This window comes from Pseudomonas machongensis (assembly GCF_034961125.1).
Taxonomy (GTDB): Bacteria; Pseudomonadota; Gammaproteobacteria; order Pseudomonadales; family Pseudomonadaceae; genus Aquipseudomonas; species Aquipseudomonas machongensis.
Window position 1 is genome coordinate 246,117 of record NZ_JAYFUI010000180.1, and the last position, 56,559, is coordinate 302,675.

Sequence of the window (56,559 nt, forward strand, 5' to 3'; positions counted from 1 at the left end):
CGGCAAGCTGTCGATCGAAGAGATGACCGGCGGTACCTTCACCATCACCAACGGTGGTACCTTCGGTTCGATGATGTCGACCCCGATCGTCAACCCGCCGCAGGCCGCGATCCTGGGTATGCACAACATCATCCAGCGTCCGATGGCGATCAATGGCCAAGTGGTCATTCGCCCGATGATGTACCTGGCGCTGTCCTATGACCACCGCCTGATCGACGGCAAGGAAGCGGTAACCTTCCTGGTGACCATCAAGAACCTGCTGGAAGATCCGTCCCGTCTGCTGCTGGACATCTAATCACGCAGCTGCACGCTGCAGGCGACAGGCTCCCGACCGGAGCAGGTCGCCTTGCCGCGTGCGGCTTGTAGCTTGAAGCTGATAAGGAATCTTTTATGACCCAGAAATTCGACGTAGTGGTGATTGGTGCGGGTCCTGGCGGCTATGTTGCTGCCATCAAGGCTGCCCAACTTGGTCTGAAGACTGCCTGTATCGAGAAGTACACCGACGCCGAGGGCAAGCTGGCCCTGGGCGGCACCTGCCTGAACGTAGGTTGCATTCCTTCCAAGGCGCTGCTGGACAGCTCCTGGAAATACAAGGAAGCGAAAGAAAGCTTCAACGTCCACGGCATCTCCACTGGCGAAGTGAAGATGGACGTCGCCGCGATGGTTGGCCGCAAGGCTGGCATCGTCAAGAACCTGACCGGTGGCGTTGCCACCCTGTTCAAGGCCAACGGCGTTACTTCGATCCAGGGCCACGGCAAGCTGCTGGCTGGCAAGAAAGTCGAAGTCACCAAGGCTGACGGCACCACCGAAGTCATCGAAGCCGAGAACGTGATCCTGGCCTCCGGCTCGCGTCCGATCGACATTCCGCCGGCTCCGGTCGACCAGAACGTCATCGTCGATTCCACCGGCGCCCTGGAATTCCAATCGGTACCCAAGCGCCTGGGCGTGATCGGCGCTGGCGTCATCGGCCTGGAGCTGGGCTCGGTCTGGGCTCGCCTGGGTGCTGAAGTGACCGTGCTGGAAGCGCTGGACACCTTCCTGATGGCTGCCGACACCGCCGTCTCGAAAGAAGCTCAGAAGACCCTGACCAAGCAAGGCCTGGACATCAAGCTGGGCGCGCGCGTCACTGGCTCCAAAGTCAACGGCGACGAAGTCGAAGTCACCTACACCAACGCCGAAGGCGAGCAGAAGATCGTCTTCGACAAGCTGATCGTTGCGGTCGGCCGTCGTCCTGTGACCACTGATCTGCTGGCTGCCGACAGCGGTGTGAACATCGACGAGCGTGGCTACATCTTCGTCGACGACTACTGCGCCACCAGCGTGCCGGGCGTTTACGCCATCGGCGACGTGGTTCGCGGCATGATGCTGGCACACAAGGCCTCGGAAGAGGGCATCATGGTCGTCGAGCGCATCAAGGGCCACAAGGCTCAGATGAACTACGACCTGATCCCTTCGGTTATCTACACCCACCCGGAAATCGCGTGGGTCGGCAAGACCGAACAAGCATTGAAAGCCGAAGGCGTTGAGGTTAACGTGGGCACCTTCCCGTTCGCGGCCAGCGGCCGTGCGATGGCTGCCAACGACACCGGTGGCTTCGTCAAGGTCATCGCCGATGCCAAGACCGACCGCGTACTGGGTGTTCACGTGATCGGCCCATCGGCTGCCGAGCTGGTTCAGCAAGGCGCGATCGCAATGGAATTCGGCACCAGTGCCGAGGACCTGGGCATGATGGTCTTCAGCCATCCGACCCTGTCCGAAGCGTTGCATGAAGCAGCGCTGGCTGTGAATGGCGGTGCCATTCACGTGGCCAACCGTAAGAAGCGTTAATTATAAAAACCACGGCGGGCTGCCCGTCGTGGGTCTTGCGTGCAAGATCCACCGCGGAATGTCCGCCGGACCGGGCCACCGGAAAAATCCGGGGTTAACGGTCACAGGTGGCGCGGCTCTGGAAACAGCGCAGCGCCGAAGCGCAGTACCTAACGAAGACGGTAAAAAGCATGAATCTTCACGAGTATCAGGGTAAACAGCTGTTCGCTGAGTACGGCCTGCCAGTTTCCAAGGGTTTCGCTGTAGATACCCCTGAGCAAGCCGCAGAAGCCTGCGACAAGATCGGCGGTTCCGAGTGGGTTGTCAAAGCCCAGGTCCACGCTGGTGGTCGCGGTAAAGCGGGCGGCGTCAAGCTGGTTCGCAGCAAGGAAGACGCCAAGGCGTTCGCTGCGCAGTGGTTGGGCAAGAATCTGGTTACCTACCAGACTGACGCCAACGGTCAGCCAGTCTCCAAGATCCTGGTCGAATCCTGCACTGACATCGCCAAAGAGCTGTATCTGGGCGCTGTAGTGGATCGTTCGAGCCGTCGTATCGTGTTCATGGCTTCCACCGAAGGTGGCGTGGACATCGAGAAAGTCGCTCACGAAACTCCTGAGAAGATCCTCAAGGCTACCATCGACCCGCTGGTCGGCGCTCAGCCGTTCCAGGGTCGCGAGCTGGCATTCCAGCTGGGCCTGGAAGGCAAGCAAGTACAACAGTTCGCCAAGATCTTCGTAGGTCTGGCCAAGCTGTTCAAGGATCACGACCTAGCCCTGCTGGAAGTGAACCCGCTGGTGATCAAGGCCGACGGCGACCTGCACTGCCTCGATGCCAAGATCAACATCGATGCCAACGCCATGTACCGTCAGCCTAAGCTGAAGACCTTCCACGACCCGTCCCAGGACGACGCCCGTGAAGCCCACGCTGCCAAGTTCGAACTGAACTACGTAGCGCTGGAAGGCAACATCGGCTGCATGGTCAACGGTGCCGGTCTGGCCATGGGTACCATGGACATCGTCAACCTGCACGGCGGCAAGCCAGCCAACTTCCTCGACGTTGGCGGCGGCGCTACCAAGGAACGCGTTACCGAAGCGTTCAAGATCATCCTGTCCGACAGCAATGTCGCGGCCGTTCTGGTCAACATCTTCGGTGGTATCGTTCGTTGCGACATGATTGCCGAAGGCATCATCGGTGCAGTGAAAGAAGTCGGCGTGAAAGTACCGGTCGTTGTCCGCCTCGAAGGCAACAACGCCGAACTGGGCGCTAAAGTACTGGCAGAAAGCGGTTTGAACATCATTGCGGCAACCAGCCTGACCGACGCTGCTCAACAAGTTGTCAAAGCTGCGGAGGGCAAGTAATGAGCGTCCTGATCAATAAAGACACCAAAGTCATCTGCCAGGGCTTCACCGGCTCGCAGGGCACCTTCCACTCCGAACAAGCCATCGCCTACGGCACCAAGATGGTCGGCGGCGTCACCCCAGGCAAGGGTGGCACCACCCACCTGGGCCTGCCGGTGTTCAACACCGTCAAGGAAGCTGTGGAAGCAACCGGCGCTGACGCTTCGGTCATCTACGTTCCGGCTCCGTTCTGCAAAGACTCGATCCTGGAAGCGGCCTTTGGCGGCATCAAGCTGATCGTCTGCATCACCGAAGGTATTCCTACCCTCGACATGCTGGACGCCAAGGTCAAGTGCGACGAGCTGGGTGTCACCCTGATCGGCCCTAACTGCCCAGGCGTCATCACTCCGGGCGAGTGCAAGATCGGCATCATGCCAGGTCACATTCACTTGCCAGGCAAGGTCGGTATCGTTTCCCGTTCCGGCACCCTGACCTACGAAGCGGTCAAGCAGACCACCGACGCCGGCTTCGGCCAGTCGACCTGCGTCGGCATCGGCGGTGACCCGATCCCAGGCTCCAACTTCATCGACATCCTGAAGCTGTTCCAGGAAGACCCGAAGACCGAAGCGATCGTCATGATCGGTGAGATCGGCGGTTCGGCTGAAGAAGAAGCTGCTGCCTACATCAAGGCCAACGTCACCAAGCCTGTCGTTTCCTACATCGCTGGCGTTACCGCACCTGCGGGCAAGCGTATGGGCCACGCTGGCGCCATCATCTCCGGCGGCAAAGGCACTGCAGACGAGAAATTCGCTGCTCTGCAGGACGCTGGCGTGAAGACCGTGCGTTCCCTGGCTGACATCGGCAAGGCCCTGGCCGAGCTGACTGGCTGGGAAGCCAAGAAGTAAGTAACACGCTATACCCCCCACGCGCACAGAGGCCACCTTCGGGTGGCCTTTGTCGTTTCCGGGGGTTTTTCCGGCTGATTGCGCAGCCAGCCACCTGAGATCATCCCCGCACGATTACAGGGCGGATGGCAGGCAGACCATGGAAGCATTATTACGGGGCAGACCAGATCCACAGCAGTTGTTGGCGCGTGTTCGGCATACCGACATGCGCGCCTTCGTCGAGGCTGTCTGGCGCGGCTTCAAGCAGCGCCTTGATAACCAGCCTGAAGCGGCCCGCAAGGCTGAGTTGTGTGGCGCGGTCGCACATTTCAGCGAACGTCTGCGGCTCAATGCAGAGCAAGACGCGGTGGCCCTGAATGTCACCCGAGTCACCTCGGCTGCGGATCATCTGTACTCCACTTCGGGTTACAGCATCTGGTTCGCACCGGCCGGGTTCGAGTATCAGCTGCGGTTGTTCGACCGTGAGGGTGACCGGCTGAATGAGGGCAGTGCAGTGCGGGTAACCCCCCATGCGCCGTTGCTGGTCGAGGGGAGTCGGCAGGTGGTCGCAATGAGTCCGCGGGAGCAAGCCCACCTGGTATTCAGCCTTAATATGCCAGTGCCCGGCAGTGATATCGAAGTCTTCGATAGCAACACGTTGGCGCGTGTCGCCTGGTTCCCCGCTGATCCCCAGGCATCGCGTTTTCTGTTGCTGCTCGAAGCGTTGCAGCGTATCGGTGACCCCCACCTGGAACAGGTGGCCGGGGAACTGATCTTCCACCACCACCCGGCCGTTCGCTGGCAGGCATTCCTGGTGTTGATGCAGCACAGCCCCGAAAACCTTGGGCAGTACAGCGAAATATTGGGCTCACTGGCCAACCCTGGGCTCGACGCGATGCTTGCCCAGTACTGTGCGGAGGGCGTGGCATGAGCCTGCACGCCTTCATCGAGCGAATCGAGACCCGGGACCTTGAGCGCGAGCGCGAAGCAATCGCTGCCGACCTGCAGGCTTTGGCGCAGGATCGCGGCCTGCTGGGACAGTGCATGCATCAGCATATCCAGCAGTATGCATTCAGTCGCGGCGAGCAGGTCTACAACCCCTATGGCTTCGCTTTGCATGCTTCTGCGCGGGTGTCGCTACGCATGAGTTGCTGGCTACCGGCGCAGGCGCAGGCGGAGCGGCAGACGTTCATTTACGGCTTGCCCCACACCCATGACTTTGAGCTGTTTGCAGTGGGTTATCAGGGCAGTGGCTACCTCACGGTCAAGTACCCGCTACTCAATGGCGGGCAGGTCGATGAGCGTACACAGCCTGTGCTGGGAGAGCCCGAGCATATTCGCCTGAGCCCGGGGACATTGCTGCACATGCGAGCGTTCGAAGACCTGCACTACCAACTGCCTCCTGACGAGTTTTCCATCTCCCTGGCGTTGATGATCGCCGTACCGCCTGATGTGCGCGGCACTCGCCAGGAGTGGTGTTTCGATGACCGACTGCAGCCGACCTACTCGGGGCTCGGCTCGCAGGAGCAACAGATCCATCAGCGCATCGAGGCGCTGTGGCAAGCACATCACCCCGTGATGTAACCCTGAAACCCAAAGAAGGAAATAAACCATGCAGAAACCCGTTTGGGCTGAAGCCCGCCTGTACAACGCCGGTAGCGAAACCATGCCGCAGATCGGTAGCGATTCAAATACTCGATGCAGTAGCACCGGCGGCTTCTACACTGGCCCGCGCTACAACTTCGGCAACATCCATGAGATCAAGCGCTTCTGGCAGGCAGCCGGCGCTGACATGAAGGTCGAGCAGGCCTGATGATCGGGCCCCTGGGGAAAAGCTGGCTTCCCCGGGGGCTCTCCATGCATGCTTTTTCATGCGGGAGAATCTGATGGGTTTGATGGGCTTTCTCTGACGGACGCAAAGGATGTTCTCTGTCAGGATGTGCCTTCAAGGGATCACCCATGCGACAAACAGCTACGCACATCGGACAACCAGCACCATTGCAGTGCGTTTGCCCGGCAAATTCTGTAACCTACGCGTTCACTCTGTGCCCGTACCCCAAAAGGGAACGACACGCTAAACGGGTCTGGCTCATCAAGCCGGGCAGCATTTCCCTCATCCATGTGGAAATCCCTTCTCGAATCCCGATTTCAGCAGTGTGGTACTTCCTTAAATGAAAGTGTTAAAAGGCCAGGACATCCTGGCGCTTGGCTTTATGACGTTCGCGCTTTTCGTCGGTGCGGGCAATATCATCTTCCCGCCTATCGTTGGTCTGCAGTCCGGTCCGCACGTGTGGATGGCGGCGCTGGGCTTCCTGGTCACCGCCGTGGGTCTGCCAGTCATTACCGTGGTTGCCCTGGCGAAGGTCGGTGGCGGGATGGATGCCCTGAGCAGCCCGATCGGCAAGTTCTTCGGCGGCCTGTTGGCGGCAGTCTGCTACCTCTCGGTCGGCCCGCTGTTCGCTACCCCGCGCACCGCGACCGTTTCGTTCGAGGTGGGTGTGGCGCCACTGACCGGCGAAAGCCCGCTGGCGCTGTTCATCTACAGCCTGGTGTACTTCGCTGTGGTGCTGGCCGTGTCGATGTATCCGGGCAAGCTGCTCGATACCGTCGGTCGCTTCCTGGCACCGCTGAAGATCATCGCCCTGGCGGTGCTCGGCATCGCTGCCTTCGCGCTGCCAGCGGGCTCGATTGGTGATGCGCAGCCGGCTTACGTCGCAGCTCCGTTCTCCCAAGGCTTCATCAATGGCTACCTGACCATGGATACCCTCGGTGCCCTGGTGTTCGGCATCGTCATCGTCAACGCCATTCGCTCGCGCGGTGTGGAGTCGCCGAAGCTGATCACTCGCTACGCCATCATCGCCGGCCTGATCGCCGGTGTGGGCCTGGCCCTGGTCTACATCAGCCTGTTCCGCCTCGGCGCCGGCAGCCATGAGATCGCTGCGAACGCGAGCAACGGTGCTGCGGTTCTGCATGCCTACGTGCAGCACACCTTCGGCTCGCTGGGCAGTGGTTTCCTGGCCGTGCTGATCGCGCTGGCCTGTCTGGTCACTGCCGTGGGCCTGACCTGCGCCTGTGCCGAGTACTTCAGCCAGATCCTGCCGCTGTCGTACCGTGCCCTGGTGGTGATCCTGGCGGGCTTCTCGCTGCTGATCTCGAACCTGGGCCTGACCAAGCTGATCATGTTCTCGATCCCGGTGCTGACCGCCATCTACCCGCCATGCATCGTGGTCGTGGGCCTGAGCTTCGTGAAGGACCTGTGGAACTCGCCGGTACGCATTCTTGCGCCGGTCATGCTGGTTTCGCTGCTGTTCGGCATGGTCGATGCGATCAAGGGCAGCAGCCTGGCGCACATCCTGCCGGACGCGGTGGCGCACTTGCCGCTGAGCGAGCAGGGCCTGGCCTGGCTGGTACCTTCGGTGATCGCCCTGGCCGCGGCGGTGGTCTGTGACCGTCTGCTCGGCAAGCCACGCGAGGCGCTGGCCTGATGGGTTGAAGCCTGCAGCAGGTGCTGGCCACAAGCCCATTGGCACTTGCTGGGTGTTTGAACCCGAAGCCCCGTATCCGAAAGGATACGGGGCTTTTTGCTGGCTACTGTTTCTGTAGGAGCGGGCTTGCCCGCGAACAGGCCCGCCCTGGCAAGATGGTTTTCACAACCTCAGTGTGCCTTTCATCGATAGCCAGCGTCGAATCCGCAGGCCAACCTCTTTATGCCTCGCCTTACGGAAACACTGCATGACCTTCATCCAAAGCAATCTCCACAACCTGCTGGCCATCGCCTGGTTGCGCTGTGCTGGGGCGGTTACACCCGCTACGCCACATGGAAGGGGCGCGACACAGCGTGCCTGGCCAGCGTCCTGCATCTCTACCGGGAAGACTGGATGCGGCGTATGCTGCTGCGCGACAACCGCATCGCCGACGCCAGCGTGATCGGCAACCTGGAGCGCAATGCCTCGTTTTTTGCCTCGAGCACCCTGATCATCCTGGCTGGTATCCTCACCGTGCTCGGCGCCTCCGATCGCGCGCTGTCGCTGCTGGCCGACCTGCCGCTGGTGCAGCAGGCCTCGCAGGGGATGTCGGAGATCAAACTGCTGTGCCTGGCGCTGGTGTTCGTCTATGCCTTCTTCACCTTCAGCTGGTGCATGCGCCAATACAATTTCGCTGCGGTGTTGGTGGGTTCGGCGCCGATGATCGGTGAGCGGCAGGTCAGCGAGCTGGAGCGCAAAGCCTTCGCTTCACGCGCGGCGAGGGTGCTTTCGCTGGCGGCGAACCAGTTCAACCTGGGGCTGCGCTCGTATTACTTCGGCATGGCCATGCTCAGTTGGTTTGTCAGCCCATGGATGTTCATGGTGCTGAGTATCGGGGTGGTATTCATTCTGTACCGACGGGAGTTCCACTCCCATGTACTGGAAGTGATGGTCTTCACACCCACCGAAAGTGTGCAGAGCGAAGCGAGCAAGGACACTTCGGTACATCTGAATTGATAAACACTCACTGAAGCGTTTCATCAGTTAGTTGCAGGCACAAAAAAACCCGACGCTAGTCGGGTTTTTCCGTTCAGCATAATTACTGCTTGGCAGGTTCGGCCGGAGCAGTGGAAGGTGCCGGAGTGGAAGGCTGGGCTTCCTCGGCGGCTTTCTGCTGCGCTTCGGCCTGATCTTTGGCGGCTTCGGCGTTTTCCTTGGCGGCCTCGTTCACTTTATCCTGAGCCTCGCCCATCTTCTCCTGGGCTTGCTCGGCATGTTGCTGTGCGTCCTGGGCCTTGTCTTCGCTCGCCTTGTCGCAAGCAGCCAGGCCCATGGCAGCGGCCAGCATCAGAGCAAAAGCAAAAGGTTTACGCATGGGGTGTTTCTCCTTGGTGGAATAACTTACTTGAAACCTTCGAGTCCATCCGCCAGCCATAAGTTCAACGCAGGTTGCAGATATATAACACCCCGTTCTATATCGACTTTTCCCACGGTTTGTGAAATGTCGAGTCGGCAAGGAGTACGCGGACCATGAGTGAGACGGCCTTGATGGCGATGGCTGGACGTTTTCTTTCAGCGCTCAGGCATTGCCAGGTGTTGCAGATGCGTGTCCATCACGCTGATGCCGAGGGCATGACCCTGGTACTGCCCTGGTCGGCAGCGATCGTTGGCAATCCACAGACTGGCGCTGTCCATGGCGGCGTGCTGACCACGCTGATGGACACCACCTGCGGCATGGCCACCCTATGTGTACTGCCGCAGTTCGAAGTCTGCCCGACCCTGGACCTGCGTATCGACTATATGCATCCTGCGCAGCCTGGCAAGGACATCCATGGCCATGCCCAGTGTTATCGCGTCACGCGTGATGTGATCTTCACCCGCGGCACGGCCTATCAGGACGATCCTGCTCAGCCGATCTGTCAGGTGGTCGGCACCTTCATGCGTCTTGGGCAGGAAGCCCGTGGTGGTATCCGTTTCGGCAGCGGCCTCAAGGAGGGCAGGGCATGATTCCCGAGGAAGTTCGCAAGCAGCTGACTCAGGCCCATGCCCGCGGCGACTATGCGCCGTTGCTGGCGCTGATTCCCTATGCCGGGCTGATCGGCATCGAATGCGAGCGCCAGGGCGATGATCTGCTGTTCCGCCTGCCGGCCAATCAGGACAACATCGGCAACCCGTTGCTGCCGGCCATCCATGGGGGCGTCATTGCGGGTTTCATGGAGCTTTCGGCAGCGCTCTATCTGCTGATTTTCAGCGAGAGCCTGAGCATTCCCAAGATCATCGATTTCTCCATCGACTACCTGCGCGCCGGGCACTACCGCGACACGTATGCCCAGTGCCAACTATGGCGCCAGGGCCGTCGAGTGACCAACGTGGCGATTACCGCCTGGCAAGGCGATCGCGACTCGCCTATCGCCACTGCCCGGGCGCATTTCAAGATCGAACCGCATAAGCCCTTGAAATAGTCGGACCTGCCCCCATCTGCTGAACATCTGCCCGGCCATGCGCAATTGCCGTCGGGTGCAATGACCAACAGATCGGAGTTTGAAGACGATGAGTGTGGAGACTCAAAAAGAAACCCTGGGCTTCCAGGCCGAGGTGAAGCAACTGCTGCACCTCATGATCCATTCGCTGTACTCGAACAAGGAGATCTTCCTGCGCGAGCTGATCTCCAACGCCTCTGACGCTGCCGACAAGCTGCGTTTCGAAGCCCTGGCCAAGCCTGAGCTGCTCGAAGGCGATGCCGATCTGAAGATTCGCGTCAGCTTCGACAAGGATGCTGGCACCGTGACGCTGGAAGACAACGGTATCGGCATGAGCCGCGCCGATGTCATTGCGCACCTGGGTACCATCGCCAAGTCCGGCACCGCCGACTTCATGAAGAACCTAACCGGCGACCAGAAGAAGGACTCGCACCTGATCGGTCAGTTCGGTGTGGGCTTCTACTCTGCCTTCATCGTCGCCGACAAGGTCGATGTCTTCAGCCGTCGTGCCGGCGCACCTGCAGCCGAAGGCGTGCACTGGTCATCCAAAGGCGAGGGCGACTTCGAAGTCGCCACCATCGACAAGCCGCAGCGCGGCACCCGCATCGTCCTGCACTTGAAGAAGGACGAGCAGGAGTTCGCCGACGGCTGGCGTCTGCGCAACGTGGTCAAGAAGTACTCCGACCACATTGCCTTGCCGATCCAGTTGCCCAAGGAGCAGGCTGCTGCCGCCGAAGGCGAAGAACAGCCGGCCGAGGAATGGGAAACCGTCAACCGCGCCAGCGCCCTGTGGACCCGTTCGCGTACCGAGATCAAGGACGAGGAATACCAGGAGTTCTACAAGCACATCGGCCATGACTTCGAGAACCCGCTGGCCTGGAGCCACAACAAGGTCGAAGGCAAGCTCGAGTACAACTCGCTGCTGTACGTGCCGGCCCGCGCGCCCTTCGACCTGTACCAGCGCGAAGCGCCGCGCGGCCTGAAGCTGTATGTGCAGCGCGTGTTCATCATGGACCAGGCCGAGTCGTTCCTGCCGCTGTACCTGCGCTTCATCAAGGGTGTGGTCGACTCCAACGACCTGTCGCTGAACGTCTCGCGTGAAATCCTGCAGAAAGACCCGATCATCGACTCGATGAAGTCGGCCCTGACCAAGCGCGTATTGGACATGCTGGAGAAGCTGGCCAAGAACGAGCCCGAGCAGTACAAAGGCTTCTGGAAGAACTTCGGCCAGGTGCTGAAGGAAGGCCCGGCGGAAGACTTCGCCAACAAGGAGAAGATCGCAGGCCTGCTGCGCTTTGCCTCCACCCACGACGACAGCGGCGAACAGAGCGTCAGCCTGGCGGACTACCTGGCCCGCGCCAAGGAAGGCCAGGACAAGATCTACTACCTCACCGGCGAGTCGTATGCGCAGGTGAAGAACAGTCCGCACCTGGAAGTCTTCCGCAAGAAAGGCATCGAAGTGCTGCTGCTGACCGATCGCATCGACGAGTGGCTGATGAGCTACCTGAGCGAGTTCGAAGGCAAGGGCTTTGTTGATGTCGCGCGTGGCGACCTGGACCTGGGCAAGCTGGATTCCGAAGAGGACAAGAAGGCCCAGGAAGAAGTCGCCAAGGACAAGGAAGGGCTGGTCGAGCGTCTGAAGAGTGCGCTGGGTGACAGCGTGGCTGAAGTCCGCGTTTCCCACCGCCTGACCGACTCGCCGGCGATCCTGGCCATTGGCGAGCAGGACCTGGGCTTGCAGATGCGCCAGATCCTCGAGGCCAGCGGGCAGAAAGTACCGGATTCCAAGCCGATCTTCGAGTTCAACCCGACTCACCCGCTGATCGAGAAGCTCGACAACGAGCAGAGCGAGGACCGCTTCTCGGAGCTGTCGCACATCCTGTTCGACCAGGCAGCCTTGGCTGCCGGTGACAGCCTGAAGGATCCGGCGGCCTACGTACGTCGCTTGAACAAGCTGCTGGTCGAGCTGTCGGCCTGAGTTCGAGCTTCATGAAAAAACCCGCTTCGGCGGGTTTTTTTGTGCCCGTTCACACTTATCAATTACAGGCTCGCTTTTTTCTAATGTGACCTTTCTGGTAATCATGAAGATCGTCAGCATCGGCTAGCCTTTTGCACCGGGGTCCGTACACACTAGAGTCGTGATACGGAACAGTTCCAGGTTCAGGAGGAGTTTGATGAGCAAGGTAATCGTCGAGTCGCTGGTCTATCACGTGTCCGGCAAGGGCTATGAAAGCCGTCTGGTTTACGAGCCGGGGGCGTTGGGGCGACCAGGGCTGGTGATGGCGCCGAATTGGATGGGCATCGGCGAAGGTGCCGAGCGAATCGCCAAGGAAGTGGCCGAGAAGGGCTATGTGGTGCTTATCGCCGACCTGTATGGCCAGGGCGTGCGTCCGTCGAACGCCGATGAGGCCGGTGCGGCGATGATGCCGCTGAAGAATGACCGCGCCGAGCTGCGCAAGCGCATGCAGGAAGCCCTGGCGCAATTGCTCGGGCAGTCCAAGGCGCTGCTGGCGCCGGGCAAGGTAGGTACCTTTGGTTTCTGCTTCGGCGGCTGCTGTGCCCTGGAGCTGGCGCGTACCGGCGCCGACCTGAAAGCGGCGGTGTCGTTCCACGGCACCCTGGACACGCCGAACCCTGAAGACGCCAAGCGCATCAAGGGCTCGGTGCTGGTGCTCCACGGTGCTTCCGACCCGCTGGTGCCCAGGGAGCAACTGCCGGCGTTCGAGGCTGAAATGAACGCGGCCAAGGTCGATTGGCAACTGCTGAGCTATGGCGGCGCGGTACATTCGTTTACCGACCCGAATGCCAACGTGCCGGGCAAGATGCAATACGACCGTCGCACCTCGGAGCGGGCCTTCCGCGCGATGCACAATCTGCTGGAAGAAGTGTTTTCACACTGACGGTGTATTGGGTCTGCTATGCAGCCCTTCGCGGGCAAGCCCGCTCCCACAAGGATGGAGCAACCCTGACAAGCAGCGCTGCACCTGTGGGAGGGGGCGCCCCCGCCCACGGCCGCAAAGCGGCCGAACCTAGCGAGGTAGCTCGATCCGGGAGGTCTCCCCCGGCACCTGCGGCCAGTCACCTGCCGCCCAGCGTGCCCGGGCCTGTTCGATCAACTGCGGATCACTGGCAACGAAATTCCAGTTCATCCGCCGGGGTCCGTCCAGCGGCGCGCCGCCTATCAGCACCAACTGGCACTCGCCTTCGGCATACAGCTCCACTGCTTCGCCCTCTGGCAGCACCACCAGGCTGCACACCTCTACCTCGTCGCCGTTTAGCACCAGCTCGCCGTCGAGCAGGTACAGTGCTCGTTGTGCGTGCTCGTTCGGCACGATCAGCGAGGTTGCCGCCTGCATCCGCACTAGGGCGTAGAGGGTAGGAGAGAGCACCGGTACTGGCGACTCCAGGCAGAATCCGTTGCCGGCGATCAGGCGGATGCGTACCCCCAGGTTGTCACTCTCCGGCAAGCTGCTTGCGGGGTGGTGGCTGTAGCTGGGATCGCCCTGTTCGTGCGTCTTGGGCGATGCCAGCCATACCTGCAGGCCGTGCAGCCGCGAACCCTCGTCGAGGGCTTGTGCCGGTGTCCGCTCCACATGGGCCACGCCGCGTCCGGCAGTCATCCAACTGACGTCACCTGGCAGTACGTGCTGGTTCGAGCCCAGGCTGTCCTTGTGCAGGATTTCCCCTTCGAACAGGTAGGTCAGGGTCGACAGGCCGATATGCGGGTGCTGGCGGATGTCCATGCCGCTGCCGGGGGCGTAGTCGGTTTCCAGCATGTGGTCGAAGAACACGAAGGGGCCGACGCTGCGGCACTGAGCCGATGGCAGCGGGCGCAGGATCGGTTGGCCCTCCACCGATTCGGCGCGTGGGCGGATGATCAGGGGGCTGCTCATGGTCGGGCTCCAGGCGGGCAGGGGATGCGCCTAGCATAGCGGGTCGCGGCGGCGTGCTGAACCGTCTTGCAGGTGCGCGGGTCTACCCTGTTCCTGACTGGAACAAGGAAGCTGCTCCATGATTGCCAGAGTGCTGGCCTGCATATTGTTGTCTGGATGCCTGTGTCAGGCGGCGCAGGCGCGCGACTACCGCTACAGTGACGCCCATCTGCATTACGTCGACTTCTTCCAGGAAACCGAAGGCATGCCTGCGCTGCTGAAAGCCATGGATGAGTCCGGTGTCGAGCATGCGATGATTTCCGGTATTCCGGTGGCGAAGAAATGGCATGAGGATGAACCCAAGCGCCCACGCTATTACGCGGGCGACGACGCTGATGCCTACTGGTTCAGTGCTACCGATATCCATGTAGTGGCAGCGGTGCAGAAGTTGCCGGCCGAGCAGCAGAAACGCTTTCATCCATTCCTCTCGGGTTTCAACCCGGTGGACAAGAACGCGGTCAGTCACATCGAGCGCATGCTCGAATTGTACCCAGGGTTCTGGCAGGGCATCGGTGAGGTGTTCACCCGGCATGATGACCTCACTGCACTGACCAGCGGTGACACGCCGAGAGCCAACAACGAAGCGATGACACGCATCTATCACCTGGCAGCCGAGCGTGACTTGCCGGTGCTGGTGCATTCGAACATCACCTCCAAGCGTGAGCGTAACCCGTTGTACCTGGCGGAGATCGAGGAGCCGCTGCGCAATCACCCACATACGCGTTTCATCTGGGCCCATGCCGGTACCAGTATGGAGATCCATCGTCACCAGACGCAGATGGACTTCATCCTGCCAACGCTTGCGCGCATGCTCGAGGCTTATCCGAATCTGTACATCGACCTGTCGTGGAGTGTACTGAAGCCCTATCTGCTGGATGAGCAGGGCCAGCCCCGCAAGGCGTGGCTGGCGCTGGTCGAGCGCTTCCCCGACCGATTCATGCTGGGTTCGGATGTGGTGGGCAAGTTCGGCAGCGTCGGCGAGCAGATGCACGGATTCGAGCCGTTTCTGGATGCGTTGCCTGAAGCCGTGGCGCGCAAGGTGGCGAGGGATAATTTCCTTGCGGTGCTGCCCAGGCTGCGTTGAACTGCCGACCCTTTCGCAGGCAACACAAATGAAAACGCCCCGAACCAGTCGGGGCGTTTTCGTTGTCGCAGCAGCGTCTTACTTGCCAGTCCAGCGCTTGAGTACCAGGGTGGCGTTGGTGCCGCCGAAGCCGAAGCTGTTGCTCATGACCGTGTCGATCTTGGCGTTTTCTTCGGTTTGACGCAGTACCGGCAGGTCGGCGACCTCTGGGTCCAGTTCGTCGATGTTGGCGGAGCCGGCGATGAAGTTGTTTTCCATCATCAGCAAGCAGTAGATCGCCTCGTGCACGCCAGCGGCGCCCAGCGAGTGGCCGGACAGGCTCTTGGTCGAGCTGATCTTGGGTGCCTTGTCGCCGAACACTTCGCGCACGCCTTTCATTTCAGCGACGTCGCCGACCGGCGTCGAGGTGCCGTGGGTGTTCAGGTAATCGATCGGGGTGTCGACGGTGGACAGCGCCTGCTGCATGCAGCGGATCGCGCCTTCGCCACTTGGGGCGACCATATCGTAACCATCGGAAGTCGCGCCGTAGCCGACGATTTCGGCGTAGATCTTGGCGCCACGGGCCAGGGCGTGTTCCAGCTCCTCGACCACCACCATGCCGCCACCGCCAGCGATGACAAAGCCATCACGGTCAGCGTCGTAGGCGCGCGAGGCCAGCTCAGGGGTTTCGTTGCGCTTGGTCGACAGGGCGCCCATGGCATCGAACAGGAACGACTGGCTCCAGTGCTCTTCTTCACCGCCGCCGGCGAAGACGATGTCTTGTTTGCCCCACTGGATCTGCTCCAGCGCGGTGCCGATGCAGTGTGCGGAGGTGGCACAGGCCGACGAGATCGAGTAGTTGATGCCCTTGATCTTGAACGGGGTAGCCAGGCACGCCGATACGGTGCTGCCCATGGTACGGGTGACACGGTACGGGCCGACACGCTTGACGCCTTTCTCGCGCAGGGTGTCCAGTGCTTCCATCTGGTTCAGGGTCGAAGCGCCGCCGGAACCTGCAACCAGGCCGGTGCGTGGGCTGGACACCTGCTCTTCGGTCAGGCCTGCGTCCTTGATCGCGTCCTGCATCGCCAGGTAGGCGTAGGCGGCGGCGTGACCGACGAAGCGATAGACCTTGCGGTCGATCAACTCTTCAAGGTTCAGGTCGATAGAGCCGGAAACCTGGCTACGCAGCCCCATTTCCTTGTATTCCGGGTTGTAACGGATACCCGGACGGCTGTTGCGCAGGTTTTCGGTGACGGTAGCTTTGTCATTGCCCAGGCACGAAACGATGCCCAGACCAGTGATAACGACGCGGCGCATGCGAATAACCCTTAGAAATTGTCAGTGGAGGTGAACACGCCGACCCGCAGGCCTTCGGCGGTGTAGATCTCGCGACCGTCGACGCTGACCGAGCCATCGGCGATGGCCATGTTCAGCTTACCTTTCAGGACGCGCTTGATATGGATGTTGTAGGTGACTTTCTTGGCGGTAGGCAGCACCTGGCCGAAGAACTTCACTTCGCCCGAACCCAGTGCGCGACCGCGGCCCGGCAGGCCCTGCCAGCCGAGGAAAAAGCCAACCAGCTGCCACATGGCGTCGAGGCCCAGGCAGCCCGGCATCACCGGATCGCCTTCGAAGTGGCAGGCGAAGAACCACAGGTCTGGAGTGATATCCAGCTCGGCGACCAATTCACCTTTGCCGAACTTGCCGCCTTCCTCACTGATGTGGGTGATGCGGTCTACCATCAGCATGTTCGGGGCGGGCAGTTGCGCATTACCGGGGCCGAACAGCTCACCGCGACTGCAGCGCAGCAGGTCTTCCCGAGTAAAGGCGTGTTGTTTGGTCATGCGAGCTCCTCAATAACCCCCTGTGGCAGGGGATGAATCTTCCCGGCCAACCCGAAATCCTAGAGAGTCCGGGCGGCAGCCTACAGGTAGACTATTGCGTTGTGGTGAAAGTCACAGCGCACCTGGCAAAAGAAGTACAGGTGTGCACTGAAAGTTTTATTTTCAGGGCCAACGACGGCCCTGTCCAGTCTTTAAGACTGCCGCACTTTATCATTAATCGCCAGTCGCGGCTGTCCGGCCGGGCAACCAGCGCTGCAGAATGCGTTGCAGATCGGTGCGTTTGAACGGTTTGCTCAGGTAATCGTTCATTCCTGCAGCCAGGCAGCGTTCACGATCGCCCTGCAGGGCATTGGCGGTCAAGGCGATGATCGGCAGTTGCGCGCCGTGCTGGCGGATGCGGCGTGTGGCTTCGTAGCCGTCCATTTGGGGCAGGCGACAGTCCATCAGGATCGCCGCAAAACTTTGCTGGCCGGCCATTTCTACCGCTTGCGCGCCGTCCAGTGCCACGCTGACCTCGAAGCCCAGGCTGCGCAGCATAGCTTCGATGACGCTCTGGTTGACCGGATTGTCTTCCACCAGCAGGACGCGCTGGCCGTCGCCACCCAGCAGTGCGTCATGTTCGTGACCGAGCAGGCGCGCTGCTGGCTTGCTCGACAGCATCAGAGGGACTTCCAGGGTGAAGGTCGAACCCATGCCCTCGCGGCTTTCGCCGCGCAACTTGCCGCCCATGCGCTCGGCCAGGGTACGGGCGATGGACAGGCCCAAGCCGGTGCCGCCGTAACGCCTTGAAATAGAACTGTCGGCTTGCTGGAAGGCGACGAACATCGTTTCCAGCCGATCGCTGTCGATACCGATGCCGGTATCGCGGACCGCGCAGGTCAGCCAGAGCAGCTGACGGTCGAGCATTTGCCAGCGGGCCTCGATCTCCACTTCGCCGCGCTCGGTGAACTTCAACGCATTGCCTACCAGGTTCAACAGGATCTGGCGGATGCGTGTCGGATCGCCGATCACTTGCAGGCGGTCCATGCCCGGCGGCAGGTGCAGGTGCAGGGCCAGGTTGCGCTGTTGAGCGCTGTGCTGGAACGATTGCACGCTGCTGGCAATCAGCTCGCCAAGGTTGAAATCGATGTGCTCCAGTTCCAGGCTGGTGCGTTCGATACGCGAGAAGTCGAGGATGTCGTTGATCACCTTGAGCAGGTGGCCGGTAGACTCGCTGGCCACGGCCGTGTATTCGGCTTGCTCACTGGTCAGCGGGGTGGTTTCCAGCAGTTGCAGCATGCCGAGTACGCCGTTCATCGGGGTCCGCAGCTCGTGGCTCATCATCGCCAGGAAGTCGGACTTGGCGCGGTTGGCCTGCTCGGCCTCCTCGCGCGCCTGGGTCAACTGGGCAATGGCCTGGCTCTGCTCGTGGCTGGCCTGGTCCAGGGCGCTGGCAAGGTTGTTGATGTGGCGTGCCAGATGGCCCAGTTCGCTATCGTCGACCACCGGCAACGGGGCGTTGAACTCGCCCTGCTGGATGGCCTCGACCGCATGCCCCATGTCACTGATCGGCTTGGACAGGCTCCTGGCCAGTCGCCGCGCGAGGAGGAAGGTAAACAGCAAGGCGAACAGCGCAAGAATGCCGGCCTTGATCACGATCTCCTGCTGGCGTTCGCTGAAGGCGTCGTCGGACATGCCGACGATCACTCGCCCCAGGTAATCGTCGCCAATGCTGGGGGGTGTCTTGCCTTCCTGCAGGAAGTCGTTGTCCAGGCGGATCTGTTGCAGGCGAATGGGCGCCTGGAACACCTCGACGCGCTGGGCGCGGCTGACGCTTTCACCCGACTGCTCGACGTAAACCAGGATGTGGTTGCGGCTGTCCTGCACCTCGAGAAAACGCACGTGAGGGATGCTCAAGGTCGCCCGCATCAAGCTTTCGAGCACCTCGTTGTTGCCTGAGATCACCCCGTATTCGGAGGCTGGCGCCAGTTGGTTGGCGATCAGTTGACCGGTGTGGTTGAGCTCCTGCCGCAAGTCCTGGATACGCACGAAGGTAAAGAAGCTGATCAACAGCAGGGTGAGCAGCAGCGCGGGCCCCAGGCTGATGATCTGGGTGCGTGTGTGGATGTCCCAGCTCAGGCGCTTGGTCATGGGGTGGGTTCTCCTTCGGCCAGGGCCAGGGCGGCGGCGTTCGGATCGATGGGTTCCAGGCCCAGGGCGCGGGCGACCTGCTGGTTGCCGCTGACCCCGTAGTGTTCGGGGTAGAGGCTACGGGGCCAGTGTGCCGGTGGCTGGTCGAGCAAGTCGTCGAGTACTGCCAGCCAGTCGTCCTGGTCGCTGTAGGTGCTCGCCAGGGCGCCAGCGCGAACGAAGCCGGCGTTGGGGCCGATCAGCGCCATCTGTCGGCCATAGCTGCTGAGCAGGACGTTCTTGGCGGTCTTGGAGTTGTACAACTCGGGATCATCGATTCCCAACAGAACGTCGCTGTTGCCCAGCAGGTGCTGCAACGGGCGGCTGTCACGCAGGTCGGCCCAGTCCTGGGCGACGATCTCCAGACCCAGGCCACGCGCAGCCTGGCGCAGCTCATCGATCAGAAAGCGGCTGCCGGGGCCGTACAGCACGCCAATGCGTCGCGCTTGCGGTAGCAGGTAGCGGGTCAGGCGCAGTTGCCGTGGCAGTGGCGGGTCGCTCCACAGCAGGCTCAGGTAGGAGGGGCGCGACTTTCCCAGGCGCTGTTCGGCCTGCACGCGGCTGACCCGCAGGACCAGCGCCGCAGGACCTGCGGTTTCGCCCATGCGCCAGTCGAGTGCGGCGCTGTCCAGCAGGATCAAGCGGGTCTCGGGTTTGAGCAACGCTGGGCGGGGCAGTTGCGCCACGGTCTGGAAGCGCACGTGGTCGTGAGGGCGGCGTGCCTCTAGTGCGGCGACGAAACTGCGCACTCCGGGCTGGTCTTCGCCGCCCACCAGCAGGATTTCGCTGGCCGAAAGCGCGCCCATCGGCCACAGGCATAGCAGCAACAGGCGCAGCAGGCGCAGCATCAGAACTCCAGCTCCGCGCTGAAACTCAGGCGATGGCGGCTGTCGTAGCGGTTCTGCTCGATGGTGGTGGGCTGGTCGTCCAGGCGCTGCTGCCACAGCGCGGCGAGCTCCAGCGAGCTGCCATACACCCGCAGGCGCTTGGCCACGCGCAGGTCTATACGCTCGTAGCGGTATTGGTTGAGGGCGTCGTCGCCATAATAGAAGAGGGCACTCGACCATCCCTGGCCCCAGTCGCGCATCCAGCCGGCCGAGCCGCTGTTGCGTGCGCTGAGGCGGCGGTCGTCGGGGTTGCTGGCCCAGGCGTCGACGTAGGCATACGTCAGGCGCAGACGGTCGCGCATGCTCAGGCGCCAGTCCAGTTGTGTCTCGGTGCCGCTGAAGCGGGACTTGTTGGCATTGCTGGCGATGTACTGGTTGTTCTTCAGCGGCTCGCTGATCATCCCGGTGATTTCGTCGTAGAACAGCTTGACGTCCAGGCTCAGGTCGATGTCCGCGAAGTAGCCGTTGTAGCCCAGCTCGCGCGAGCGCATGCGCTCCTGGTCGAGGTTGCCCGGGCCACGGGTCTTGACGAAGTATTCACCGTTCTGCAAACCCAGCGCGTTGGGCGTGAGGTTCTTGACCGTGTAGCTCCAGTTGACGTTGTTCTCGAACATGTCCGGCGAACGTACGGCCTCGGAGTACACCGCACGCAGGCCGTGGCGCGGGGTGATCAGGTAGTTGACCGCCACGCGCGGAGTCAGCGAGCTGCCGGACAACTCGCTGTCCTCGAACATGGCCCCACCCTGGAGGATCCAGTGTTCGTCGGCACGCCATTCGAGCTGTCCGAACAAGCGCCAGGTGCGGTCGTCGAGGCTGCCGTTAAAGTAGGTCTGCGAGTCGGCACGGTCATAGCGGTAGTTGAAGCCGCTGAGCAGGCGCAGGGTGTCGGTGAGGCTCAGGGTATCCTGGATTTCCAGGTCGTAGCGGGTTTCGCGGGTGCTCTGGTCGACATCACCGCAGACTTCACGGTTACCGCCGTTGTCCCACTGGCTCTTGATCTGGTTGCGCAGGCTCTGCAATACCGGGTCGTTGTTGTTGGGCGGGTTGTTGGCGTTGCGCGCCACTTGTTCGGCGTAGTCGGGATTGAGTTGCCACAGCCGGGTCAACTCGGGGCTGAAGGCCAGCGTCGCATCGCAGGCGCGCCATACCTGCTGGCGGTCGAACTGCTGCGCCGAGCCCTGTACGTACAGGCTGTGCTCGGGGCTGAAGTCGATGTTCCAGCGCACCGAGCCCGCGTAATCCTTGGCGTTGAGGTCGGCGTTGTCGCCACGCCCGGTGATGAAGGGGAACACCGGGGTATAGGTGTAGGGGCGTTGGTTGCTGCCTTCCTTGGCCGCCAGTTGCCATTCGAGGGTCTGGTCGGGCGCCAGGGTGTGGCTGGCGCTGAGGTTGAAGCGGGTCAGCCGGCGGCTGTCGCGGTAGTCCTGGCCGTACTGGTTCTTGTCGAAGCCATCGTCCTGCATGCCGGACATCGACAGGCGCAGATCGCCGCCTTCCCAGCCGAAGCCCTGGCTGGCATAGAAATCATTGATGCCATCCTGGCCCTGGGTGATCTTCAGTCGCGTGCCGTGGCTGTCGGCGGGGCTGCGGGTGAGGATGTTGACCACGGCCATCAGCGCGTTGGCACCATAGCTGACGGTATTGGGGCCGCGGAACACCTCGATGCGTTGGATATCCTCGATCGCCAGCGGGATATCGCTCCAGTCCACGGTGGCGAGGCCTGCGCGGTACACCGAACGGCCGTCGATCAGCACCTGCATGCGCCGGGCGTCGTTGACGTTGCTGCCGTGGTAGTTGACGGTCGGCTGGTTACCGGCGCCGTAGCCGATCATCATGCCGGGCACCAGGCGCAAGAGCTCGGGGATGTCTCGTGCCCCGCTGGCGCGGATCAGTTCGCTGTCGAGCACGGTCATGCTGCCGGGCACTGCGGCCGGGGATTGTTTCAGGCGTGTGGCGGTCAGAACCTGCGGCAGGTCCTGGTTGTCGATGAACAGGTCATCGGCCATGGCCGAACCCCCGAGCAGGGCGGTCAGCAACAGCAGGCGAGGGGCAGGAGGCGTGCCTGGGAACACGTGACGGCCTTGTGTGCGGGATAAACCAGGCATGGTAACCGACCGTGGGGGTTTTTCCAGTGATCTGCGCTGGATTTGCCACCCTCTTTCGGATAAATCCCTTCTGGCAGGGCATGCGTACGCGCGCCGTGCAGGCAGGTTTGCCTGTGAAGAGGCCGGTGCCGACACTGGTTCTGTAGCAGACGAGCCGTATAATGCCCGCGTCGCCACTCAACTTAATGGCTTTAACGGATTGAATATGACTGAACAGCAACCTGTTGCAGTTCTGGGAGGCGGGAGCTTCGGCACCGCCGTGGCGAACCTGCTGGCTGAAAACGGCAATCCGGTGCGTCAATGGATGCGCGACCCGGAGCAGGCCGAAGCCATGCGCGCCAACCGCGAGAATCCTCGTTACCTCAAAGGCATTCGCCTGCATGATGGCGTCGAGCCGGTCAATGACCTGCTGGCGACCCTGCAATCGAGCGACCTGGTGTTCATCGCGCTGCCGTCGAGCGCCTTGCGCAGCGTACTCGCGCCACATGCCGAGCTGCTGCGCGGCAAGTGCCTGGTCAGCCTGACCAAGGGCATCGAGGCGCAGACCTTCAAGCTGATGAGCCAGATTCTCGAAGAGATCGCACCCCAGGCGCGTATCGGCGTGCTGTCCGGGCCGAACCTGGCCCGTGAGATCGCCGAGCATGCCTTGACCGCCACTGTGGTTGCCAGTGAGGACGAGGCGCTGTGCCAGCGCGTGCAGGATGTCCTGCACGGGCGCACCTTTCGCGTCTATGCCAGCGCCGACCGCTTCGGTGTGGAGCTTGGGGGCGCGCTGAAGAACGTCTACGCGATCATCGCCGGAATGGCCGTGGCGCTGGAGATGGGCGAGAACACCAAGAGCATGCTGATCACCCGGGCGCTGGCCGAAATGACCCGCTTCGCCGTGAGCCAGGGCGCCAACCCCATGACCTTCCTGGGGCTGGCAGGGGTGGGTGACCTGATCGTCACCTGCTCCTCGCCCAAGAGCCGCAATTACCAGGTCGGGCATGCCCTGGGGCAGGGGTTGAGCCTGGAAGAGGCAGTCAGCCGCCTGGGCGAAGTGGCCGAAGGGGTGAATACCTTGAAAGTGCTCAAGGCCAAGGCTCAGGAAGTGCAGGTCTACATGCCCCTGGTGGCCGGGCTGCACGCGATTCTGTTCGAGGGGCGAACCCTGGCCCAGGTGATCGAGCACCTGATGCGTGCCGAGCCCAAGACCGACGTCGATTTCATTTCCACCAGCGGTTTCAACTGAGCCGTCAGCGGCTCCAAATCAGAGCAAGGAGCGACACATGAACGATACGCCCGAGCGCGCCCAGCGCGAGTCGATCATCCTGCGGGTGCTGTGGATGCTGGTGTTCCTGGTGGTCTGGCAACTGGCCGAGCTGCTGCTTGGCGGGCTGGTGCTGGTGCAACTGATCTACCGTCTGGTGTATGGCGCGCCGAGTGCCAGCCTGATGAACTTCGGCGACAGCCTCAGCCAGTACCTGGCGCAGATCGGTCGCTTCGGCAGCTTCCACACCGACCAGAAACCTTGGCCGTTTGCCGACTGGCCCAGCCCTCGCTCCCCAGAGGGCGAGGCGCCGCATGCGGTTGCCCCGGCACCGCACCCGGTGCGCCACGAGGAGCCCAAGCTGTGAAGCTGTGGATCCTGCGCCATGGCGAGGCAGAGCCACAGGCCAATACCGACGCTGAGCGCCGCCTGACCGCCCATGGCCGCGAGCAGGTGCTGCACAGCGCCGCACGGCTGCTGGGCCAGCCGCTGCAGGCGATCATTGCCAGCCCTTATGTGCGCGCCCAGCAGACCGCCGCCCTGGTACACGACACCCTTGGTTTCATCGAGCCGGTACGCACCGTGCCTTGGCTAACGCCGGAAAGTCGGATGCAGGAGGTCATCGCAGAGATCGAGCAGTTGGGGCTTGAACATGTGCTGTTGGTCAGTCACCAGCCATTGGTGGGGGCGCTGGTGGGAATGCTGGAGCATGGGCATTTGCAGCAGCCAGCGCGGATGAGCACTGCGAACCTGGCTGAACTCGAGGGGGAGTTGCCACCTCTCGGTGTGATGACATTGCTGAGTTCGAGTTTCGCCCCCTGAGGTTATCTGCAGGTCCTGTGCGTGCATGGTGGAAGGCCGATAGCGATGATGCATTCGGCCATTTGTGTGTGCAGGCATGGATCTGGTGCGCCTCAGCGACTGAATATCCCCCAACCCACAGCGGAATCCCCACTGATATTCGTTGCACGCAAGGAAACCCTGTTGCCGTTGGCAATGTCTATCGCATAGCGTCTGTCTTCTCCCGCCGAGTCCTCACTCCACGCCCGATCATTGAGGCCTGGGTTGTTGTTGTAGCAAGCGCGCATCGCATCCCATTCTGCAAGCGTAGGTAATGTTCCGGCTCTCCGTGCGGCTTCATGTCTGCACGAAACCCACACATTGAACATGCCCAGGCCTTCAACCAGCCTGACATTGGATACGGTAACCGGATAGCTGGCACGGGCACCAACGGTATCGGTTACGATCACATTGGCCGTCCCGCTGCCAAAAGACACCGCTCGCCCCGTGGAAGCATCGACTTCGACCACGTTGCCGTTGCTCGTCGAGTAGGTGTAGGGCGGTTTGCCGCCGGTGGCGGTGCGTTGTACGAATGCATTGGGGGGTGGGTTGGTCACTGGGTTGCTGTTGCGGATGATACTGCCTTTGAGCGTCGCAGGTGATGTGTCGATAGTCAGCGGAGTCGCCGGATTGAGTGTGTAGGGCGCGCCTGGGAAAACCCGAGCCTGCTCCTCGTCGTTGGTGCCGTCGAATGTTACCGACACCGTTACTGTGAGGCTGGAGCCATGCCTGAGCGCCTCCAGTTCGCTGCGTTGCAACACCAGGTCCAGTCCTGCGGCTACCTGGTCAGCGATGACCTCTACGCCTCGGGCCAGGTAAAAGGTATGGGTCGAGCCATTTTCGAGGGTCCCGTCCAAGCGGACCCAAACCCGTTGACCCACCGCGATCAATGGCCATGGCTCAACCTTGACCTGTGCATTACCGGTGAAGTTGTTGAGGTCGAGTACCTTGGTGGTTGCGTTGGCCTGGGGAATCACAGGGGCAGGCAAATGGGTTTGCGCCAGGGTTCCTACCGCCAGCAGCAGTGGCAAGGATAATTTCGCGGCCTGGCCACTGCGTACTACTGCGTAGCGCAGGGTGACCGTCTTGCCCTGGCTGGCAGCCACCACGCTGACAGGCGCCTGGAAATCGACATAACCAAAGAGACTTCCGGGTTGTTGGTCGCTCTGCCAACTGTCTGCCGCTGTGCTTCCGGACCAATCCGCTGCCAGGATGTCACTGAGTAGCATGGCTGGATACTGTGCCCTTACGGTAGCGCCGTTGAGCGCGTCGATGGGGTCGAGCCTGTCGTCCGTTGCCTGCAGTACGGAAGGTTTGGGGTAGTCTGTCTCGGCGCTGCGTGTGACCTTGAAAGTCAGAGGCCTCGAGACCGGGTCTTGTGTATGCAGTTGCTGCTTGCCCTCAGCGGTTGACATCGTCGACTCCTCAGGTTTCCAGGGGTTTATGGCTCAGTGTGAACCAGGCAAGAAACCGGTGAAACTGACAGAAATACCAGGTCTCGCCGAGGCGCCTCAGGGATCGGGTATTCCCCAGCCACAGCCTACTTTCATAAGTGACTCGGCATAGAGTGCTGCTCATCCTGGGCGCATCCCACAAGCAGCAAAACTGGCAAAAATGCTAGTTGCCAGCAATGTCCGGCGCTTTCGACCAGTTCACTGCCTCCTGGCAAATCCGCGCATTGCAACTGTCATTTTTGCCAGTTGCCAGTCATTTAGATCCAACAGATGCTTGACGCTAGGTTGATCAGCTGATGCCAGGGCAGGGAGCGTTGAATGAGCGGGTTGATGCACGAGCTTTTGCGCTCCCTGGATCTGCAGCCCACGATTGAAGCGGTACAGCGTGACAGCCGTCTCGATTTCGCCCAGTACGCCCTGCTGCGCGAGGCTGCCGACGCCAAGCTCTACCACCTGATGGGCAAAGTTCGTCACAAGCTCGAGCAGCACCCCATGGACAATCTGCTGGTCGAGCAGGATTTGCACGAGCTGCAGCAGTCCTGCACGCGCATGTCTCAACTGCTGCAAACCAGCTGCCTGGCCTTACGCCGGCTGCAACTCGATGTCCAGGAGCAACGCCTGGCCCGTGAGGCGTTGGAGAGCCAGATCACCTACATGAAAGCCTGCCTGCGCCGCTCGCTGGCGAGTTTCGACGAGTCGGCATGACCTGATAGCCCTCGCCGATGACCTTTCCGAACGTTGCCGTCAACCGGCAGGTTGCTGACAATGGGCTATCACTCTCCAGTCGGACCAGGCGGTCATGTCGCAGCAGATCTTCTTCGCCCATGCCAACGGTTTCCCTTCAGCCACCTACGGCAAGCTGTTCGCGGCCCTGGCCCCTGACTACCAGGTCTGTCACCTGGAGCAGCATGCCCACGACCCGCGCTTTCCAGTGGATGACAACTGGCAGAACCTGGTCGATGAGCTGCTGCACCATCTGGCGCAGCAGCCGGCGCCGGTCTGGGGTGTCGGTCATTCCCTCGGTGGTGTGCTGCACCTGCACGCCGCCCTGCGCCGACCCGAGCTCTACCGCGGTGTGGTGATGCTCGATTCGCCGGTGCTGACCCGCGCTGACCAGTGGCTGATCCGCACCGCCAAGCGCTTCGGTTTCATCGACCGCATCACGCCAGCCGGGCGAACCGAAGGACGGCGCGAGGCGTTTCCTGATCGCGACAGCGCACGCAGTTATTTCGCCAGCAAGACGCTGTTCCGCCAGTTCGATCCCGATTGCCTCGAAGCCTATCTCGAGCACGGTTTGAAAACGGTGGAGGAGGGCGTGCGTCTGCGCTTCGATCCCAGCACCGAGATGCGCATCTACCGCAGCATTCCCCATGTCAGCCCGGCCCCTGCGCGTCAACTGCAGGTGCCACTGGCCATGGTGCGTGGTGATCGCAGCCGGGTGATCCGCAAACACCACGCCCTGGCGGTACGTGCGATGCCGCGGGGGGAGTATCACAGCGTTCCGGGCGGGCACATGTTTCCACTGGAGCGGCCCAACGATACTGCCAGCCTGATCAAAGGCCTGTTCGATCGCTGGAGCCAGGTATGAGCGCGCAAGTCGAGGAGATTCGCCTGAGCCTGGGCCATATCGAACTGGCTGCACACCTGTTCGGTCCTGCCGACGGCCTGCCGGTGATCGCTCTGCACGGCTGGCTCGACAACGCCAACAGCTTCGCCCATCTGGCCCCGCGCCTGAAAGGCCTGCGCATTGTCGCGCTCGACCTGGCCGGGCACGGCTATTCACAGCATCGTCCAGCCGGGGCGAGCTACAACCTGGCCGATTATGCCCATGACGTGCTGCGGGTAGCCGAGCAACTGGGCTGGGAGCGCTTTGGCCTGCTCGGGCATTCGCTGGGGGCGATCATCTCGGTGCAGCTGGCGGGCGCACTGCCTGAACGGATCAGCCATCTGGCGCTGATCGATGGCGTCATCCCGCCTACGGTCGCCGAGCAGGATGCCGCCGAGCGCCTGGGTATGGCACTGCAGGCGCACCTGCGCCTGGATGGCAAGCGCAAGTCGGTGTACCCGAGCCTGGAAGAGGGCGTGCAGGCGCGGATGAAGGGCATGGTCGCAGTCAGCCGCGAAGCTGCCGAGCTGCTCGCCCAGCGTGGGCTCATGCCGGTGCCTGGCGGTTACAGTTGGCGCAGCGACAGTCGCCTGACCTTGCCGTCGCCAGTGCGCCTGAACGAGGCGCAGGCCATGGCCGTTGTGCGCCGGGTGAGCTGCCCTACTTGCCTGGTGATCGCCGAGGACGGCATGCTGGCGCGCCACACAACTCTGCTGGAGCAGCTACCCTTCGAGCAGGTGGCCTTGCCCGGTGGTCATCATCTGCACTTGAACGATGCGCAGGGCGCGGCCCTTGTCGCAGACTGTTTCAATCGCTTCTTTGGCTTTGCTTGACTTGCACCGGACAAGTGTCGAGGCTTGGCGGGTTGAACAGGGAGACAACCACACATGCCAGACATTCACGATCTTCGCCACGGCGCCGGGCGCCGCAAGGACGGCCGATGAGCGCGCCGTTCCTCGTTCGCAGTGCCATCGCCGCCTGCCTCACACTTGCCAGCCCGCTGCTGTGGGCCGGGAGCCTGCCGGTGCCAGTCGATGCCAAGGTGGTCGACCAACGTCCGGTCGTGGCGGGGGAGAGGGTCTACCCCATGGGCCCGGTACGCAAGATCAGCGGTCGCCTGCGCGTCGAGGGCAAGGTCGAGAGCCGCGGCCAGGTCAGCTCGGTCACCTACGAACTGCCGGTGGAGCGCACTGCCCGCGAGGCCTTTACCAGCGCACGTGAGGAGCTGCAGCGCGACGGTGGCTATCCGCTGTTCTGGTGCCAGGGCCGTGACTGCGGCGAGGCCAGCATCTGGGCCAACGATGTGTTCAACAACGCCCGTCTCAATGGTGGCGACGAGCAGCAGGCCTTCATTCTTTTGCGCCGCTCGGCCGAAGAGGCCGATACGCTGGTCGCCCTGTACAGCGTCACTCGCGGCAATCGCCGCGCCTACCTGCATGTCGAGGAATTCGTCGCTGACAGCCCGCTGGGCGAAGTGCTGCCGACACCCGCCACGGTGCTGCGTGAGATGCGCGATACCGGCAAGCTCGACTACCCTGACCTGAGCGCACCACAGCCTGCGTGGGTTTCGCTGCTGGCCCGCAGCCTGAACCTGGACAGCACCCTGCGTGCCAGCCTCAGCGGCCAGGCGGCCGAAGCCTGGCGCGAGCAACTGGTCAAGGCCGGTGTACGCAGTGCCCGTCTCGAAGTGGGTACGGCGCCTACCGATGGCCTGCATCTGGAACTGATTCGTTGAACGAGGGCCATCATGGCCAACAATGACCGTCTGCTGGTCCAGATTCTATTGCTGGCGCTGTTGGGCGCCGCCTTGTGGGTCATGGCGCCGTTCATCTCGGCGCTACTCTGGGGGGCGATCCTGGCCTTTGCCAGCTGGCCGCTGATGCGCTTGTTGACGCGCCTGCTGGGTGGGCGCGAAACCCTCGCGGCCAGCATCCTCACGACGGTGTGGATCCTGGTGGTCGCGTTGCCGCTGGTGTGGCTGGGCTTCAACCTGGCCGACCATGTGCGTGATGCCACCAACTTCGTGCGTGACGTGCAGTTGGAGGGTTTGCCGGATGCGCCGGAGTGGGTGCGTGGCATTCCCTTCATCGGCGAGCGCCTGGTCAACTGGTGGGAGTCCCTCGACCAGCAGGGTGCGGCCCTGATTGCCTCGGCCAAACCGTACCTCGGCCAGGTCGGTAATTGGTTCCTGGCGCGTAGCGCCCAGATCGGCAGCGGCGTGCTGGAGCTTACGCTCAGTATCGTCTTCGTGTTCTTCTTCTACCGCGACGGCCCACGCCTGGCCGCGTTCGTGCAACGCTTGCTGCAGCGCCTGGTGGGCGAGCGCGCCGAGTACTACATCGACCTGGTGGCCGGTACCGTACAGCGGGTGGTCAACGGTGTGATCGGTACCGCCGCAGCGCAAGGGCTGCTGGCGTTGATCGGCTTCCTGATCGCCGGCGTGCCCGGGGCAATCGTGCTGGGCCTGGTGACCTTCATGCTCAGCCTGATTCCGATGGGGCCCCCACTGGCCTGGATTCCTGCCACCGGCTGGCTGGTGTGGAAGGGCGAGTACGGGATGGCGGTGTTCCTCGGGATATGGGGCACCTTCATCATCAGTGGCGTGGACAACGTGCTCAAGCCGTATCTGATCAGCCGGGGGGGCAATCTGCCGCTGGTGATCGTGCTGCTCGGCGTGTTTGGCGGGTTGATCGCGTTTGGCTTCATCGGGCTGTTCATCGGGCCGACCCTGCTGGCCGTCGGCTACAGCCTGCTGCTGGACTGGAGCCGACACTCGGGGCAGGTTCAGCGCTGACCTGCAGCGTTCTCTTCGCGGGCAAGCCCGCTCCTACAGGCACCGCGATCTGCTGTAGGAGATTCTGTCTTGCTCAAAATTTAAAGACCAGCCCAATCCCTGTGGGAGCGGGCTTGCCCGCGAAGAGGCCGGTATTGATGATCCAGAAGCCAAACTTTACGCATTCTTTATTCCCATCCCGCCCCCCCGATCTCGTCCCTTTACGCCCCCCGCCCCGACAATTTCCCCAAAGCGGCCGACGCCGCAAGACGGGGAGATCCACCGATGAACATGCTCGACGGAGTGTCACTGCTGCTGGCAGTGGCGTTGTCCATTTACCTGCTGGTGGCGCTGCTGCGCGCCGATCGCAGCTAGGGAGCGGCCATGCACAGCTACGACTTCGCATTGCTGCTGGCGTTTCTGGCCCTTGTGCTGCTACCAGCACCCTGGCTTGGGCGGTTCTACTACAAGGTCATGGAGGGCCAGCGTACCTGGCTGTCGCCGGTCCTCGGCCCGGTAGAGCAGGGTTGTTACCGGTTGTCCGGGGTGCGCGCCGAGCAGGAGCAGAACTGGAAGCAATACACCCTGGCGCTGCTGGCCTTCAACCTGGTGGGCTTCCTGGTGCTGTTCGCCGTGCTCCTGCTACAGGGCTCGCTGCCGCTCAACCCGCAGCACCTGCCGGGCCAGGAATGGTCGCTGGCATTCAACACCGCTGTCAGCTTCATGACCAACACCAACTGGCAGGCCTACAGCGGTGAGGCCTCGCTCAGCTACCTGAGCCAGATGATCGGCCTGACCGTGCAGAACTTCGTCAGCGCTGCCACCGGCCTTGCCGTGCTGGTCGCCCTGTGCCGTGGTATCGGCCGGCGCTCCACCCACAACCTGGGTAACTTCTGGGTCGACATGACCCGTGCCACCCTGTATGGCCTGCTGCCACTGTGCATTGTGCTGGCGCTGCTGCTGGTGTGGCAGGGAGTGCCACAGACCTTCGCCGACTACGCCCATGCCGTCACCCTGCAAGGTGCCGACCAGAGCATCCCGCTGGGCCCTGCCGCCAGCCAGATCGCGATCAAGCAACTGGGCACCAACGGCGGCGGCTTCTTCGGCGTCAACTCGGCGCATCCGTTCGAGAACCCCACGGCCTGGAGCAACCTGTTCGAGGTGGCTTCGATCATTCTGATTCCGGTGGCACTGGTGTTCACCTTCGGCCACTACGTCAAGGACCTGCGTCAGAGCCGGGCGATCCTGGCCTGCATGTTGGGCCTGTTCCTGATCGGCGGTGCGGTCGGCCTGTGGGCCGAGTACCAGCCCAACCCGGCCCTGGACAGCGCTCAGGTGCAGCAAAGCGCGCCGATGGAAGGCAAGGAAAGCCGCTTCGACACCACCGCGAGCGTGTTGTGGGCCGTGACGACGACCTCCGCCTCCAACGGCTCGGTCAACGCCATGCACGACAGCCTCAATCCGCTGACAGGCATGGTGGCGATGGTCAACATGATGGTCGGCGAGGTGATCTTCGGCGGCGTCGGTGCAGGCCTCTACGGCATGCTGCTGTTCGTGCTGATCGCGGTATTCCTGGCCGGGTTGATGATCGGTCGCACGCCGGAATACCTGGGCAAGAAGTTGCAGGCCCGCGAAGTGCAATTGTTGGTGGCGACACTGCTGGTGATGCCGGTTGGCGTGCTGGTGCTCGGCGCCATCGCCGCCAGCCTGCCGGGGCCGGCAAGTGCGGTGAGCAATCCGGGGCCGCATGGTTTCAGCCAGTTGCTGTATGCCTATACCTCCGGCACCGCCAACAACGGCTCGGCTTTCGGCGGCTTCAGTGCCAACACGGTGTTCCACAACCTGATGATCGGCCTGGCCATGCTGATCGGACGCTTCGGCTACATCCTGCCAGTGCTGGCCCTTGCAGGCAGCCTGGCCGCCAAGAAAAGCGCGCCGCAGGGCCAGAACAGCTTCCCCACCCATGGCCCGCTGTTCGCCGGCCTGCTGTTGGTGACCATCCTGCTGGTCGGTGGACTGACCTTCCTGCCGACCCTGGCCCTGGGGCCGATCGCCGAACAGCTGAGCCTGGGTTTCTGAGGATCCGAACATGAACATGCCCATTTCTGAAGTGAAATCTCCCCGCGCCGTCGACCAGACCCGCTTCGCCGCGCTCTGGCGCCCGGCCCTGGTGCAGGCCTTCGTCAAGCTCGATCCGCGCCAGCTCAAGCGCTCGCCGGTGATGCTGGTGGTCGCCCTGACGGCTGTGCTGACCACGGTCCTGTGCCTGGTGCCCGGCAGCGGTGTGAGCACCGGCGTGGCGGTGCAGATCGCCCTGTGGCTGTGGTTCACCGTACTCTTTGCCAACTTTGCCGAAGCCTTGGCGGAAGGCCGGGGCAAGGCCCGTGCCGATAGCCTCAAGGCCGGCAGCCAGGGCCTGACCGCTCAGCGGCGTCTGGCCAATGGCAGCTTCGAAACCGTCGCTGCCACCGCATTGCGCAAGGACGATGTGGTGCGCGTGGTGGCCGGTGAGCTGATCCCGGGTGATGGCGAGGTGCTCGAAGGTATCGCTGCCGTCAACGAGGCGGCGATCACCGGCGAGTCTGCGCCGGTGATCCGCGAGTCCGGTGGCGACCGTTCGGCGGTGACCGGCAATACCCGGCTGGTTTCCGACTGGCTGCTGATTCGCATCACCAGCAACCCCGGTGAGTCGACCCTGGACCGCATGATCGCCCTGGTCGAAGGCGCCAAGCGCCAGAAGACCCCCAACGAGATTGCCCTGGATATCCTGCTGATCGGCCTGACCCTGATTTTCCTGATCGTGGTGGTGACCTTGCAGCCATTCGCCCATTTCGTGGGCGGCAGCCTGCCGCTGATCTTCCTCGCCGCGTTGCTGGTGACGCTGATCCCGACGACCATTGGTGGCCTGCTGTCGGCCATCGGTATCGCGGGTATGGATCGCCTGGTGCGCCTTAACGTCATCGCCCGCTCCGGGCGTGCGGTGGAGGCTGCGGGCGACGTGCACACGTTGATGCTCGACAAGACCGGCACCATCACCTTCGGCAACCGCCGCTGCAGTGCCCTGCACGCAGCGCCCGGTGTTACCCCCAAGGAGCTGGGGGAGGGAGCCTTGCTTGCCTCGCTGGCCGACGACACGGCCGAGGGCAAGTCCATCGTCGAATACCTGCGCCAGTTGCACGACTTCGACGAGCCGGCTGCCGCGCAGTACAGCGCCATCGCCTTCAGCGCCGAGACGCGCCTTTCGGGTATCGACTTCGGTCAGCGCCGCTACCGCAAGGGCGCGGTGGACGCGGTGCTGGCGTTCGTCGGCCTGCAACGCCTGGAAATGCCGGCTTCGCTGGCCCGTGAAGTCGAACGCATCGCCCAGAGCGGCGGCACCCCCTTGCTGGTATGCGTCGACCGCCACTTGCTGGGGGTGATTCACCTCAAGGACGTGGTCAAGCCCGGCATCCGTGAGCGTTTCGCCGAGTTGCGCAAACTGGGTATCCGCACCGTGATGGTGACCGGCGACAACCCGCTGACCGCTGCGGCCATCGCCGCCGAGGCTGGTGTCGATGACGTACTTGCCGAGGCCACCCCTGAGAAGAAGCTGGCGCGCATTCGCCAGGAGCAGAATGACGGCCGCCTGGTCGCCATGTGCGGTGACGGTGCCAACGATGCCCCGGCCTTGGCCCAGGCGGATGTCGGCATGGCCATGAACGACGGTACCCAGGCGGCGCGCGAGGCGGCCAACATGGTCGACCTGGACAGCGATCCGACCAAGCTGCTGGATGTGGTCCAGGTCGGCAAGGAACTGCTGGTGACCCGTGGTGCACTGACCACGTTCTCCATTGCCAACGACGTGGCCAAGTACTTCGCCATCCTGCCGGCGCTGTTCGCTTCGATCTACCCGCAACTGGGTGTGCTCAACCTGATGCGCCTGAGCAGCCCGCAAAGCGCGATCCTTTCGGCGATCGTCTTCAACGCGCTGATCATCATCGTATTGATCCCCCTGGCCTTGCGCGGTGTGCGCGTGCAGGCGGCAAGTGCCGCGCACCTGCTGCGGCGCAACCTGCTGATCTACGGCGTGGGCGGCATCCTGGTGCCGTTCGCCGGGATCAAGCTGATCGACATGCTGCTCACTGCACTGCATCTGGTCTGAAGGAGAGACGAACATGAGCACCTACGTACGCCCGGCCGTGAGCCTGGTCCTGCTGATGACCCTGGTCACCGGCGCACTGTACCCGCTGGCGGTGACCGGTATCGCCCAGGTCGCCTTCCCCGAACAGGCCAATGGCAGCCTGGTGCGCGATGAGCAGGGGCAGGTTCGCGGCTCGGCGTTGATCGCCCAGGAATTCAAGGGCGACGGCTGGTTCCAGTCGCGCCCTTCGGCCGGCGCCTTCGCGACGGTGTCCAGCAGCGCGAGCAACCTGGCACCGAGCAATCCGGCGCTGGCGGAGCGGGTCAAGAGTGATGCCGCCGCCCTGTACCAGCCTGAGCTTGGGCCGGTGCCGCAGGCCCTGTTGACCACCTCCGGCAGCGGGCTCGACCCGCAGTTGCCGCCGGAGGCGATCGCCTACCAGTTGCCGCGCGTGGCGGCGGCGCGGCAGATCCCCATCGAGCGCTTGCAAGCGCTGGTGGATGAGGCCACTCTGCGGCCATTGGTCGGCCCGCCGGTGGTCAATGTGTTGGCGTTGAACCAGGCGTTGGAGCGGTTGGCGCCTGTTACAGATCGCTGATAATCGAGACCGTGTCGCGGCCATCGCGGGGCAAGCCCGCTTCCACAGGTTCACCGGCGCTCACAAGAACGGCGCAGGACCTGTGGCTTGCCCCGTGATGGCCTGCGAAGCTGGCCCCTGGCCCCCTTACCAAAGGATCAAGCATGAGTGATTCCGCCCGCGCCGATGCGCTGTTGGCGAGCCTGCCCCGCAACGGTCGCGGCAGGCTTAAAGTATTTCTGGGCGCAGCTCCCGGCGTGGGCAAGACGTTCGCCATGCTCCAGGCCGCCCATGCCCAGCAGCGCCAGGGGGTAAAGGTGCTGGCGGCGGTGGTGGAGACCCATGGCCGGGCCGAAACCGAGGCGCTGCTCGGTGGCTTGGCGCAGCAGCCCTTGGTGCGCAGCGAGTACCGCGGCGTCATCCTCGAAGAAATGGACCTCGATGGCTTGCTCAAGGCTGCACCACCGCTGGCGCTGGTCGACGAGCTGGCTCATACCAACGCCCCCGGCAGCCGTCACGCCAAGCGCTGGCAGGATGTCCAGGAACTGCTCGCTGCTGGTATCGATGTGTATACCACGGTCAATGTCCAGCACCTGGAAAGCCTCAACGACAAGGTTCGCGACATCACGGGTGTTCAGGTGCGCGAAACCCTGCCCGACTGGGTGCTGCAGGAAGCCTTCGAGCTGGTGCTGATCGACCTGCCGCCACGTGAACTGCTCGAGCGCTTGCGCGAAGGCAAGGTCTACGTGCCTGAGCAGGCGAGGGCGGCGATCGATGCGTTCTTCTCCCAGACCAACCTCACCGCCTTGCGCGAACTGGCCATGCAGGCCGCTGCAGCCCAGGTCGATGCCGACCTTGCCCATGGCTACCGCCAGCGCGGCGAGCAGGCGCCGACCTTGCGAGGGCGCCTGCTGGTCGGGGTCGATGGCGATGAACAGGCCGAGCGTCTGGTGCGCCATGCCAGCCGCGTCGCCCAGCGTCGGCACCTGCCGTGGAGCCTGGTGCATGTCGACAACGGCAGGCTGCGTGAAGAGGGCGCGCGTCAGCGCCTGCAGGCTGCGCAGCAGCTGGCCGAGCGCCTGGGCGGAGAAGTCGTGGTGCTCAGGGCCGGTGAGGTGGCGCGCACGCTCATCCAGCATGCGCTGGAACGACGGGCGAGCCTGGTGCTGGTCGGCCAGTCCCGCGACCGCCTGCGCCGCCGCGTGCTCGGTGCGGGCGTCGCCGCGCGCTTGCTGCGCGACAGCCGGGGGTTGGAGATCAACGTGCTCGACCGCGACACTCAACCCGCACCGGCACGTGCGGTGGTCAATCGCGTCTGGGTCTGGCGCCACTATTGGCTGGCGCTGCTGGCGACCGCACTGGCGGCAGGGCTGGCGTGGGCCGTGTCCAGCGTGCTGGCGTTGCCGAACATTTCGCTGGTGTTCCTCGCGGCGGTGCTGCTGGTCGCGGTACGCAGCAGCTTGGGGCCTGCGCTGGCCTGTGCGGCGCTGTCGTTCCTGACCTACGACTTCCTGTTCATCCCGCCGAGCTTTTCGTTCAGCATCCAGCGCGAAGAGGACGTGCTGACCCTGGTGTTCTTCCTGCTCATGGCGGCCCTGACCGGCAATCTCGCCGCTCGTCAGCGCCGTCAGTTGCAGGCGCTGCGCGAAACCCAGGGCGAGACCCGGCAACTGCTCGACCTGTCGCGCCGCCTGACCGTGGCCACGGATCGCCAGGCAGTATTCAGTGCCGCCGGCCAGCACCTGGGCGATTGGCAGGGCATCCAGATCTGTCTGCTCGAGCGCGATGCCGAGGGCTTGTTGCAGGTCGCCAGCGGCGGGCCGCAGGTCTTTACCGACAATGAGCGCGCCGCTGCCGAATGGGCCTGGCAACATGGCCAGGCAGCAGGGCATGGCAGCGATACCTTGCCCCATGGTCGCTGGTGGTGGTGGCCGCTGGCGGTCGACGAGACTCCCTTGGCCTTGCTGGGTGTGCAGCCGGCCTCGGGCGAGCCGTTGAGCGCGCAGCGCCGTCGCTTGCTGACGGCGCTGGCCGAGCCGCTGGCCCAGGCCCTGGCCCGCGCGCGCCTGGGCGAGCAGCTCGAAGCCGCGCGCCTGCATGGCGAAACCGAGCAGTTGCGCAGCGCCTTGCTTGCCTCGGTGTCCCATGATCTGCGCACCCCGCTGACCGCCATGCGCGGTAGCATCGACAGCTTGCTGGCACTGGGTGATGCGATCCCTCCGGACGATCGCCGTGAGCTGCTCGAAGGCACACGCAACGAAGCCGAGCGCCTGGATCGTTACATCCAGAACCTGCTCGACATGACCCGGCTGGGCCATGGCGGCTTGAAGCTTGCGCGTGACTGGGTGTCGCCCGGCGATATCGTTGGCAGCGCTCTGAACCGTCTGCGCGCGGTGCTGGCACCGTTGCGCGTAGACACCGAGGTACCTGCAGAGCTGCCCCTGCTGTTCGTGCATGCAGCGCTGATCGAGCAGGCGCTGGTCAACGTACTGGAGAATGCCGCACGTTTCTCGCCGGTCAATGGTCGCCTGGCGCTGCGGGTGGAGGTGCAGGACGAGCGCCTGTGCTTCGCGGTCGCGGATCAGGGCCCGGGCATTCCGGTGGCCGAGCGCGAGAAGATCTTCGACATGTTCTACACCGCTGCCCGCGGCGACCGCGGCGGGCAGGGCACAGGCCTGGGGCTTGCGATCTGCCAGGGCATGATCGGCGCCCATGGCGGCAGCATACTGGTCGGCGAGGGCATCGATGGCCAGGGCACCTGCATCACTCTATGCTTGCCGTTGCCTCTTCAACCCGACAGCGACAGTGAAGCCCCATGAGCCAAGCCGCCACCCTTCTGGTCATCGACGACGAACCGCAGATCCGCAAGTTCCTGCGCATCAGCCTCGTGTCCCAGGGCTACAAGGTGATCGAGGCTGCGACCGGCGGCGAAGGCCTGGCCCAGGCGGCGCTGAGCAAGCCTGACCTGGTGGTGCTCGATCTCGGCTTGCCGGATATGGACGGCCAGCAGGTGTTGCGCGAACTGCGCGAGTGGAGCGCCGTGCCGGTGATGGTGCTGTCGGTGCGAGCCAGCGAGGTGCAGAAGGTCGATGCGCTGGATGGCGGTGCCAACGACTACGTGACCAAGCCGTTCGGTATCCAGGAGTTCCTAGCCCGGGTGCGCGCGCTGTTGCGGCACAAACCCCAGGCGGGCTCCGGGCAAGCGGCCAGTGCCAGCTTCGGTGCGCTGGTGGTCGACTTCGCCTATCGCAAGGTCACGCTCGACGGCGTCGAGGTGGCACTGACACGCAAGGAGTACGCGCTGCTGGCGCAACTGGCCGGGCATCCGGGGCGGGTGATCACCCAACAGCAACTGCTCAAGGATATCTGGGGCCCGACCCATGTCGACGACACCCACTACCTGCGCATCGTGGTGGGGCATCTGCGGCACAAGCTGGGCGACGATCCGACCGCGCCGCGGTACATCATCACCGAGGCGGGTGTGGGCTATCGGTTGGTGGCGCCGCCATCGGTCTGAATGCTGCGGGCGGTCCGTCAGGCTCCAGCCCATCGCGCGATATAAGCCCGGTCAATGGTGGCAGACGTTTCGCACCTTACCCTCTAGATTTCGTCAGGCGTGCTGGAAGCCCTGAATAACGATAACGAGGGACCCGACCATGACCACCGCCCCCCAAGCGTCCAACGCCTGGCGCATCTTGTTCCTGCTGTTTCTGGCCAACCTGTTCAACTTCTTCGACCGCACCATACCCGCGATCATCATCGAACCGATCCGCCTGGAATGGCACCTGAGCGACTTCCAGATCGGCCTGATCGGCACCGCCTTCACCTTGGTATACGCCATCGCTGGCCTGCCGCTAGCGCGCATGGCCGATACCGGCTCGCGGGCCAAGCTGATGGGCTGGGGCCTGGCGGCCTGGAGCGGGCTGACGGCGGTCAACGGCATGGTCGGCAGCTTCTGGAGTTTTCTGCTGGTGCGCATGGGCGTGGGCATCGGTGAAGCCAGCTATGCGCCGGCCGCCAACTCGCTGATCGGCGATCTGTTCCCGGCCGAGCGACGGTCGCGGGCGATGGGCATCTTCATGCTCGGCCTGCCGCTAGGCCTGTTGCTGGCGTTCTTCACCATCGGCGCCATGGTCCAGGCGTTTGGCAGCTGGCGTGCGCCGTTCTTCATCGCTGCGGTACCCGGCCTGGTGTTGGCGCTGTTCATCTTCCTGATCCGCGAACCTGCCCGGGGCGCTGCGGAAACCGTTGCCATCTCCCTCGCGCCGATCGATCGCCCGCTGCGTCGGGTGCTGAGCGTGCCCACGTTCGCCTGGCTGGTACTGGCGGGGCTGACCTTCAACTTCGCTTCCTACGCCTGCAACTCGTTCATGGTGCCGATGCTGCAGCGCTACTTCGCCTTGCCCTTGCACGATGCGGCCGTGGCAACGGGGATGATCGTCGGTCTGAGCGGCCTGGTGGGGCTCACGCTAGGGGGCTGGGTGGCCGACAAGGTGCACCAGCGTTTTGCCAATGGGCGTCTGTTGTTCGCCGCGCTGAGCATGTTGGTGGCCACTCTCGCCACCGCCTGGGCACTGCATGCCGGGCGTATCGAGCTGGGGCTGTTCGTCGCGGTGTTCGGCGTCGGCTGGCTGTTCTCGTACAACTTCTATACCTGCGTGTACACGGCGATTCAGGATGTGGTGCAACCGCGCCTGCGGGCTACCGCCATGGCCCTGTACTTCGCCGGGCTGTACCTGCTCGGCGGCGGCCTGGGGCCGGTGGTGGTCGGTGGGCTGTCGGATCATTTCGCCGTGTCGGCCATGGAGACGGCGGGACAGCTGGTGATGAGCGAGGCGTTCAAGGCCCAGGGGCTGCATGACGCGATGTACCTGATCCCGGTGGCGCTGCTGCTAACCCTGGTGTTTCTGCTGGCGGCGTCGCGTTGCTTTGTGCGTGATGCGCAGAAGATGCGCGAGGGGATGGTGCTCGAAGGCGAGGCAGTGACTGCCCGCGCCGCCGAAGCCTGAGCGCTAGCCGACTTGAGCCTGCTCACTCCTATGAGGGCTGAGCAGGCTCTTGGGTTTTGAACGAGTTAGTCGCTCTTTGTCATTGCACAAAGGGATCAACCGTTTGCCGTCTCCAGAAACGCCGCCTCCAGCAACTGACGCGTATACGGATGCTGCGGCGCATGGAAGATCTCCTGCGCATCGCCTTGCTCCACCACGTGCCCGTGCTTGATCACCATCAATTGGTGACTCAACGCCTTGACCACCGCCAGGTCATGGCTGATGAACAGGTACGTCAGGTTGTACTTCAACTGCAGGTTGCGCAGCAGCTCCACGACCTGGCGCTGTACGGTGCGGTCCAGCGCCGAGGTCGGTTCGTCCAGCAGGATCAATGCCGGCTTCAACACCAGTGCCCGGGCGATCGCGATCCGCTGGCGCTGCCCGCCAGAGAACTCGTGCGGATACCGGTGCCGTGTGCGCGGGTCCAGCCCCACTTCCTCCAGCGCCGCAATGATCGCGGCTTCCTGCTCGGCGGGGGTGCCGATCTTGTGAATCCGCAAGCCCTCGCCAACGATGTCGGCCACGCACATGCGCGGGCTCAGGCTGCCGAACGGGTCCTGGAACACCACCTGCATTTCGCGGCGCAGCGGCCGCACGTCCTGCTGCTTCAGCCCTTCCAGCGACTGCCCGTGGAAGCGAATCCCACCCTGGCTTGCGATCAAGCGCAGGATCGCCAGCCCCAATGTCGATTTGCCGGATCCGCTCTCACCAACGATCCCCAGGGTTTGCCCCTGCGGGAGGCTGAAATTGATCCCGTCGACGGCTTTCACATGGTCGACAGTGCGGCGCAGCAGGCCCTTCTTGATCGGGAACCACACCTTCAGGTCGTTGACTTCCAGCAGCGGTTTGCCGATCGCGTTCGCCGCCGGGCCACCGCTGGGTTCGGCATTGATCAGCATCTGCGTATAGGGGTGCTGCGGGGCCTTGAACAGTGTCTCGCAGTCGGCCTGTTCGACGATCTTGCCGCACTGCATCACGCACACGCGGTGGGCGATACGCCGCACCAGGTTGAGGTCATGGCTGATCAGCAGCAGCGCCATGCCCAGGCGCGCCTGCAGGGATTTGAGCAAATCGAGAATCTTGAGCTGCACGGTGACGTCGAGCGCGGTGGTGGGCTCGTCGGCGATCAGCAGTTCGGGTTCGTTGGCCAGGGCCATGGCGATCATGACGCGCTGGCGCTGGCCGCCGGAGAGCTCGTGGGGCAGGGCCTTGAGGCGCTTCTTCGGGTCGGGGATGCCGACCAGTTCGAGCAGCTCCAGGGTGCGCGCGGTGGCCTGCTTGCCGGTGAGGCCTTTGTGCAGCAGGAGGATCTCGTTGATCTGCTTCTCGATGCAATGCAGTGGGTTCAGCGAGGTCATCGGCTCCTGGAAAATCATCGCGATGCGATTGCCGCGGATGCGCTGCATGGGCTTCTCGCCCAGGTGCAGGAGGTCCTTGCCGTCGTAGTGGATGGTGCCGCTGGGGTGGCGTGCAAGCGGGTAGGGCAGCAGGCGCAGGATCGAGTGGGCGGTGACTGATTTGCCTGAGCCGCTCTCGCCGACCAGGGCGAGGGTCTCGCCCTTGCGGATGTCGAAACTGATGCCATCGACGACGCGGTTGACCTGCTCGCCGGTGACGAACTCCACCGCCAGGTCGCGCACTTCGATCAGGGTGTCTTGGCTCATGTCATTTCCTCGGGTCGAAGGCATCGCGGGCGGATTCGCCGATGAACACCAGCAGGCTCAGCATGACGGCCAGCACGGCGAAGGCGCTGATGCCCAGCCACGGCGCCTGCAGGTTGGACTTGCCCTGGGCGACCAGTTCGCCCAGCGACGGCGAGCCTGCGGGCAAGCCGAAGCCGAGGAAGTCGAGGGCGGTGAGGGTGCCGATGGCGCCGGTGAGGATGAATGGCATGAAGGTCATGGTCGAGATCATGGCGTTGGGCAGGATGTGGCGGAACATGATCGGGCCGTTGCGCATACCCAGGGCGCGGGCAGCGCGCACGTACTCGAGGTTGCGTCCGCGCAGGAACTCGGCGCGCACGACATCCACCAGGCTCATCCATGAGAACAGCAGCATGATGCCGAGCAACCACCAGAAGTTGGGCTGCACGAAGCTTGCGAGGATGATCAACAGGTAGAGCACCGGCAGGCCCGACCAGATTTCCAGGAAACGCTGGCCAGCCAGGTCCACCCAGCCGCCATAGAAGCCCTGCAGGGCACCGGCGATGACGCCGACGATGGAGCTGGCGATGGTCAGCGTCAGGGCGAACAGCACCGAGACGCGGAATCCGTAGATCACCCGGGCAAGCACGTCGCGCCCCTGGTCGTCGGTGCCGAGCAGGTTGTCGGCCGAAGGCGGCGCGGGGGCAGGGACCTTCAGGTCGTAGTTGATGCTCTGGTAGCTGAACGGGATCGGCGCCCACAGCACGAAGCTGTCCTTTTTTTCCAGCAGTTCGCGGATATAGGGGCTCTTGTAGTTGGCTTCCAGCGGGAATTCGCCGCCGAAGGTGGTTTCCGGGTAGCGCTTGAACGCCGGGAAGTACCACTCGCCGTCGTAGCGCACGGCGATGGGCTTGTCGTTGGCGATCAGCTCGGCACCCAGGCTCAGGCCGAACAGGATGAGGAACAGCCACAGCGACCACCAGCCGCGACGGTTGGCCTTGAAGCGCTCGAAGCGCCGGCGGTTCAGGGGAGAGAGGGCCATGTCAGTGCTCCCGGCTGGCGAAGTCGATGCGCGGATCGACCAGGGTGTAGGTGAGGTCGCCGATCAGTTTCACCACCAGCCCCAGCAGGGTGAAGATGAACAGGGTGCCGAACACCACCGGGTAGTCGCGGTTGATGGCCGCTTCGAAACTCATCAGGCCCAGGCCGTCGAGAGAGAAAATCACCTCGATCAGCAGGGAGCCGGTGAAGAAGATACCGATGAACGCCGACGGAAAGCCTGCGATCACCAGCAGCATGGCGTTGCGGAATACATGGCCGTAGAGCACGCGGTTGCGGCTCAGGCCCTTGGCCTTGGCGGTGATCACGTACTGCTTGTTGATCTCGTCGAGGAAGCTGTTCTTGGTCAGCAGGGTCATGGTGGCGAAGTTGCCGATCACCAGCGCGGTGATCGGCAGCACCAGGTGCCAGAAGTAGTCCATCACCTTGCCGGTGGTGGACAGCTCGTCGAAGTTGTTCGACGTCAGGCCCCGGAGCGGGAACCAGTCGAAATAGCTGCCACCGGCGAACAGCACGATCAGCAGGATGGCGAAGAGGAACGCGGGGATGGCGTAGCCGACGATGATCGCCGAGCTGGTCCAGACGTCGAAGTGGCTGCCATGGCGCACCGCCTTGGCAATCCCTAGCGGGATCGACACCAGGTACATGATCAGTGTGCTCCACAACCCCAGCGAGATCGACACGGGCATCTTCTCGGCGATCAGGTCGATGACCTTGGCATCGCGGAAGAAGCTGTCGCCGAAGTCGAGCTGGGCGTAGTTCTTGACCATGATCCACAACCGCTCTGGGGCTGACTTGTCGAAGCCGTACATGCGTTCGATTTCAGCGACCAGCGCCGGGTCCAGGCCTTGGGCGCCGCGGTAGTTGGAGCCGGCTACCGATACTTCGGCACCGCCGCCGGCAATGCGGCTGGTGGCGCCATCGAAGCCTTCGAGCTTGGCGATCATCTGCTCGACCGGGCCACCGGGGGCGGCCTGGACGATGATGAAGTTGATGATAAGGATGCCGAACAGGGTCGGGATGATCAGCAGCAGGCGGCGCAGAATGTAGGCAAGCATGTCAGTTCGCCTCGTCCACGAGTGGCACGCGCGCTTCGCTGACGGCCGGGGTCACGTCAGGCTTGATCCACCAGGTGTCGATGCCGATATCGTAGTTGGGTGACACCTTCGGATGGCCAAGGTGGTTCCAGTAGGCGACCCGCCAGGTCTTGATGTGCCAGTTGGGAATGACGTAGTAGCCCCACAGCAGTACACGGTCCAGCGCGCGGGTGTGGGCGACCAGGCTCTGGCGCGAGTCGGCATTGATCAGGTCTTCGACCAGTTGGTCGATGGCCGGGTCGCGCAGGCCGATGGTGTTGCGGCTGCCCGAGCGGTCGGCGGCAGCGCTGGTCCAGTACTCGCGCTGTTCGTTGCCCGGCGAGTTGGATTGCGGGAAGCCGCCGACGATCATGTCGAAGTCGCGCGAGCGCAGGCGCGTGATGTATTGCGAGACGTCGACGCGACGGATGGTCAGGTCGATGCCCAGGTCGGCGAGGTTGCGCTTGAACGGCAGCAGGATGCGTTCGAACTCGGTCTGTGCCAGGAGAAACTCGATCGACACCGGCTTGCCCTGGGCGTCGACCATCTTGTCGTTCTCGATCTTCCAACCGGCGTCCATCAACAACTGGTAAGCCTTGCGTTGCTGCTCGCGAATCATGCCGCTGCCGTCGGTGACGGGATTGTGGAACGCCTCGCTGAAGACCTGCTCGGGAATCTTGCCGCGCAGCGGCTCGAGAATCTTCAACTCGTCGGCGGAGGGCAGGCCCGTAGCGGCCATCTCGGAGTTTTCGAAGTAGCTGCCGGTGCGGGTGTAGGCACCGTTGAACAGCTGCTTGTTGGTCCATTCGTAATCGAGCAGCAGGCTCAGGGCCTGGCGCACGCGGATGTCCTGGAACACGGGCTTGCGCAGGTTGAAGATGAAGCCCTGCATGCCGACCGGATTGCCGTTGGGCAACTCTTCCTTGATCAGACGCCCGTCGCGCACAGCGGGAACATTGTAGGCGGTGGCCCAGTTCTTCGCGCTGACTTCCAGGGCATAGTCGAACTGCCCGGCCTTGAGTGCTTCGAGGGCGACGGCAGTGTCGCGGTAGGAGTCGAAGGTCATGGCGTCGAAGTTGAACATGCCGCGGTTGATCGGCAGGTCCTTGGCCCAGTAGTCCTTGACCCGCTCGTAACGGATCGAGCGTCCGGCCTTGACCTCGGCAACCTTGTACGGGCCGCTGCCCAGCGGGATCTCGAGGTTGCCGCGGGTGAAGTCGCGAGTCTCGTACCAATGCTTGGGCAGCACTGGCAACTGGCCCAGGATCAGCGGCAGTTCGCGGTTGTTGCTGTGCTTGAACTTGAACAAGACGCGCAGCGGGTCTTCGACGATCACCTCGGAGACATCACCGTAGTACTGGCGGTACAACGGCGCGCCCTGCTGGGTGAGGGCGTTGAAGCTGAACACGACGTCTTCGGCGCGGATGGGGTGGCCGTCATGGAAGCGTGCTTCAGGTCGCAGGTAGAAGCGTACCCAGCTGTTGTCAGGGGCCTTCTCGATCTTGCCGGCGACCAGCCCGTACTCGGTGAAGGGCTCGTCCAGGCTCTGGCGCATCAGGGTGTCGTAGATGATGCTGATGTTGTCGGCCGATACGCCCTTGTTGATGAAGGGGTTGAGGCTGTCGAAACCGCCGAAGCTGGACTGGCGGAAGGTCCCGCCCTTGGGGGCATCGGGATTGACGTAGTCGAAATGCTTGAAGTCGGCGGGGTACTTGGGCGGTTCGTCGTAGAGCGTCAGGGCGTGTTGCGGGGCGGCCAGCGCGGGTAGGCTCAGGCAGGCGAGCAACAGGCTGCAGGCCAGGCGCAGGCGAGGCGTCGGCATCATTTGGCTTTCTCCGAAGTCTTGAGCCACCAGCTGTTCAGGCCCAGGGTGTAGGGCGGCGTGGTGACGAAGGCGAACCGGTTGCGGTAGGCCAGGCGATGGTTGTCCAGGTACCAGTTGGGAATCATGTAGTAGTGCCACGACAGCACCCGGTCCAGTGCGCGCGCAGCGGCGACCTGATCGTCGCGGGTGCGGGCGGCCATGAGCGTGTCGAGCAGGTGATCGACCACAGGGTCCTTGATGCCCGCGTAGTTCTTGCTGCCCTTGACGGTGGCCTGGCTTGAGTGGAAGTACTGCCACTGCTCGAGGCCGGGGCTGAGGGTCTGGTTCAGGGTCATCAGGATCATGTCGAAGTCGAATTGGTCCAGCCGTTGTTTGTACTGGGCTCGGTCTACCGTGCGCAAGCGCGCGTCGATGCCGATGCTGGACAGATTTTCGACATAAGGTTGCAGGATGCGTTCCAGATTCGGGTTTACCAGCAGCAACTCCAGGCGCAACTGGCGGCCTTTGGCGTCGACCAGGCGCTGCCCGTCGAGCTTCCAGCCGGCTTCGCCGAGAAGGCCCAGGGCCGTGCGCAAGGTCTGGCGGTCGATGCCGCGCCCGTCGGTCTGGCTGACCTGGTAGGGCTCGGTGAAGAGCTTGGCGGGTAACTGTTCGCGAAACGGTGAGAGCAGCAGCCATTCCTTGCCGGTGGGCAGCCCGCTGGCGGTGAATTCACTGTTGGGGTAGTAACTGGTCGAGCGACGGTAGGCACTGCTGAACAGGGCACGGTTGGTCCACTCGAAATCGAGCATCAGCCCCAGCGCCTGGCGTACCTTGGGGTCGGCGAACGCGTCGCGGCGGGTGTTCATGAACAGACCCTGGGTCTGGGTCGGGATCCGGTGCGGGATCTGCGCCTTGATCACATCACCACGGCGGATCGCCGGGAAGTTGTAGCCGTTGGCCCAGTTCTTGGCCTGGTGTTCGATGTAGATGTCGAACTCGCCAGCCTTGAACGCTTCGAAGGCCACGGTCGCGTCACGATAGAACTCGAACTCCACGCGGTTGAAGTTGTACTTGCCGCGGTTGACCGGCAAATCCTTGCCCCAGTAGTTCTTCACCCGGCTGAACACCAGGCGCCGACCGGGTTGTACCTCGGTGATGCGGTACGGACCGCTGCCCAGCGGAGGCTCGAAGGTGGTGGCCTTGAAGTCACGATCTTGCCAGTAATGCTTCGGCAGCACTGGCATTTCGCCCAAGCGCAGGATCAGCAGCGGGTTCCCGGCGCGCTTGAAGACGAAGCGGATACGCAACGGCCCCAGGATGTCGACGCGCTGCACTTCCTGCAGGTTGGTGCGGTACAGCGGATGGCCTTCCTTGAGCAGGGTGCGGTAGGAGAACGCCACGTCGGCCGAGGTGATGGGGTGCCCGTCATGGAAACGCGCCTCGGGACGCAGGTTGAACACCACCCAACTGCGGTCTTCGCTGTACTCCACCGAGCGGGCGATCAGGCCGTAGCTGGAGGTCGGTTCGTCGCCGGAAGGGTCGTATTGGCCGGTGCCGACCATCAAGGTCTCGTTCAGCTCGTTGACGCCGTACTGCTGGAAATTCGGCGTCGAAACGGGGCTGGTGCCCTTGAAGGTGTAGGGGTTGAGCGTGTCGAAGGTACCGAATGCCATGGCCCGCAAGGTTCCGCCTTTAGGCGCCTGCGGATTGACCCAGTCGAAATGGGTGAACGTGGCCGGGTACTTGAGCGTGCCGAACTGCGCATACCCGTGGCTTTCGGTCACGGTCGCGACTGCGGGGAAGCTCAAGGCCAGGCTCAGTGACAGGAGGAGGGGTCTTATCAAGTCTGGAATCCGGTCAAGGCGGCGTTGGGCTTGGTCCGGCGTACAGTAACAGCTTGTCTGGAATGGAAAAAGGGTATGGCGGGGGCGGTTGTGGAAGCGGGCTGGCCCGCGAAAAGTACACCGCGGTGCATGGCGCCGGCTCGCCGCCCTGACAAGCCCGCGCCTACGCAGTCAGCGCGTCAGGTAGACGGTGAGTGTCTGGCCGGGCTTGAGTGCCTGGCCGCTGCGCGGGTTCCAGCGCTTGAGGTGTTTCATCTCGACATTGAACCGTTTGGCCACCAGATAGTACGAGTCGCCCTTGCGTACCTTGTACTGGGTGGAGCGCTGCTTGGCTGCCGCGACGCGGTTGGCTGAGGCGCTCGGCGCGTTACCGCCACGCAGGGCCAGAACCTGGCCGACTTTCAGGTTGCTGCCCGACAGGCGATTCCAGCGCTGGATGTCCTTGACCGACACACGGTTGGCCTTGGCGATGGCGCCCAGGTTGTCGCCGCGCTTGACTCGGTAACTGCTGGTTGCGGCCGGTGCCTTGGCCTCGGCGAGGGCGGCCTGGAACACGGCCTTGTTCGGTTGCAGGCTGACCAGTTGCTCAGGCTTGAGGTTGGACAGGCTGCTGGTCAGCAGTTGCGCCTTGGCGGTAGGAACGAGCAGTTGCTGCGGGCCATCGACCGTCATGCGTTTCTTGAACGCGGGGTTGAGCTGGATCAGTTCGTCTTCGTCGATATTGGCGAAGGCGGCGACGCGGGTCAGGTCGAGGCGCTCGTTGATGGCGACGGCTTCGAAGTAGGGCTCGTTGGCGATGGGGCTGAGGTTGACGCCATAGGCCTGTGGTGTCAGGACCACCTGCGACAGCGCCAGCAGCTTGGGCACGTAGTCGCGGGTCTCCTGAGGCAGCGGCAGGTTCCAGTAGTCGGTGGGCAGGCCGAGGCGCTCGTTGCGTTCGATCGCCCGGCTGACGGTGCCTTCACCAGCGTTGTAGGCGGCCAGGGCCAGCAGCCAGTCGCCATTGAACATGTCGTGCAGGCGGGTCAGGTAGTCCAGCGCGGCGTTGGTGGACGCGGTGATGTCGCGACGACCGTCGTAGAAGTTGGTCTGGCGCAGGTTGAAGTGGCGCCCGGTGGACGGGATGAATTGCCACATGCCTGCCGCGTGGGCGCGGGAGTAGGCCATCGGGTTGTAGGCGCTTTCGATGGCCGGCAGCAGCGCCAGCTCAAGAGGCATGTCGCGTTCTTCGAGGCGCTCGACGATGTAGTGCAGGTAGAGGCTGCCACGCTCGCCGGCGTTCTCGAGGAAGCTCGGGTTGCTGGCGAACCACAGGCGCTGTTGCTCGATACGCGGGTTGACGTCGATGCTGTCTTGCAGGGCGAAGCCCTGGCGCATGCGCTCCCAGACATCCTCGGGCGCTTTTTGCTCGGCCGGCTTGATCATCAGCGGCGCTGGTTTGTGCTTGATCCGGGCCTGGGAGTTGTGTGCGCGAACGCTGTCGGATTCGTCGACCTGACGGGTGCTCTGGCAGCCCACGAGGGTGGCGGCCAAAGCGAGTGCGCTGACTTGGGCCAGGCGCGTCAGGGCGGCGGAATGAGCGGTGCGGCGGCTACGGGAAGACATCGGCGGACACGGTTTTCCGGGCAAAAAATTTCGGCGATTCTAGAAACCGCATCCAGTCGGGTCAACCTTGGATGTCATGCTGCGATATATCGTGAGGTTATCAGAAACCGTCTTTCCAAGACCTCAAGGCAGCAAAAACAGCGGGTTGGGATTCGTTTGAATGTCCCTTCCATTCGTCTGCTTTTTGTTTAACGGATGTTTCAGTTGTGCGAAGAAACGGATTGGTCAAGCGCTCCAGCCCGATGGTCGAGGGCAGGGTGATGCGATTGTCGGCGCGCAGGCGTGTAACCGCTTCGAAGCGTTGGATAACATGCGGGTTATCCGGCTCCACAGCCTTGGCAAAGCGCAGGTTGCTCAGGGTGTATTCGTGGGCGCAGTAGACGGCGGTGGCTTCGGGTAGCGCGGCCAGGCGCTGCAGGGCCGGTTGCATCTGTTCGGGTGTGCCTTCGAACATTCGCCCGCAACCGGCGGCGAACAGGGTGTCGCCGCTGAACAGCAGCGGGGTCGGTGTTTTTGCACTGTAATAAGCAATATGGCCGAGGGTGTGGCCAGGTACGGCAAGCACCTCGAAGGTCACGCCCAGCGCCGTCACGGTGTCGCCGTCGTCCAGCGCCACGTCGCGGCTCGGAATGCGTTCGTTGGCCGGGCCGTAGACCTTGGCACCGGTCGCCTGCTTGAGTTGTTCCACACCGCCGACATGGTCGTTGTGGTGGTGGGTGATGAGGATGTCGGTGAGCGTCCAGTCGGTGTGTGCCTGCAGCCACTGCAGCACCGGTTTGGCGTCGCCGGGGTCGACCACCGCGCACTGGCGTTTGGCAGTATCCTGTAACAACCAGATGTAGTTGTCGGAGAAAGCGGGAAGGGCATCGATCTGTATCATGGCGCGGATCCGAATCATCTGGCGTGGGACATGAAGGCATCTTAGCTGCGATGGCGTGGCTGAAGAAACCTTCGAGGAAGAATGCAATGACCGACCAAGCCTTTGCCCAGGCCGACCCCGAGTGGGTGGAGCTGATCAGCCTGGCCCGCGACTGGTTCGCCGGGCCCATCGGGCAACTGATGCTCAAGGAGGAAGAAAAACTGCTCGAGGATGAGCTGGGCCGCTTCTTCGGCGGTTTTCTCGTGCACTATGGGCCGAGCGCCGATACACCGCCCAGCGCGCCGCAGGTGCAACGCACGGTGCGCCTCGGCGCGCCATTGCCGGGTGTGGAGATCGTCTGCGAGGAACAGGCCTGGCCGTTGTCCGAGCATGCGGCTGATGTGGTGGTGCTGCAGCATGGCCTGGATTTCAGCCTCTCGCCCCACGGTCTGTTGCGCCAGGCTGCCAGCGCGGTGCGCCCGGGCGGGCACCTGCTGATCGTTGGCATCAACCCCTGGAGCGCCTGGGGGGCACGGCACTTTTTCGGCCGCGGGGCGCTGCGCAAGGCGCGCTGCATCTCGCCGTCGCGGGTCGGCGACTGGCTCAACCTGCTGGGCTTCGCGCTGGAGAAACGCCGCTTCGGGTGCTATCGTCCGCCGCTTTCCTCCCCGGTCTGGCAACAACGCCTGGCGGGGTGGGAGCGGATGGCCGGGGGATGGCAGACCGCGGGCGGGGGTGTTTACCTGCTGGTGGCGCGCAAGATGGTGGTTGGCCTGCGACCGCTGCCCATGGAGCGCCGCGAGCCGATGGGCAAGCTGTTGCCCCTGCCGCTGGCCAAGGTCAATCGTCGTCACAGCGAGCCCTGACCGCGCCGTCCATGGTCGATAACCTGCAAGCGAATGAAGGCGGTACATGAGCGATAGCGTCGAGATCTACACCGATGGTGCCTGCAAGGGCAATCCTGGCCTGGGTGGCTGGGGCGCCCTGATCGTCTACAAGGGCGTCGAGAAGGAGCTGTGGGGCGGCGAGCGCGACACCACCAACAACCGCATGGAACTCATGGCTGCGATCTGCGCGCTGATGGCGCTCAAGCGCGAATGCGAAGTGGTGCTGACCACCGACTCGCAGTATGTGATGAAGGGCATCACCGAGTGGATGGCCAACTGGAAGAAACGCGGCTGGAAGACCGCTGCCAAAGAGCCGGTGAAGAATGCCGACCTCTGGCAGTTGCTCGATGAACAGGTCAACCGGCACAAGGTGACCTGGAAGTGGGTGCGCGGGCATATCGGGCATCCGGGTAACGAGCGGGCCGACATGCTGGCCAACCGCGGGGTGGATGAGCTTCGCGCCAAGCGTTGAGGCACCTGCAAAGCCAGTGGCCTGTTTGATGTATACTCGCCCCCTTTCCCAGAAGTCGCTTGGAGCCCCCGCGTGGAGCAGCAGAACACCCGACTGATCGTCCTCGATACCGAAACCACTGGTATGCCGGTCAGCGAAGGCCACCGGATCATCGAGATCGGTTGCGTCGAGGTCATCGGCCGGCGCCTGACCGGGCGCAACTTCCACGTCTACCTGCAGCCAGACCGCGAGAGTGACGAGGGCGCCATTGGCGTTCACGGCATCACCGACGCGTTCCTGGTCGGCAAGCCGCGTTTCGCCGATGTGGCCGAAGAGTTCTTCGAGTACATCCAGGGCGCGCAACTGGTCATCCACAACGCGGCGTTCGACGTTGGCTTCATCAACAACGAATTCGCCTTGATGGGCCGCCAGGACCGCGCCGACATCTCCCAGCACTGCACCATCCTCGACACCCTGATGATGGCGCGCTCGCGCCATCCGGGCCAGCGCAACAGCCTCGATGCGCTGTGCAAGCGCTACGGCATCGACAACTCCGGCCGCGATTTGCACGGCGCGCTGCTCGACTCGGAACTGCTGGCCGACGTCTACCTGGCGATGACCGGTGGCCAGACCAGCCTGTCGCTGGCCGGCCAGGGCGCTGAAGACAATGAAGGGCAGGGCGGAAATGGTAGCGAGATCCGCCGTATCGTCGGGCGTCAGCCGGGGCGCGTGATCATGGCCAGCGAAGAGGAGCTCGAGGCACATGCCGAGCGTCTGGCGGCGATCGCCAAGTCGGCGGGGGCGCCGGCGATGTGGCAGGCACTGACCGAAACGCCAGCAGGCTGACACCGCCCATACAGTTGCCCTGAGGCTCGACTACCCTGAAATGGACACGCGTCCTTCGGAGGTAGCGGCCTGATGTACAAGGACCTCAAGTTCCCCATCCTCATCGTCCACCGTGCGATCAAGGCCGACAGCGTCGCCGGTGAGCGCATACGGGGTATCGCCGAGGAGCTCAAGCAGGATGGCTTCGCCATCCTCGCCGCCGCCGACCACGCCGAAGCGCGTCTGGTCGCCGCCACTCACCACGGCCTGGCCTGCATGCTGATCGCCGCCGAAGGTGTCGGTGACAACATCCATCTGCTGCAGAACATGGCCGAACTGATCCGCCTGGCGCGGCTGCGTGCACCGGATCTGCCGATCTTTGCCCTGGGCGAGCAGGTTACCCTGGAAAATGCCCCTGCCGAGGCGATGAGCGAGCTGAACCAGTTGCGTGGCATCCTCTACCTGTTCGAAGACACTGTGCCCTTCCTGGCCCGGCAGGTGGCGAGGGCTGCGCACAATTATCTCGACGGCCTGCTGCCTCCCTTCTTCAAGGCGTTGGTGCAACACACTGCGCAATCGAACTATTCCTGGCACACGCCTGGCCACGGTGGTGGCGTGGCTTATCGCAAAAGTCCGGTGGGCCAGGCCTTTCACCAGTTCTTCGGCGAAAACACCCTGCGCTCGGACCTCTCGGTCTCGGTGCCAGAGCTGGGGTCGTTGCTCGATCACACCGGGCCGCTCGCCGAGGCCGAGGCCAGGGCTGCGCGAAATTTTGGTGCAGATCATACGTTCTTCGTCATCAATGGCACTTCGACCGCCAACAAGATCGTCTGGCATGCCATGGTCGCGCGTGATGACCTTGTGCTGGTGGACCGCAACTGCCACAAGTCGGTGGTGCATGCGATCATCATGACCGGCGCCATCCCGTTGTACTTGTGTCCGGAGCGTAACGAACTGGGCATCATCGGACCGATTCCGCTCGACGAGTTCAGCCGCGAGTCGATCGAGGCCAAGATCCAGGTCAATCCCCTGACCCGTGGCCGCGCACCGCGCATTCGCCTGGCGGTGGTGACCAACTCCACCTATGACGGTTTGTGCTACCACGCCGGCCAGATCAAGCAGGCCCTGGGCGCGAGTGTCGAGATACTGCATTTCGACGAGGCCTGGTTCGCCTACGCCGCGTTCCACGACTTCTTCAGTGGGCGTTATGCCATGGGCACCGCCCGCGAGGTCGACAGCCCGCTGCTGTTCAGCACGCATTCTACCCACAAGCTACTGGCTGCCTTCAGTCAGGCCTCGATGATCCATGTACAGGACGGCGCCCTTCGCCAGCTTGACCGCGATCGCTTCAACGAGGCGTTCATGATGCATATATCGACCTCGCCTCAATACAGCATCCTGGCATCGCTGGATGTTGCCTCGACCATGATGGAAGGCCCGGCCGGGCGATCACTGCTGCAGGAGATGTTCGACGAGGCCCTGAGCTTTCGTCGCGCGCTGGCTAACCTGCGCGCGCACATCGCGCCCGATGACTGGTGGTTCACCATCTGGCAGCCGCCGACGGCCGAAGGTATCCAGCGCCTGGCCGCGCAGGACTGGCTGCTGGAGCCCGGCGCCCAGTGGCATGGCTTTGGCGAGGTGGCGCACGACTATGTGCTGCTCGATCCGCTCAAGGTGACCCTGGTGATGCCGGGGCTGACCGCCGAGGGCGTGCTCGGTGAGCATGGTATTCCAGCGGCGGTGGTGAGCAAGTTCCTCTGGGAGCGTGGATTGGTGGTAGAGAAGACCGGGCTGTACAGTTTCCTGGTGCTGTTCTCCATGGGGATCACCAAGGGCAAGTGGAGCACACTGCTGACCGAGTTGCTCGAGTTCAAGCGCCACTATGATGCCAATACCGTCCTGCAGCTGTGCCTGCCCAGCGTTGTGGCCGTCGCACCGTTGCGTTATCAGGGGCTGGGCCTGCGCGATCTGTGCGAGCAATTGCACGACTGCTACCGTGCCAACGCTACGGCCAAACAGCTCAAACGCCTGTTCACACGCTTGCCGGAAGTGGCCATGAGCCCAGGGCAGGCTTACGACCGAATGGTGAAGGGGGAGGTCGAGGCGGTGCCGATCGAGCAACTGCTCGGGCGTATCTCGGCGGTGATGCTGGTGCCTTACCCGCCAGGTATTCCGTTGATCATGCCGGGCGAACGCTTCACCGAGGCGACCCGTTCGATCCTCGACTACCTGGCCTTCGCTCGAGCCTTCGACAGGGGCTTTCCCGGCTTCGTTGCCGATGTCCATGGCCTGCAGCATGAAGGCGATGGGCCTTACACGGTGGATTGCGTCACGGAATGCGAATGATCTCGACGCCGCTCTGGGCCAGTTCGAAGCGGTCTTCACCCAGGTAATTGACCCGGTCGCCGATGGCCAGGCGATAGGTGGTGATCGGCGCGCCCAGGGTGCTGCCGTCCGCCTGCAAGGTCGACTCCTGGAACTCATGCACCGGATAGATGCGGCCTTCGGCGTCGCGGGCGTGGAATTGGCCGACCAGTACTGCTGCCATGTAGGTTGAAACCTCTGAAATATGGAGAAATATCTGCAGTCATAGACCAGCGAAGGGGGCGGGAAGTTTTCTTGTTACGGAAAAAAACCTCGAGGGCTAAGAAGGGTCATCTATAACTACACAGTTCCCCTTCCCCAGCAGAGGATGCAAATCGCCATGAGCCAGGTCTATTCGGTAGCGGTCGTTGTCGGCAGCTTGCGCAAGGACTCCTACAACCGCAAGGTGGCTCGCGCCCTTTCGGAGCTGGCGCCGTCCAGCCTTGCGCTGAAAATCATCGAGATCGGTGATCTGCCGTTGTACAACGAGGATGTCGAGGCCGCGGGAGTACCGGCGCCTTGGCAGCGTTTTCGCGACGAGATCCGCCGCAGCGATGCGGTGCTATTCGTCACTCCGGAGTACAACCGCTCGGTACCGGGGGCGTTGAAGAACGCCATCGATGTTGGCTCGCGACCTTACGGGCAGAGTGCCTGGGGCGGCAAGCCGACGGCGGTGGCCAGTGTGTCGCCGGGGGCGATCGGTGGCTTTGGTGCCAACCATGCGCTGCGCCAATCGCTGGTCTTTCTCGACATGCCCTGCATGCAGATGCCCGAAGCCTACATCGGAGGCGCGGCGACGCTGTTTGACGAGTCGGGCAAGCTCAGTGACAAGACTCGGCCGTTCCTGCAGGCATTCATTGACCGGTTTGCCGCGTGGGTGAAGCTCAATAGGGCGGTGTGATAGCGCTCACTGTCCTTTTCGCGGGCAATTCGCAGCGGCGAACCGCTGCGAATTGCCCGCCAATGAATCACCGCCAGGCCATCAGACCCCCTGCGGCATCTCCCCCTTGGCCAGTCGTCGATTGATATCGGCAACCACCTCCGGCAGCTCGTTGATGGTGTCGATCAAGTAATGCGGTCGCGAGCCCTCGAACAGCGCATGAATGCGCTTGCGCTCCTGTTCCAGTCTTTCGGCACCCAGCGCCTGGTATTGCTCCCAGGTCAGCCCCAGGGCATTGCCCGAGCACACCAGCGCCACGGTCCACATCCCTGCACGACGACCTTCCAGTATGCCCGGCACGGTGTCGTCCACCTTCACGCATGCGGCGACATCGTCGATGCCCAGGGCAATCACGTTGGCCAGGGCCTGGGCCGGCCATGGGCGACCATTGGGCGTTTCGTCGGTTGCCACCACGTGGTCGGCGACATAGCCATTGCGCGCTGCCAGCGCTACCACCTTGTCCATCACCACTTTCGGGTAGCCCGAGCACGAGCCGATCTTCAGGCCGTCCTTGCGTAGCCCGGTGAGGGTGTCCAGTGCACCGGGAATCAGCGCGGAATGCACGGCGATCTTCTCGATCTGCAGGGGCATGAAACGTTCGTAGATGGCGGTGACGTCGTTGTCGGTCGGGGTACGACCAAACACCTTGCGGTAACGCTCGGCGATTTCCGGCACATCGCACAGGGTGCGGATATGGTCCCATTTGCCCATGCCCATCGGGCCGCGGGCCTCCTCGATGGACACCGCGACATCGAACTCGGCAAAAGCTTCGACGAAGATCTGGGTCGGGGCGAAGGAGCCGAAGTCGACGACGGTACCGGCCCAGTCGAGGATGGCGGCTTGCAGCTGGGTGGGGTTGCTGTAGTTCATGTGCGCGATTTCCATCAATGGGGTGGGCAAAGAGGTCAGATATCCAGCACTTCCATTTCCCGCAGCACCTGGGCCACGGCATCGACGGCGGCCTGCATGCCCGCCGAACCGACCACGCCGATGCAGCCGACGCGGAAGGTTTCGACCTGTGTCAGCTTGCCGGGATAGAGAATGAAACCCTTGGCCTTGACCCGCTCGTAGAAGTCCTTGAACTGGTAGCGGGCGTCCGTGGGTGCGTGGAAGGTGACGATGATCGGCGCCTGGATGTCGGTAGGCAGGAAGCTGCGCAGGCCGATTCTGGCCATGCCGTCGAGCAGGGTCCGGCAGTTGTTGGCGTAGCGTTGGTGCCGCGCTGGCAGACCGCCTTCTTCAGCGTACTGTTGCAGTGCTTCGTGCAGTGCCGCGACCACGTGGGTAGGCGGGGTGAAGCGCCACTGGCCAGTCTTGGCCATATAGGTGTGCTGGTCGTGAAGGTCCATAGCCAGTGAGTGGGCGTTGCCTTCGGCAGCGGCCAGGGCATTTTTCTCGGCGAACACGAAGCCCATCCCAGGCACACCTTCCAGGCATTTGCCGGAGGCGGCGATCAGGGCTTCGAACGGCACCTCACGCGCATCGATGGGCAGGGCGCCGAACGAACTCATGGCATCGATGATCAAGCGTCTGCCGTGGTTCTTGACGACCTGGGCGA

General features: G+C 63.1%; 51 protein-coding genes and 1 pseudogene (2 of these 52 running past the window's edge). 34 read left to right on the forward strand and 18 right to left on the reverse strand.

The window, feature by feature from the left end:
• The 9 genes and pseudogenes from odhB to VA602_RS17100 all read left to right on the forward strand — a co-directional run.
• On the forward strand, nt 1-295 hold the final stretch of the coding sequence (gene odhB / locus VA602_RS17060) for a 2-oxoglutarate dehydrogenase complex dihydrolipoyllysine-residue succinyltransferase (RefSeq protein ID WP_323453771.1). 929 nt of this gene lie to the left of the window's left edge; the window shows 295 of its 1,224 coding nt (coding positions 930-1,224); the start codon falls outside the window, past its left edge; the stop codon is at nt 293-295.
• 95 nt (nt 296-390) lie between these two features.
• Entirely contained in the window at nt 391-1,827 is a 1,437-nt protein-coding gene (gene lpdA / locus VA602_RS17065; RefSeq protein ID WP_054894251.1) for a dihydrolipoyl dehydrogenase, read from the forward strand.
• Between the two features lie 170 nt (nt 1,828-1,997).
• Nucleotides 1,998-3,164, forward strand: a complete 1,167-nt coding sequence (sucC, locus tag VA602_RS17070; protein ID WP_011534748.1) for an ADP-forming succinate--CoA ligase subunit beta — start codon at nt 1,998-2,000, stop codon at nt 3,162-3,164.
• Nucleotides 3,164-4,048: a succinate--CoA ligase subunit alpha gene (sucD, locus tag VA602_RS17075; protein ID WP_016393102.1), complete on the forward strand. Its 885-nt coding sequence runs from the start codon at nt 3,164-3,166 to the stop codon at nt 4,046-4,048. Before sucC ends, sucD begins: the two co-directional genes overlap by 1 nt.
• Before the next feature lie 139 nt (nt 4,049-4,187).
• Nucleotides 4,188-4,958, forward strand: coding sequence for a hypothetical protein (locus tag VA602_RS17080; protein WP_323453772.1), 771 nt, complete (start codon nt 4,188-4,190; stop codon nt 4,956-4,958).
• On the forward strand, nt 4,955-5,611 hold the full coding sequence (locus tag VA602_RS17085) for a transposase (protein ID WP_323453773.1): 657 nt from the start codon (nt 4,955-4,957) through the stop codon (nt 5,609-5,611). The genes VA602_RS17080 and VA602_RS17085 overlap by 4 nt, the downstream gene beginning before the upstream one ends.
• Nucleotides 5,612-5,639: 28 nt before the next feature.
• Complete coding sequence (locus tag VA602_RS17090) at nt 5,640-5,840, forward strand: hypothetical protein (protein WP_323453774.1); 201 nt, start codon at nt 5,640-5,642, stop codon at nt 5,838-5,840.
• Nucleotides 5,841-6,198: 358 nt separating this feature from the next.
• Nucleotides 6,199-7,512, forward strand: a complete 1,314-nt coding sequence (brnQ, locus tag VA602_RS17095) for a branched-chain amino acid transport system II carrier protein (protein ID WP_054894250.1) — start codon at nt 6,199-6,201, stop codon at nt 7,510-7,512.
• 300 nt (nt 7,513-7,812) lie between these two features.
• A pseudogene (locus VA602_RS17100) lies at nt 7,813-8,508 on the forward strand (DUF599 domain-containing protein); the annotation flags it as partial.
• Nucleotides 8,509-8,590: 82 nt separating this feature from the next.
• Here VA602_RS17100 and VA602_RS17105 read toward each other — a convergent pair.
• The gene (locus tag VA602_RS17105; protein WP_054894248.1) at nt 8,591-8,866 is read right to left on the reverse strand and encodes a hypothetical protein; all 276 of its coding nucleotides are present in this window, start codon (nt 8,864-8,866) and stop codon (nt 8,591-8,593) included.
• Nucleotides 8,867-9,021: 155 nt separating this feature from the next.
• On the opposite strand from VA602_RS17105, the gene VA602_RS17110 reads away from it, so the two are divergent.
• From VA602_RS17110 to VA602_RS17125, 4 genes are all read left to right on the forward strand, one after another.
• Nucleotides 9,022-9,498 carry a PaaI family thioesterase gene (locus VA602_RS17110; RefSeq protein WP_200602827.1) on the forward strand — a complete coding sequence of 159 codons (477 nt, stop codon included), beginning with the start codon at nt 9,022-9,024 and terminating at the stop codon, nt 9,496-9,498.
• Nucleotides 9,495-9,953, forward strand: coding sequence for a PaaI family thioesterase (locus tag VA602_RS17115; protein ID WP_054894246.1), 459 nt, complete (start codon nt 9,495-9,497; stop codon nt 9,951-9,953). Before VA602_RS17110 ends, VA602_RS17115 begins: the two co-directional genes overlap by 4 nt.
• An 88-nt stretch (nt 9,954-10,041) precedes the next feature.
• The gene (gene htpG / locus VA602_RS17120) at nt 10,042-11,949 is read left to right on the forward strand and encodes a molecular chaperone HtpG (RefSeq protein ID WP_323453775.1); all 1,908 of its coding nucleotides are present in this window, start codon (nt 10,042-10,044) and stop codon (nt 11,947-11,949) included.
• A 196-nt stretch (nt 11,950-12,145) separates the two neighbouring features.
• Nucleotides 12,146-12,871, forward strand: a complete 726-nt coding sequence (locus tag VA602_RS17125; protein ID WP_323453776.1) for a dienelactone hydrolase family protein — start codon at nt 12,146-12,148, stop codon at nt 12,869-12,871.
• Between the two features lie 129 nt (nt 12,872-13,000).
• Here VA602_RS17125 and VA602_RS17130 read toward each other — a convergent pair whose 3' ends face one another.
• Nucleotides 13,001-13,864 (reverse strand): pirin family protein, encoded by an 864-nt coding sequence (locus tag VA602_RS17130; protein WP_323453777.1) that lies wholly within the window; start codon nt 13,862-13,864, stop codon nt 13,001-13,003.
• Nucleotides 13,865-13,982: 118 nt separating this feature from the next.
• Between VA602_RS17130 and VA602_RS17135 the strand changes: the two genes are divergently transcribed.
• Nucleotides 13,983-14,987, forward strand: coding sequence for an amidohydrolase family protein (locus tag VA602_RS17135; protein ID WP_323453778.1), 1,005 nt, complete (start codon nt 13,983-13,985; stop codon nt 14,985-14,987).
• 78 nt (nt 14,988-15,065) lie between these two features.
• Here VA602_RS17135 and fabB read toward each other — a convergent pair whose 3' ends face one another.
• The 5 genes from fabB to VA602_RS17160 form a co-directional block, all read right to left on the reverse strand.
• Nucleotides 15,066-16,286, reverse strand: coding sequence for a beta-ketoacyl-ACP synthase I (fabB, locus tag VA602_RS17140; protein ID WP_054894239.1), 1,221 nt, complete (start codon nt 16,284-16,286; stop codon nt 15,066-15,068).
• An 11-nt stretch (nt 16,287-16,297) separates the two neighbouring features.
• Nucleotides 16,298-16,813, reverse strand: a complete 516-nt coding sequence (gene fabA, locus VA602_RS17145; protein ID WP_054894238.1) for a 3-hydroxyacyl-[acyl-carrier-protein] dehydratase FabA — start codon at nt 16,811-16,813, stop codon at nt 16,298-16,300.
• Nucleotides 16,814-17,026: 213 nt separating this feature from the next.
• On the reverse strand, nt 17,027-18,943 hold the full coding sequence (locus VA602_RS17150) for a response regulator (protein WP_323453779.1): 1,917 nt from the start codon (nt 18,941-18,943) through the stop codon (nt 17,027-17,029).
• Entirely contained in the window at nt 18,940-19,830 is an 891-nt protein-coding gene (locus VA602_RS17155) for an ABC transporter substrate-binding protein (protein ID WP_323453780.1), read from the reverse strand. The genes VA602_RS17150 and VA602_RS17155 overlap by 4 nt, the downstream gene beginning before the upstream one ends.
• Nucleotides 19,830-21,941, reverse strand: a complete 2,112-nt coding sequence (locus VA602_RS17160) for a TonB-dependent receptor plug domain-containing protein (RefSeq protein WP_323453821.1) — start codon at nt 21,939-21,941, stop codon at nt 19,830-19,832. The genes VA602_RS17155 and VA602_RS17160 overlap by 1 nt, the downstream gene beginning before the upstream one ends.
• Nucleotides 21,942-22,179: 238 nt before the next feature.
• Here VA602_RS17160 and VA602_RS17165 point away from each other — a divergent pair, with 238 nt between their 5' ends.
• From VA602_RS17165 to sixA, 3 genes are read left to right on the forward strand one after another with little or no spacing between them, the layout of a single operon-like run.
• The gene (locus VA602_RS17165; protein ID WP_323453781.1) at nt 22,180-23,205 is read left to right on the forward strand and encodes an NAD(P)H-dependent glycerol-3-phosphate dehydrogenase; all 1,026 of its coding nucleotides are present in this window, start codon (nt 22,180-22,182) and stop codon (nt 23,203-23,205) included.
• 37 nt (nt 23,206-23,242) lie between these two features.
• Nucleotides 23,243-23,590 carry a DUF4389 domain-containing protein gene (locus tag VA602_RS17170; RefSeq protein ID WP_323453782.1) on the forward strand — a complete coding sequence of 116 codons (348 nt, stop codon included), beginning with the start codon at nt 23,243-23,245 and terminating at the stop codon, nt 23,588-23,590.
• Nucleotides 23,587-24,045 (forward strand): phosphohistidine phosphatase SixA, encoded by a 459-nt coding sequence (gene sixA / locus VA602_RS17175; RefSeq protein WP_323453783.1) that lies wholly within the window; start codon nt 23,587-23,589, stop codon nt 24,043-24,045. The genes VA602_RS17170 and sixA overlap by 4 nt, the downstream gene beginning before the upstream one ends.
• Before the next feature lie 92 nt (nt 24,046-24,137).
• Here sixA and VA602_RS17180 read toward each other — a convergent pair whose 3' ends face one another.
• Nucleotides 24,138-25,478, reverse strand: a complete 1,341-nt coding sequence (locus VA602_RS17180) for a hypothetical protein (RefSeq protein WP_323453784.1) — start codon at nt 25,476-25,478, stop codon at nt 24,138-24,140.
• A gap of 369 nt (nt 25,479-25,847) precedes the next feature.
• Here VA602_RS17180 and VA602_RS17185 point away from each other — a divergent pair, with 369 nt between their 5' ends.
• The 12 genes from VA602_RS17185 (at nt 25,848) to VA602_RS17240 (ending at nt 39,602) form a co-directional block, all read left to right on the forward strand.
• Nucleotides 25,848-26,222 (forward strand): hypothetical protein, encoded by a 375-nt coding sequence (locus VA602_RS17185; RefSeq protein ID WP_323453785.1) that lies wholly within the window; start codon nt 25,848-25,850, stop codon nt 26,220-26,222.
• 94 nt (nt 26,223-26,316) lie between these two features.
• Nucleotides 26,317-27,105 carry an alpha/beta fold hydrolase gene (locus VA602_RS17190; protein ID WP_323453786.1) on the forward strand — a complete coding sequence of 263 codons (789 nt, stop codon included), beginning with the start codon at nt 26,317-26,319 and terminating at the stop codon, nt 27,103-27,105.
• Nucleotides 27,102-27,956 (forward strand): alpha/beta hydrolase, encoded by an 855-nt coding sequence (locus tag VA602_RS17195; RefSeq protein ID WP_323453787.1) that lies wholly within the window; start codon nt 27,102-27,104, stop codon nt 27,954-27,956. Before VA602_RS17190 ends, VA602_RS17195 begins: the two co-directional genes overlap by 4 nt.
• Nucleotides 27,957-28,063: 107 nt before the next feature.
• Nucleotides 28,064-28,858, forward strand: coding sequence for a DUF4892 domain-containing protein (locus VA602_RS17200; protein ID WP_323453788.1), 795 nt, complete (start codon nt 28,064-28,066; stop codon nt 28,856-28,858).
• Between the two features lie 12 nt (nt 28,859-28,870).
• Nucleotides 28,871-29,917 carry an AI-2E family transporter gene (locus tag VA602_RS17205; protein WP_054894227.1) on the forward strand — a complete coding sequence of 349 codons (1,047 nt, stop codon included), beginning with the start codon at nt 28,871-28,873 and terminating at the stop codon, nt 29,915-29,917.
• 264 nt (nt 29,918-30,181) lie between these two features.
• On the forward strand, nt 30,182-30,271 hold the full coding sequence (gene kdpF / locus VA602_RS17210) for a K(+)-transporting ATPase subunit F (protein ID WP_082421007.1): 90 nt from the start codon (nt 30,182-30,184) through the stop codon (nt 30,269-30,271).
• Nucleotides 30,272-30,280: 9 nt separating this feature from the next.
• A complete protein-coding gene (gene kdpA, locus VA602_RS17215; protein ID WP_323453789.1) occupies nt 30,281-31,975 on the forward strand; it encodes a potassium-transporting ATPase subunit KdpA in 1,695 nt (564 codons plus the stop codon).
• A 10-nt stretch (nt 31,976-31,985) separates the two neighbouring features.
• Nucleotides 31,986-34,037: a potassium-transporting ATPase subunit KdpB gene (gene kdpB, locus VA602_RS17220; protein ID WP_323453790.1), complete on the forward strand. Its 2,052-nt coding sequence runs from the start codon at nt 31,986-31,988 to the stop codon at nt 34,035-34,037.
• A gap of 13 nt (nt 34,038-34,050) precedes the next feature.
• Nucleotides 34,051-34,614 carry a potassium-transporting ATPase subunit KdpC gene (gene kdpC, locus VA602_RS17225; protein ID WP_323453791.1) on the forward strand — a complete coding sequence of 188 codons (564 nt, stop codon included), beginning with the start codon at nt 34,051-34,053 and terminating at the stop codon, nt 34,612-34,614.
• A 143-nt stretch (nt 34,615-34,757) separates the two neighbouring features.
• Complete coding sequence (locus VA602_RS17230) at nt 34,758-37,412, forward strand: sensor histidine kinase KdpD (RefSeq protein WP_323453792.1); 2,655 nt, start codon at nt 34,758-34,760, stop codon at nt 37,410-37,412.
• Nucleotides 37,409-38,110, forward strand: coding sequence for a response regulator (locus tag VA602_RS17235; protein WP_054894352.1), 702 nt, complete (start codon nt 37,409-37,411; stop codon nt 38,108-38,110). The genes VA602_RS17230 and VA602_RS17235 overlap by 4 nt, the downstream gene beginning before the upstream one ends.
• 139 nt (nt 38,111-38,249) lie before the next feature.
• A complete protein-coding gene (locus tag VA602_RS17240) occupies nt 38,250-39,602 on the forward strand; it encodes a spinster family MFS transporter (protein WP_323453793.1) in 1,353 nt (450 codons plus the stop codon).
• Between the two features lie 95 nt (nt 39,603-39,697).
• On the opposite strand, the gene VA602_RS17245 is transcribed toward VA602_RS17240, so the two are convergent.
• From VA602_RS17245 to gloB, 7 genes are all read right to left on the reverse strand, one after another.
• Nucleotides 39,698-41,305: an ABC transporter ATP-binding protein gene (locus VA602_RS17245; protein ID WP_323453794.1), complete on the reverse strand. Its 1,608-nt coding sequence runs from the start codon at nt 41,303-41,305 to the stop codon at nt 39,698-39,700.
• A 1-nt stretch (nt 41,306) separates the two neighbouring features.
• Nucleotides 41,307-42,326, reverse strand: coding sequence for an ABC transporter permease (locus tag VA602_RS17250; protein WP_054894349.1), 1,020 nt, complete (start codon nt 42,324-42,326; stop codon nt 41,307-41,309).
• A 1-nt stretch (nt 42,327) separates the two neighbouring features.
• Complete coding sequence (locus VA602_RS17255; RefSeq protein ID WP_054894348.1) at nt 42,328-43,401, reverse strand: microcin C ABC transporter permease YejB; 1,074 nt, start codon at nt 43,399-43,401, stop codon at nt 42,328-42,330.
• A 1-nt stretch (nt 43,402) separates the two neighbouring features.
• Complete coding sequence (locus tag VA602_RS17260) at nt 43,403-45,244, reverse strand: extracellular solute-binding protein (protein WP_323453795.1); 1,842 nt, start codon at nt 45,242-45,244, stop codon at nt 43,403-43,405.
• A complete protein-coding gene (locus VA602_RS17265) occupies nt 45,241-47,070 on the reverse strand; it encodes an extracellular solute-binding protein (RefSeq protein ID WP_112898738.1) in 1,830 nt (609 codons plus the stop codon). Before VA602_RS17265 ends, VA602_RS17260 begins: the two co-directional genes overlap by 4 nt.
• A 171-nt stretch (nt 47,071-47,241) precedes the next feature.
• Nucleotides 47,242-48,675 carry a lytic transglycosylase domain-containing protein gene (locus VA602_RS17270; protein ID WP_323453796.1) on the reverse strand — a complete coding sequence of 478 codons (1,434 nt, stop codon included), beginning with the start codon at nt 48,673-48,675 and terminating at the stop codon, nt 47,242-47,244.
• Between the two features lie 100 nt (nt 48,676-48,775).
• Nucleotides 48,776-49,555, reverse strand: coding sequence for a hydroxyacylglutathione hydrolase (gene gloB, locus VA602_RS17275; RefSeq protein WP_063545564.1), 780 nt, complete (start codon nt 49,553-49,555; stop codon nt 48,776-48,778).
• A gap of 86 nt (nt 49,556-49,641) precedes the next feature.
• Between gloB and VA602_RS17280 the strand changes: the two genes are divergently transcribed.
• The 4 genes from VA602_RS17280 (at nt 49,642) to VA602_RS17295 (ending at nt 54,043) form a co-directional block, all read left to right on the forward strand.
• A complete protein-coding gene (locus VA602_RS17280; RefSeq protein ID WP_054894344.1) occupies nt 49,642-50,400 on the forward strand; it encodes a methyltransferase domain-containing protein in 759 nt (252 codons plus the stop codon).
• Between the two features lie 46 nt (nt 50,401-50,446).
• Nucleotides 50,447-50,893, forward strand: a complete 447-nt coding sequence (rnhA, locus tag VA602_RS17285) for a ribonuclease HI (protein WP_054894343.1) — start codon at nt 50,447-50,449, stop codon at nt 50,891-50,893.
• A 72-nt stretch (nt 50,894-50,965) separates the two neighbouring features.
• The gene (gene dnaQ / locus VA602_RS17290) at nt 50,966-51,718 is read left to right on the forward strand and encodes a DNA polymerase III subunit epsilon (protein ID WP_256093694.1); all 753 of its coding nucleotides are present in this window, start codon (nt 50,966-50,968) and stop codon (nt 51,716-51,718) included.
• 72 nt (nt 51,719-51,790) lie between these two features.
• Nucleotides 51,791-54,043 (forward strand): Orn/Lys/Arg family decarboxylase, encoded by a 2,253-nt coding sequence (locus VA602_RS17295; RefSeq protein ID WP_323453797.1) that lies wholly within the window; start codon nt 51,791-51,793, stop codon nt 54,041-54,043.
• On the opposite strand, the gene VA602_RS17300 is transcribed toward VA602_RS17295, so the two are convergent.
• A complete protein-coding gene (locus tag VA602_RS17300; RefSeq protein ID WP_054894341.1) occupies nt 54,027-54,245 on the reverse strand; it encodes a hypothetical protein in 219 nt (72 codons plus the stop codon). The genes VA602_RS17295 and VA602_RS17300 overlap by 17 nt on opposite strands.
• A gap of 156 nt (nt 54,246-54,401) precedes the next feature.
• On the opposite strand from VA602_RS17300, the gene VA602_RS17305 reads away from it, so the two are divergent.
• The gene (locus VA602_RS17305) at nt 54,402-54,962 is read left to right on the forward strand and encodes an NADPH-dependent FMN reductase (RefSeq protein WP_153774783.1); all 561 of its coding nucleotides are present in this window, start codon (nt 54,402-54,404) and stop codon (nt 54,960-54,962) included.
• A gap of 81 nt (nt 54,963-55,043) precedes the next feature.
• Here the strand turns inward: VA602_RS17305 and phnX are convergent, their stop codons facing one another.
• Both phnX and VA602_RS17315 read right to left on the reverse strand, forming a co-directional pair.
• On the reverse strand, nt 55,044-55,871 hold the full coding sequence (gene phnX / locus VA602_RS17310; RefSeq protein WP_323453798.1) for a phosphonoacetaldehyde hydrolase: 828 nt from the start codon (nt 55,869-55,871) through the stop codon (nt 55,044-55,046).
• Between the two features lie 35 nt (nt 55,872-55,906).
• Nucleotides 55,907-56,559, reverse strand: partial view of a 2-aminoethylphosphonate--pyruvate transaminase gene (locus VA602_RS17315; RefSeq protein ID WP_054894338.1) — the 3' portion only. It continues 454 nt past the right edge of the window; 653 of the gene's 1,107 nt are visible here — the last part of the coding sequence; its start codon lies off the right edge, out of view — the gene reads right to left on this strand; its stop codon occupies nt 55,907-55,909.

Bases quoted from the DNA above. Each gene is read 5' to 3' on its own strand.
- rnhA (WP_054894343.1), top strand. From the start codon at position 50,447: ATGAGCGATAGCGTCGAGATCTACACCGATGGTGCCTGCAAGGGCAAT.
- VA602_RS17300 (WP_054894341.1), bottom strand. From the start codon at position 54,245: ATGGCAGCAGTACTGGTCGGCCAATTCCACGCCCGCGACGCCGAAGGC.
- VA602_RS17085 (WP_323453773.1), top strand. From the start codon at position 4,955: ATGAGCCTGCACGCCTTCATCGAGCGAATCGAGACCCGGGACCTTGAG.
- fabB (WP_054894239.1), bottom strand. From the start codon at position 16,286: ATGCGCCGCGTCGTTATCACTGGTCTGGGCATCGTTTCGTGCCTGGGC.
- VA602_RS17170 (WP_323453782.1), top strand. From the start codon at position 23,243: ATGAACGATACGCCCGAGCGCGCCCAGCGCGAGTCGATCATCCTGCGG.
- kdpB (WP_323453790.1), top strand. From the start codon at position 31,986: ATGAACATGCCCATTTCTGAAGTGAAATCTCCCCGCGCCGTCGACCAG.
- kdpA (WP_323453789.1), top strand. From the start codon at position 30,281: ATGCACAGCTACGACTTCGCATTGCTGCTGGCGTTTCTGGCCCTTGTG.
- VA602_RS17200 (WP_323453788.1), top strand. From the start codon at position 28,064: ATGAGCGCGCCGTTCCTCGTTCGCAGTGCCATCGCCGCCTGCCTCACA.
- VA602_RS17125 (WP_323453776.1), top strand. From the start codon at position 12,146: ATGAGCAAGGTAATCGTCGAGTCGCTGGTCTATCACGTGTCCGGCAAG.
- VA602_RS17195 (WP_323453787.1), top strand. From the start codon at position 27,102: ATGAGCGCGCAAGTCGAGGAGATTCGCCTGAGCCTGGGCCATATCGAA.
- VA602_RS17090 (WP_323453774.1), top strand. From the start codon at position 5,640: ATGCAGAAACCCGTTTGGGCTGAAGCCCGCCTGTACAACGCCGGTAGC.
- kdpC (WP_323453791.1), top strand. From the start codon at position 34,051: ATGAGCACCTACGTACGCCCGGCCGTGAGCCTGGTCCTGCTGATGACC.
- brnQ (WP_054894250.1), top strand. From the start codon at position 6,199: ATGAAAGTGTTAAAAGGCCAGGACATCCTGGCGCTTGGCTTTATGACG.
- VA602_RS17260 (WP_323453795.1), bottom strand. From the start codon at position 45,244: ATGATGCCGACGCCTCGCCTGCGCCTGGCCTGCAGCCTGTTGCTCGCC.
- lpdA (WP_054894251.1), top strand. From the start codon at position 391: ATGACCCAGAAATTCGACGTAGTGGTGATTGGTGCGGGTCCTGGCGGC.
- VA602_RS17270 (WP_323453796.1), bottom strand. From the start codon at position 48,675: ATGTCTTCCCGTAGCCGCCGCACCGCTCATTCCGCCGCCCTGACGCGC.
- VA602_RS17205 (WP_054894227.1), top strand. From the start codon at position 28,871: ATGGCCAACAATGACCGTCTGCTGGTCCAGATTCTATTGCTGGCGCTG.
- sucD (WP_016393102.1), top strand. From the start codon at position 3,164: ATGAGCGTCCTGATCAATAAAGACACCAAAGTCATCTGCCAGGGCTTC.
- VA602_RS17185 (WP_323453785.1), top strand. From the start codon at position 25,848: ATGCACGAGCTTTTGCGCTCCCTGGATCTGCAGCCCACGATTGAAGCG.
- VA602_RS17130 (WP_323453777.1), bottom strand. From the start codon at position 13,864: ATGAGCAGCCCCCTGATCATCCGCCCACGCGCCGAATCGGTGGAGGGC.
- fabA (WP_054894238.1), bottom strand. From the start codon at position 16,813: ATGACCAAACAACACGCCTTTACTCGGGAAGACCTGCTGCGCTGCAGT.
- VA602_RS17135 (WP_323453778.1), top strand. From the start codon at position 13,983: ATGATTGCCAGAGTGCTGGCCTGCATATTGTTGTCTGGATGCCTGTGT.
- VA602_RS17155 (WP_323453780.1), bottom strand. From the start codon at position 19,830: ATGCTGCGCCTGCTGCGCCTGTTGCTGCTATGCCTGTGGCCGATGGGC.
- VA602_RS17180 (WP_323453784.1), bottom strand. From the start codon at position 25,478: ATGTCAACCGCTGAGGGCAAGCAGCAACTGCATACACAAGACCCGGTC.
- VA602_RS17245 (WP_323453794.1), bottom strand. From the start codon at position 41,305: ATGAGCCAAGACACCCTGATCGAAGTGCGCGACCTGGCGGTGGAGTTC.
- VA602_RS17165 (WP_323453781.1), top strand. From the start codon at position 22,180: ATGACTGAACAGCAACCTGTTGCAGTTCTGGGAGGCGGGAGCTTCGGC.
- VA602_RS17190 (WP_323453786.1), top strand. From the start codon at position 26,317: ATGTCGCAGCAGATCTTCTTCGCCCATGCCAACGGTTTCCCTTCAGCC.
- htpG (WP_323453775.1), top strand. From the start codon at position 10,042: ATGAGTGTGGAGACTCAAAAAGAAACCCTGGGCTTCCAGGCCGAGGTG.
- VA602_RS17295 (WP_323453797.1), top strand. From the start codon at position 51,791: ATGTACAAGGACCTCAAGTTCCCCATCCTCATCGTCCACCGTGCGATC.
- VA602_RS17250 (WP_054894349.1), bottom strand. From the start codon at position 42,326: ATGGCCCTCTCTCCCCTGAACCGCCGGCGCTTCGAGCGCTTCAAGGCC.
- sucC (WP_011534748.1), top strand. From the start codon at position 1,998: ATGAATCTTCACGAGTATCAGGGTAAACAGCTGTTCGCTGAGTACGGC.
- VA602_RS17115 (WP_054894246.1), top strand. From the start codon at position 9,495: ATGATTCCCGAGGAAGTTCGCAAGCAGCTGACTCAGGCCCATGCCCGC.
- VA602_RS17255 (WP_054894348.1), bottom strand. From the start codon at position 43,401: ATGCTTGCCTACATTCTGCGCCGCCTGCTGCTGATCATCCCGACCCTG.
- VA602_RS17230 (WP_323453792.1), top strand. From the start codon at position 34,758: ATGAGTGATTCCGCCCGCGCCGATGCGCTGTTGGCGAGCCTGCCCCGC.
- VA602_RS17110 (WP_200602827.1), top strand. From the start codon at position 9,022: ATGAGTGAGACGGCCTTGATGGCGATGGCTGGACGTTTTCTTTCAGCG.
- VA602_RS17150 (WP_323453779.1), bottom strand. From the start codon at position 18,943: ATGACCAAGCGCCTGAGCTGGGACATCCACACACGCACCCAGATCATC.
- VA602_RS17235 (WP_054894352.1), top strand. From the start codon at position 37,409: ATGAGCCAAGCCGCCACCCTTCTGGTCATCGACGACGAACCGCAGATC.
- gloB (WP_063545564.1), bottom strand. From the start codon at position 49,555: ATGATACAGATCGATGCCCTTCCCGCTTTCTCCGACAACTACATCTGG.
- kdpF (WP_082421007.1), top strand. From the start codon at position 30,182: ATGAACATGCTCGACGGAGTGTCACTGCTGCTGGCAGTGGCGTTGTCC.
- VA602_RS17280 (WP_054894344.1), top strand. From the start codon at position 49,642: ATGACCGACCAAGCCTTTGCCCAGGCCGACCCCGAGTGGGTGGAGCTG.
- VA602_RS17240 (WP_323453793.1), top strand. From the start codon at position 38,250: ATGACCACCGCCCCCCAAGCGTCCAACGCCTGGCGCATCTTGTTCCTG.
- VA602_RS17105 (WP_054894248.1), bottom strand. From the start codon at position 8,866: ATGCGTAAACCTTTTGCTTTTGCTCTGATGCTGGCCGCTGCCATGGGC.
- phnX (WP_323453798.1), bottom strand. From the start codon at position 55,871: ATGAACTACAGCAACCCCACCCAGCTGCAAGCCGCCATCCTCGACTGG.
- VA602_RS17305 (WP_153774783.1), top strand. From the start codon at position 54,402: ATGAGCCAGGTCTATTCGGTAGCGGTCGTTGTCGGCAGCTTGCGCAAG.
- VA602_RS17080 (WP_323453772.1), top strand. From the start codon at position 4,188: ATGGAAGCATTATTACGGGGCAGACCAGATCCACAGCAGTTGTTGGCG.